Annotated in this window: 58 protein-coding genes (1 of these 58 only partly in view); 44 read left to right on the forward strand and 14 right to left on the reverse strand. The window is 64.7% G+C overall.

Features of this window, described 5'->3' with window-relative positions; translation table 11 throughout:
- Together I6F17_RS31460 and I6F17_RS31465 are read left to right on the forward strand one after the other, a co-directional pair.
- On the forward strand, positions 1-472 hold a 472-nt coding region (locus tag I6F17_RS31460), incomplete at its 5' end, for a GyrI-like domain-containing protein (protein WP_225131999.1).
- Positions 473-477: 5 nt separating this feature from the next.
- On the forward strand, positions 478-1182 hold the full coding sequence (locus I6F17_RS31465; protein ID WP_225132000.1) for an SIMPL domain-containing protein: 705 nt from the start codon (positions 478-480) through the stop codon (positions 1180-1182).
- Positions 1183-1270: 88 nt separating this feature from the next.
- On the opposite strand, the gene I6F17_RS31470 is transcribed toward I6F17_RS31465, so the two are convergent.
- Positions 1271-1681, reverse strand: coding sequence for a hypothetical protein (locus I6F17_RS31470; protein WP_225132001.1), 411 nt, complete (start codon positions 1679-1681; stop codon positions 1271-1273).
- A 172-nt stretch (positions 1682-1853) separates the two neighbouring features.
- On the reverse strand, positions 1854-2918 hold the full coding sequence (locus tag I6F17_RS31475) for an MBL fold metallo-hydrolase (RefSeq protein WP_225132002.1): 1065 nt from the start codon (positions 2916-2918) through the stop codon (positions 1854-1856).
- Positions 2919-3247: 329 nt separating this feature from the next.
- On the opposite strand from I6F17_RS31475, the gene ffh reads away from it, so the two are divergent.
- The 7 genes from ffh (at position 3248) to I6F17_RS31510 (ending at position 9213) form a co-directional block, all read left to right on the forward strand.
- Positions 3248-4798 carry a signal recognition particle protein gene (gene ffh, locus I6F17_RS31480; RefSeq protein WP_036024559.1) on the forward strand — a complete coding sequence of 517 codons (1551 nt, stop codon included), beginning with the start codon at positions 3248-3250 and terminating at the stop codon, positions 4796-4798.
- 100 nt (positions 4799-4898) lie between these two features.
- Positions 4899-5231 carry a 30S ribosomal protein S16 gene (rpsP, locus tag I6F17_RS31485; protein ID WP_025032875.1) on the forward strand — a complete coding sequence of 111 codons (333 nt, stop codon included), beginning with the start codon at positions 4899-4901 and terminating at the stop codon, positions 5229-5231.
- Positions 5232-5240: 9 nt separating this feature from the next.
- On the forward strand, positions 5241-5816 hold the full coding sequence (rimM, locus tag I6F17_RS31490) for a ribosome maturation factor RimM (protein ID WP_225132003.1): 576 nt from the start codon (positions 5241-5243) through the stop codon (positions 5814-5816).
- Positions 5817-5933: 117 nt separating this feature from the next.
- Positions 5934-6689, forward strand: a complete 756-nt coding sequence (gene trmD, locus I6F17_RS31495) for a tRNA (guanosine(37)-N1)-methyltransferase TrmD (protein ID WP_225132004.1) — start codon at positions 5934-5936, stop codon at positions 6687-6689.
- Between the two features lie 110 nt (positions 6690-6799).
- The gene (gene rplS, locus I6F17_RS31500) at positions 6800-7180 is read left to right on the forward strand and encodes a 50S ribosomal protein L19 (RefSeq protein ID WP_036008895.1); all 381 of its coding nucleotides are present in this window, start codon (positions 6800-6802) and stop codon (positions 7178-7180) included.
- Between the two features lie 326 nt (positions 7181-7506).
- On the forward strand, positions 7507-8913 hold the full coding sequence (gene leuC / locus I6F17_RS31505) for a 3-isopropylmalate dehydratase large subunit (protein ID WP_225132005.1): 1407 nt from the start codon (positions 7507-7509) through the stop codon (positions 8911-8913).
- A gap of 90 nt (positions 8914-9003) precedes the next feature.
- The gene (locus I6F17_RS31510; RefSeq protein ID WP_036008898.1) at positions 9004-9213 is read left to right on the forward strand and encodes a hypothetical protein; all 210 of its coding nucleotides are present in this window, start codon (positions 9004-9006) and stop codon (positions 9211-9213) included.
- Between the two features lie 116 nt (positions 9214-9329).
- Here I6F17_RS31510 and I6F17_RS31515 read toward each other — a convergent pair whose 3' ends face one another.
- Together I6F17_RS31515 and I6F17_RS31525 are read right to left on the reverse strand one after the other, a co-directional pair.
- On the reverse strand, positions 9330-9872 hold the full coding sequence (locus I6F17_RS31515; RefSeq protein ID WP_225132006.1) for a hypothetical protein: 543 nt from the start codon (positions 9870-9872) through the stop codon (positions 9330-9332).
- 475 nt (positions 9873-10347) lie between these two features.
- Entirely contained in the window at positions 10348-10623 is a 276-nt protein-coding gene (locus tag I6F17_RS31525) for a hypothetical protein (protein WP_036040777.1), read from the reverse strand.
- Positions 10624-10780: 157 nt separating this feature from the next.
- Between I6F17_RS31525 and I6F17_RS31530 the strand changes: the two genes are divergently transcribed.
- From I6F17_RS31530 to I6F17_RS31545, 4 genes are all read left to right on the forward strand, one after another.
- Positions 10781-11179: a metallopeptidase family protein gene (locus I6F17_RS31530; RefSeq protein ID WP_036008911.1), complete on the forward strand. Its 399-nt coding sequence runs from the start codon at positions 10781-10783 to the stop codon at positions 11177-11179.
- 170 nt (positions 11180-11349) lie between these two features.
- The gene (leuD, locus tag I6F17_RS31535) at positions 11350-11955 is read left to right on the forward strand and encodes a 3-isopropylmalate dehydratase small subunit (protein ID WP_027573022.1); all 606 of its coding nucleotides are present in this window, start codon (positions 11350-11352) and stop codon (positions 11953-11955) included.
- Positions 11956-12035: 80 nt separating this feature from the next.
- Positions 12036-12821, forward strand: coding sequence for a hypothetical protein (locus I6F17_RS31540; RefSeq protein WP_225132014.1), 786 nt, complete (start codon positions 12036-12038; stop codon positions 12819-12821).
- Between the two features lie 182 nt (positions 12822-13003).
- A complete protein-coding gene (locus tag I6F17_RS31545) occupies positions 13004-13423 on the forward strand; it encodes a DUF6455 family protein (RefSeq protein ID WP_225132007.1) in 420 nt (139 codons plus the stop codon).
- A gap of 9 nt (positions 13424-13432) precedes the next feature.
- Here the strand turns inward: I6F17_RS31545 and I6F17_RS31550 are convergent, their stop codons facing one another.
- On the reverse strand, positions 13433-14206 hold the full coding sequence (locus tag I6F17_RS31550; RefSeq protein ID WP_225132008.1) for an N-acyl homoserine lactonase family protein: 774 nt from the start codon (positions 14204-14206) through the stop codon (positions 13433-13435).
- Positions 14207-14217: 11 nt separating this feature from the next.
- Positions 14218-15111, reverse strand: a complete 894-nt coding sequence (locus I6F17_RS31555; RefSeq protein ID WP_036040800.1) for an AraC family transcriptional regulator — start codon at positions 15109-15111, stop codon at positions 14218-14220.
- A 194-nt stretch (positions 15112-15305) separates the two neighbouring features.
- Between I6F17_RS31555 and I6F17_RS31560 the strand changes: the two genes are divergently transcribed.
- Entirely contained in the window at positions 15306-16061 is a 756-nt protein-coding gene (locus I6F17_RS31560) for an SDR family oxidoreductase (RefSeq protein ID WP_225132009.1), read from the forward strand.
- Positions 16062-16148: 87 nt separating this feature from the next.
- Here I6F17_RS31560 and I6F17_RS31565 read toward each other — a convergent pair whose 3' ends face one another.
- Both I6F17_RS31565 and I6F17_RS31570 read right to left on the reverse strand, forming a co-directional pair.
- Positions 16149-17642 carry a tetratricopeptide repeat protein gene (locus I6F17_RS31565; RefSeq protein ID WP_225132010.1) on the reverse strand — a complete coding sequence of 498 codons (1494 nt, stop codon included), beginning with the start codon at positions 17640-17642 and terminating at the stop codon, positions 16149-16151.
- A 169-nt stretch (positions 17643-17811) separates the two neighbouring features.
- Positions 17812-18693, reverse strand: a complete 882-nt coding sequence (locus tag I6F17_RS31570; protein WP_225132011.1) for a CoA ester lyase — start codon at positions 18691-18693, stop codon at positions 17812-17814.
- A gap of 101 nt (positions 18694-18794) precedes the next feature.
- Here I6F17_RS31570 and I6F17_RS31575 point away from each other — a divergent pair, with 101 nt between their 5' ends.
- The 13 genes from I6F17_RS31575 to trmB all read left to right on the forward strand — a co-directional run bounded on the left by I6F17_RS31575 (position 18795) and on the right by trmB (position 30483).
- Positions 18795-19436, forward strand: a complete 642-nt coding sequence (locus I6F17_RS31575; RefSeq protein ID WP_036008941.1) for a carbonic anhydrase — start codon at positions 18795-18797, stop codon at positions 19434-19436.
- Positions 19437-19595: 159 nt separating this feature from the next.
- Entirely contained in the window at positions 19596-20291 is a 696-nt protein-coding gene (tsaB, locus tag I6F17_RS31580) for a tRNA (adenosine(37)-N6)-threonylcarbamoyltransferase complex dimerization subunit type 1 TsaB (RefSeq protein WP_225132012.1), read from the forward strand.
- The gene (gene rimI / locus I6F17_RS31585) at positions 20288-20773 is read left to right on the forward strand and encodes a ribosomal protein S18-alanine N-acetyltransferase (RefSeq protein WP_036008947.1); all 486 of its coding nucleotides are present in this window, start codon (positions 20288-20290) and stop codon (positions 20771-20773) included. The genes tsaB and rimI overlap by 4 nt, the downstream gene beginning before the upstream one ends.
- Positions 20774-20812: 39 nt before the next feature.
- Positions 20813-21268, forward strand: coding sequence for a Fur family transcriptional regulator (locus I6F17_RS31590; RefSeq protein ID WP_036008950.1), 456 nt, complete (start codon positions 20813-20815; stop codon positions 21266-21268).
- Between the two features lie 4 nt (positions 21269-21272).
- Positions 21273-21953: an HAD family hydrolase gene (locus tag I6F17_RS31595; protein WP_036040808.1), complete on the forward strand. Its 681-nt coding sequence runs from the start codon at positions 21273-21275 to the stop codon at positions 21951-21953.
- 193 nt (positions 21954-22146) lie between these two features.
- Complete coding sequence (gene miaB / locus I6F17_RS31600; RefSeq protein ID WP_225190458.1) at positions 22147-23541, forward strand: tRNA (N6-isopentenyl adenosine(37)-C2)-methylthiotransferase MiaB; 1395 nt, start codon at positions 22147-22149, stop codon at positions 23539-23541.
- Positions 23542-23605: 64 nt separating this feature from the next.
- Positions 23606-24601, forward strand: a complete 996-nt coding sequence (locus I6F17_RS31605) for a PhoH family protein (RefSeq protein WP_225129613.1) — start codon at positions 23606-23608, stop codon at positions 24599-24601.
- A gap of 59 nt (positions 24602-24660) precedes the next feature.
- On the forward strand, positions 24661-25170 hold the full coding sequence (ybeY, locus tag I6F17_RS31610; RefSeq protein WP_225129611.1) for an rRNA maturation RNase YbeY: 510 nt from the start codon (positions 24661-24663) through the stop codon (positions 25168-25170).
- A 1-nt stretch (position 25171) separates the two neighbouring features.
- Positions 25172-26290, forward strand: coding sequence for a hemolysin family protein (locus I6F17_RS31615; RefSeq protein ID WP_225129609.1), 1119 nt, complete (start codon positions 25172-25174; stop codon positions 26288-26290).
- The gene (lnt, locus tag I6F17_RS31620; RefSeq protein WP_225129608.1) at positions 26287-27900 is read left to right on the forward strand and encodes an apolipoprotein N-acyltransferase; all 1614 of its coding nucleotides are present in this window, start codon (positions 26287-26289) and stop codon (positions 27898-27900) included. Before I6F17_RS31615 ends, lnt begins: the two co-directional genes overlap by 4 nt.
- A gap of 219 nt (positions 27901-28119) precedes the next feature.
- Positions 28120-28533: a helix-turn-helix transcriptional regulator gene (locus I6F17_RS31625; RefSeq protein WP_018319423.1), complete on the forward strand. Its 414-nt coding sequence runs from the start codon at positions 28120-28122 to the stop codon at positions 28531-28533.
- Between the two features lie 85 nt (positions 28534-28618).
- Entirely contained in the window at positions 28619-29776 is a 1158-nt protein-coding gene (locus tag I6F17_RS31630) for a M20 family metallopeptidase (RefSeq protein ID WP_225129605.1), read from the forward strand.
- Positions 29773-30483 carry a tRNA (guanosine(46)-N7)-methyltransferase TrmB gene (trmB, locus tag I6F17_RS31635; RefSeq protein ID WP_225129603.1) on the forward strand — a complete coding sequence of 237 codons (711 nt, stop codon included), beginning with the start codon at positions 29773-29775 and terminating at the stop codon, positions 30481-30483. The genes I6F17_RS31630 and trmB overlap by 4 nt, the downstream gene beginning before the upstream one ends.
- Positions 30484-30613: 130 nt before the next feature.
- Here the strand turns inward: trmB and I6F17_RS31640 are convergent, their stop codons facing one another.
- Positions 30614-31696 (reverse strand): DUF2336 domain-containing protein, encoded by a 1083-nt coding sequence (locus tag I6F17_RS31640; RefSeq protein ID WP_225129600.1) that lies wholly within the window; start codon positions 31694-31696, stop codon positions 30614-30616.
- A gap of 370 nt (positions 31697-32066) precedes the next feature.
- On the opposite strand from I6F17_RS31640, the gene rimP reads away from it, so the two are divergent.
- The 9 genes from rimP to I6F17_RS31685 all read left to right on the forward strand — a co-directional run bounded on the left by rimP (position 32067) and on the right by I6F17_RS31685 (position 43358).
- A complete protein-coding gene (gene rimP / locus I6F17_RS31645) occupies positions 32067-32822 on the forward strand; it encodes a ribosome maturation factor RimP (RefSeq protein ID WP_225129598.1) in 756 nt (251 codons plus the stop codon).
- Positions 32823-32824: 2 nt separating this feature from the next.
- A complete protein-coding gene (nusA, locus tag I6F17_RS31650; RefSeq protein WP_225129596.1) occupies positions 32825-34435 on the forward strand; it encodes a transcription termination factor NusA in 1611 nt (536 codons plus the stop codon).
- Between the two features lie 23 nt (positions 34436-34458).
- Positions 34459-35142 carry an RNA-binding protein gene (locus I6F17_RS31655; protein ID WP_225129594.1) on the forward strand — a complete coding sequence of 228 codons (684 nt, stop codon included), beginning with the start codon at positions 34459-34461 and terminating at the stop codon, positions 35140-35142.
- Positions 35143-35212: 70 nt separating this feature from the next.
- Positions 35213-37918: a translation initiation factor IF-2 gene (gene infB / locus I6F17_RS31660; protein WP_225190459.1), complete on the forward strand. Its 2706-nt coding sequence runs from the start codon at positions 35213-35215 to the stop codon at positions 37916-37918.
- Positions 37919-38072: 154 nt separating this feature from the next.
- Positions 38073-38504, forward strand: coding sequence for a 30S ribosome-binding factor RbfA (gene rbfA, locus I6F17_RS31665; RefSeq protein WP_036008998.1), 432 nt, complete (start codon positions 38073-38075; stop codon positions 38502-38504).
- Positions 38501-39619, forward strand: a complete 1119-nt coding sequence (truB, locus tag I6F17_RS31670) for a tRNA pseudouridine(55) synthase TruB (RefSeq protein ID WP_036040861.1) — start codon at positions 38501-38503, stop codon at positions 39617-39619. Before rbfA ends, truB begins: the two co-directional genes overlap by 4 nt.
- A 2-nt stretch (positions 39620-39621) precedes the next feature.
- Positions 39622-39891, forward strand: a complete 270-nt coding sequence (rpsO, locus tag I6F17_RS31675) for a 30S ribosomal protein S15 (RefSeq protein ID WP_008540131.1) — start codon at positions 39622-39624, stop codon at positions 39889-39891.
- Positions 39892-40269: 378 nt separating this feature from the next.
- Positions 40270-42432, forward strand: coding sequence for a polyribonucleotide nucleotidyltransferase (gene pnp / locus I6F17_RS31680; RefSeq protein WP_225129589.1), 2163 nt, complete (start codon positions 40270-40272; stop codon positions 42430-42432).
- A gap of 203 nt (positions 42433-42635) precedes the next feature.
- Entirely contained in the window at positions 42636-43358 is a 723-nt protein-coding gene (locus tag I6F17_RS31685; RefSeq protein ID WP_276573265.1) for a superoxide dismutase, read from the forward strand.
- A 93-nt stretch (positions 43359-43451) separates the two neighbouring features.
- Here I6F17_RS31685 and katG read toward each other — a convergent pair whose 3' ends face one another.
- Positions 43452-45617 carry a catalase/peroxidase HPI gene (katG, locus tag I6F17_RS31690; RefSeq protein ID WP_225129587.1) on the reverse strand — a complete coding sequence of 722 codons (2166 nt, stop codon included), beginning with the start codon at positions 45615-45617 and terminating at the stop codon, positions 43452-43454.
- A 114-nt stretch (positions 45618-45731) separates the two neighbouring features.
- Here katG and I6F17_RS31695 point away from each other — a divergent pair, with 114 nt between their 5' ends.
- The 5 genes from I6F17_RS31695 (at position 45732) to I6F17_RS31715 (ending at position 49715) form a co-directional block, all read left to right on the forward strand.
- Positions 45732-46658, forward strand: a complete 927-nt coding sequence (locus tag I6F17_RS31695; protein ID WP_172788574.1) for a hydrogen peroxide-inducible genes activator — start codon at positions 45732-45734, stop codon at positions 46656-46658.
- Between the two features lie 7 nt (positions 46659-46665).
- Positions 46666-47130: a GNAT family N-acetyltransferase gene (locus tag I6F17_RS31700; RefSeq protein WP_225129585.1), complete on the forward strand. Its 465-nt coding sequence runs from the start codon at positions 46666-46668 to the stop codon at positions 47128-47130.
- Positions 47131-47183: 53 nt separating this feature from the next.
- Positions 47184-48053 carry a hypothetical protein gene (locus tag I6F17_RS31705; RefSeq protein WP_225190460.1) on the forward strand — a complete coding sequence of 290 codons (870 nt, stop codon included), beginning with the start codon at positions 47184-47186 and terminating at the stop codon, positions 48051-48053.
- A 36-nt stretch (positions 48054-48089) separates the two neighbouring features.
- The gene (locus tag I6F17_RS31710) at positions 48090-49004 is read left to right on the forward strand and encodes a hypothetical protein (RefSeq protein WP_225129581.1); all 915 of its coding nucleotides are present in this window, start codon (positions 48090-48092) and stop codon (positions 49002-49004) included.
- A gap of 114 nt (positions 49005-49118) precedes the next feature.
- Positions 49119-49715 carry a glutathione S-transferase family protein gene (locus I6F17_RS31715; protein WP_036040874.1) on the forward strand — a complete coding sequence of 199 codons (597 nt, stop codon included), beginning with the start codon at positions 49119-49121 and terminating at the stop codon, positions 49713-49715.
- A gap of 122 nt (positions 49716-49837) precedes the next feature.
- Here the strand turns inward: I6F17_RS31715 and fabI are convergent, their stop codons facing one another.
- From fabI to fabA, 3 genes are all read right to left on the reverse strand, one after another.
- Positions 49838-50638 (reverse strand): enoyl-ACP reductase FabI, encoded by an 801-nt coding sequence (gene fabI / locus I6F17_RS31720; RefSeq protein WP_225129579.1) that lies wholly within the window; start codon positions 50636-50638, stop codon positions 49838-49840.
- Between the two features lie 135 nt (positions 50639-50773).
- Positions 50774-51997, reverse strand: coding sequence for a beta-ketoacyl-ACP synthase I (gene fabB / locus I6F17_RS31725; protein ID WP_036024480.1), 1224 nt, complete (start codon positions 51995-51997; stop codon positions 50774-50776).
- 39 nt (positions 51998-52036) lie between these two features.
- Positions 52037-52558 carry a bifunctional 3-hydroxydecanoyl-ACP dehydratase/trans-2-decenoyl-ACP isomerase gene (gene fabA, locus I6F17_RS31730; RefSeq protein WP_036009034.1) on the reverse strand — a complete coding sequence of 174 codons (522 nt, stop codon included), beginning with the start codon at positions 52556-52558 and terminating at the stop codon, positions 52037-52039.
- A 348-nt stretch (positions 52559-52906) separates the two neighbouring features.
- Between fabA and irrA the strand changes: the two genes are divergently transcribed.
- Complete coding sequence (gene irrA, locus I6F17_RS31735) at positions 52907-53395, forward strand: iron response transcriptional regulator IrrA (RefSeq protein WP_036040908.1); 489 nt, start codon at positions 52907-52909, stop codon at positions 53393-53395.
- Positions 53396-53539: 144 nt separating this feature from the next.
- Here the strand turns inward: irrA and I6F17_RS31740 are convergent, their stop codons facing one another.
- Entirely contained in the window at positions 53540-54070 is a 531-nt protein-coding gene (locus I6F17_RS31740) for an SH3 domain-containing protein (protein ID WP_036009040.1), read from the reverse strand.
- A gap of 320 nt (positions 54071-54390) precedes the next feature.
- Here I6F17_RS31740 and I6F17_RS31745 point away from each other — a divergent pair, with 320 nt between their 5' ends.
- Together I6F17_RS31745 and I6F17_RS31750 are read left to right on the forward strand one after the other, a co-directional pair.
- Entirely contained in the window at positions 54391-55392 is a 1002-nt protein-coding gene (locus I6F17_RS31745; protein ID WP_225129577.1) for a D-glycerate dehydrogenase, read from the forward strand.
- 202 nt (positions 55393-55594) lie between these two features.
- Positions 55595-55920, forward strand: the 5' portion of a protein-coding gene (locus I6F17_RS31750; RefSeq protein ID WP_225129575.1) for a DUF805 domain-containing protein. Its footprint extends 34 nt past the window's final position; 326 of the gene's 360 nt are visible here — the first part of the coding sequence; the start codon lies at positions 55595-55597; the stop codon falls past the right edge of the window.

Genomic DNA, 55920 nt, shown 5'->3' on the forward strand with positions numbered 1-55920 from the left:
GGTTCAGACCGCCGATCCCTTTGGCCTCGAGACCATGCTCGAGCCGAAGAAGGTCGTGATGGTCAAGGGCACCGCCAATTGGGACTCCGCGTTCGACACGCTGATCGACGCCTTCAAGGCGTTGAACACGCTGCTCGACAAGCAGGGCATCAAGCCATCGGGCAATTCGATGATCGTCTACACCTCGACGGACGATACCGGCTTCACCTTTCTTGCCCAGATCCCGGTCGATCAGGACCCGAAGAACCTGTCCAAGGACATGAGCATCGGCAAATCGCCTGAAGGCAAGGCGCTGAAATTCGTCCATCGCGGCTCCTACGACAACATGGACAATACGTATGAGGCGATCACCAATCATCTCGACGACAAGAGGCTGGAAGCCAAGGACACCTTCATTGAGGAGTACCTCACCGATCCCCTGAAGACGTCCGAGGACAAGCTCGTGATCAATGTTTTCGTGCCACTGAAGTGAGACTGATGAAAAAGCCTGCCCTACTCGCCGCCGCCCTCGCCGCCACGCTACTCGCCGCGCCCGCGCGCGCCGAGGATTTTCCCTCCGCAATCTCGGTGAGCGGCGAAGCCTCCGTGTCCGCGGCGCCCGATCTCGCGCAAATCGATGCCGGCGTCGCCAACGACGCCAAGACAGCGAAAGAGGCCTCCGATGCCAACAACGCCGCGATGGGCAAGGTGCTGCTGGCGCTGAAGAGCGCAGGCATCGCCGAGAAGGATTACCAGACCTCGCGGCTGTCGCTGCAGCCGCAATACGGCCAGAACAAATCCACCGGCGCCTCGCCGGTGGTCGGCTTCCGCGCGAGCAACCGCGTCACCGTCAAGATCCGCGACGTGACCAAGGTGGCCGGCATCATCGACACGCTGGTCAGCGCCGGCGCCAACGACATCGGCAACATCTCCTTCGAGGTGACGCAAGCCTCGAAGCTGCTGGATGATGCGCGCGAGCATGCGGTGGCCGACGCGCGGCGCAAGGCGGAGATTTACGCGAAGGCCGCCGGTGTGACGCTGGGCGCGCCGCTCAGCGTCACCGAGGGCGGCGGCCCGGTGCCGCTGTTCAAGGGCCGCATGGCCGAACGGATGGCCGCAGCCCCACAGGCCGCGGTCGCGCCGGGCGAGGAGACGCTGACGGTGACGGTGAATGTGAGCTGGGCGATCAAGCCGGGGCAGTAGCCGCTTTCGTAAGAGGCGCATCGTCGCAATACCAATGGGCCGGCGACCCGATCATACGTCCGGCGGCAGGGATAGCATCGTTGCCCGATCAATCATTCACGCTGATATCAGTAAAAAGGAACCCCGCCGGCGTCTTGGTGAAGACGAAGATGAGCTCGCCGCAGAAGACGAAGTAACTGTCGTTCTTATAGTCATCGCGATCGTAGACGGCCTTGCCGCGCTGGATACACGCGCGATTTTTCGCCGTGAACGAGGTCCGATAGGTCTTGGCGCCAAATTGCGCGGCGTCGCGAATTGCGTTGTCGTTCATGAACGGCAACCGTGTCATACCGGCGACGGCGGCGGAATCGTTTGCCTTCAGCGCCGCGCGAAACTTCTCGATGAAGCCATCGAATTCCTTCTGCAAGGCAGGAGAAGCGACGGCGTTCTTCGCCTGGGCGACGGCCGGAGCAAGGTTCACGAGAGCGGTTGCAAGCACAATTCTCAGCAAAAATCCCACAGGCCGGCTCCATCCATCGATTAATAAAGGTCTTCCGACCGAAATCCATGGTGCTTTGTTGCGTCATGGGCTTTCTGGTTCAACGGCGCAGAACCGCACGCACCTGCCGCAATGGGAGCAAAGCGGACATTGCTTTCGTCGCATCAAGCCGCCGGGTTTATGGATACACGACCTAAATCTCCACCACCTGCCCCGGCAGCATCGCCACGAATCTTTCCTGCGGAATCTTCGCGGCATCCAGCGCCTCGACCAGCGCTGTCGCCGGCGCGTCGATCGCTTCGTCCGTCAGTTGGAACGTGCCGTGGTGATGCCCGAGCGCTTGCTCGGCGCCGCAATCGGCCAGCGCCTTCACCGCATCTTCGGGGTTCATGTGCTGGTCGCGCATGAACCAGCGCGGCTCGTAGGCGCCGATCGGGAGGATCGCCAGGCGCAGCTTGCCGTGCTTCTCGGCGACGCGGCGGAAATGGCGGCCATCGCCATAGCCGGAATCGCAGACCACGTAGATCTTCCCGGCCGGCGTCTCCAGGACAAAGCTCGCCCACAGCGCCTTGTTGCGGTCGAACAGGCCGCGCGCGGTCCAGTGCCTTGTCGGCACCAGATGCACCGCGACGCCTTCGCCGAGCTCGACGCGGTCGTGCCAATCGAACGCCTCCACCTTGATCCTGGAGTCCCAGCTGCGCATCGTGACGTCGTTGCCGAGCGGGGTAACCACGCGCGGGGCGAAATTCTTGGTGAGCCGCGACAGCGTCGCGATGTCGAGATGATCGTAATGGCCGTGCGAGACCAGCACGACATCGATCTTCGGCAGCTTCTCGAAGGCGATGCCGGGGTCGTTGTGCCGCTTCGGCCCGGCAAAGGCGATCGGCGAGACCCGCTCCGACCAGACCGGATCGACCAGTATGTTGAGGCCGCCGGCCTGGATCAGCCAGCTGGCGTGACCGACGAAGGAGAGCCGCACCTTGTCGCCGTCGACCCGCGCCGGCGGTGTATCGGCATGCGGGCTCGGGGCCCAATCCGGCCAGGTCGCCCGCCGCCGCTTGCCGCTGAACTGCCAGCGCAGCACCTCGCGCAGCGATTTCGGCGGCGCCCCGTCCGGATCGAAGAAGGTCAGGCCGTCGAAATGGTCGGAGGCGGGGCCGTCATAGGTTTTCATGCTGGACATCCAGAGGGAGGGGACGCCGACCAGCGCACCGGCTCCGGCGAATAGTCCGAAAAGGCGGCGGCGGGTGATCGGCACGGCGGGCTTCTAGGGATGGTTGGAGGGGTAAGACATCACCGCCTATATGGGCGGGGCTGGCGGAAAAGGAACCTGCGACAAAAGGATCACGTTTTCAAAACCTTGGCTTACCAAGGGCGGGCCGACACCCTAACTTTCCTTGACTTTTGAGCGGGAGCGGCGTTTAACCCCGCCACTTTCTCGGAAAGGCTTTCTTTTCGACCCGCCGACCGGCCTCGAGGCCGGAGGTCAACGCCCGACAGCGCTGTGCGCCCTCGGGCGCAAAGGTGTTTGGACTTACTTCTCCCTCGCCCCGCTCTTGCGGGGAGAGGTAAAAGAGGACAACGGCATTGTTCGACAATCTGTCGGAACGGCTTGGTGGCATTCTCGATCGTCTGACGGGGCGCGGTGCGCTGACCGAAAAGGACGTCGACGCCGCGATGCGCGAGGTGCGCCGCGCGTTGCTGGAGGCCGATGTCGCGCTGGAAGTCGTCCGCAGCTTCACCGAGCGCGTGCGCGAACAGGCGATCGGCGCCACCGTCGTCAAGTCGGTCACCCCCGGCCAGATGGTGGTGAAGATCGTCCATGACGAGCTGGTCAACACGCTGGGCGCCGAAGGCCAGACCATCGACGTCAATTCCGTGCCGCCGGTGCCGATCATGATGGTCGGCCTGCAGGGCTCCGGTAAGACCACCACCACCGCAAAACTCGCCCGCCGCCTGGTCCAGCGCGACAAGCGCAAGGTGCTGATGGCCTCGCTCGACGTCTACCGTCCGGCGGCGATGGAGCAGCTGGCCGTGCTCGGCCGCGACCTCGACATTCCCACTTTGCCAATCGTTGCCGGCCAGCAGCCGCCGCAAATTGCGAAACGCGCGCTGGAAGCCGGCAAGCTCGGCGGCTACGACATCGTGCTGCTCGACACCGCCGGCCGCACCACGCTGGACGAAGAGATGATGGCGGAAGCGGCTGCGATCAAAGCCGCGGCCAATCCGCATGAAGTGCTGCTGGTTGCGGACTCGCTCACCGGCCAGGACGCCGTGAACCTCGCGCGTTCGTTCGATCAGCGCGTCGGCCTCACCGGTATCGTGCTCACACGCGTTGACGGCGACGGCCGCGGCGGCGCCGCGCTGTCGATGCGCGCCGTCACCGGCAAGCCGATCAAGCTGATCGGCACCGGCGAGAAGACCGACGCGCTGGAAGACTTCCACCCGGATCGTATCGCCGGCCGCATCCTCGGCATGGGCGACGTGGTGTCGCTGGTGGAGCGCGCCGCCGCCAATATCGACGCCGAGAAGGCCGCGCGCACCGCCGAGCGCATGCGCAAGGGTCAGTTCGACCTCAACGACATGCGCGAGCAGCTGCTGCAGATGGCCAATATGGGCGGCATCAGCGGGCTGATGGGCATGATGCCCGGCATCTCCAAGATGAAGAACCAGATCGCGGCCGCCGGCATCGACGACAAGATCCTGAAGCGTCAGGTCGCAATCATCGATTCCATGACGCGCGAGGAGCGGCGTCATCCGGACCTCTTGAAGGCCAGCCGCAAGAAGCGCATCGCGGCCGGCAGCGGCCAGAGCGTCGAGCACGTCAACAAGCTGCTGAAGATGCACCGGAACATGGCCGACGTGATGAAGGCCATGGGATCGGGCAAGCGCGGCCCGCTCGCCGGCATCGCGCAGGCGATGGGCTTCGGCGGCGGCATGAAGATGCCCTCGCCCGAAGAGATGAAGGCGCTGCAGGAGAAGATGCAAGGCGCGGGCGGCGGACAAGGCCTGCCGAATCTGCCGAAGGATCTGCCGCCTGGTCTTCGCTCGGGCCTACCGAATTTGCCGGGACTTACGGGTCTCAGCGGCAAGCCGACCCTTCCGGGTCTGGGCGGCTTTCCCGGCAAGAAGAAATGAGGAATTCGTCGCACGGGATCATCAGCATCTCGCGCGGCGCGGAAATACCAATCAACCGAACAAAACGTACTTTGCAAACCACACTTTCGAGGAGAACTGAATGTCCGTCGTTATCCGTCTCGCCCGTGCAGGCACCAAGAAGCGTCCCGTCTATCACGTCGTCGTCGCCGATTCGCGCTTTCCGCGCGATGGCCGCTTCATCGAGCGTCTCGGCCATTTCAATCCGCTGCTGCCGAAGGACAACGAGACCCGCCTCAAGCTCGACATGGACAAGGTGAAGGCCTGGCTCGCCAAGGGCGCGCAGCCGTCGGATCGCGTCGCGCGTTTCCTCGATGCCGCCGGCGTCAAGAAGCGCGAAGCGCGCAACAACCCCGAGAAGGCCGTGCCGCGCAAGGAGCGCAAGGCGCAGGCCGAAGCCGCCGCCAAGGCGTAAGGCCGGATCATGTCGGCGCTGGTCTGCGTCGCGCGGATCGGCGCCGCGCATGGTGTGCGCGGTGCGGTCAAGCTGTGGACCTTCACCGAGGATCCCTTCGCCGTCCGCCGCTACGGGCCGCTGTCGACCAAGGACGGCAGGCGCCAGTTCGAAATCGCGCAGGTGCGCGAGGCCAAAGATCATCTGGTCGCGACATTCAAGGGTGTCGCGACCCGCGATGAGGCCGAGCGCCTCAACGGCATCGAGCTCTACGTCGCGCGCGACAAACTGCCCGCGACGGACGAGGACGAATATTACCACACCGATTTGATCGGGCTTGCCGCCGTCACCACCGACGGCGATGCGCTCGGCCGCGTGCTCGCAATTCACAATTTCGGTGCCGGCGACATCATCGAGATCGCGCCGCTCAAGGGCCCGACGATGCTGCTGCCGTTCTCCAACGCGGTGGTGCCGGAAGTCGACCTCAAAGGCGGCCGCGTCGTGATCGCGTTGCCGCAGGAGATCGAGGGCGACGACGAGGGCGACGCTCCATCCACGGGTCGTCCCCGCCTAGTGCGCAAAGCGCACGAGGGCGGGGACCCATAACCACAGGCCGGAATTTTTCGCTAAGCTGATCGCTCCAGCTATCGCAAAACGGGCTGCGGTGGTTATGGGTCCCGGGCTCGCGCTTTGCGCGCCCCGGGACGACGAGATTAGGATGTAATGACCAATCCCTCACCCTGGCGCGCGACGGTGCTGACGCTGTTTCCGGAGATGTTTCCGGGGCCGCTCGGAGTGAGCCTCGCCGGCCGGGCGCTCGCGTCCGGGCTCTGGCAGATCGAGGCGCGGGACATCCGGGCGTCCGCGACCGACCGCCACCGCAGCGTCGACGATACCCCTGCCGGCGGTGGCCCGGGCATGGTGCTTCGGGCGGACGTTCTGGCCGCGGCGATCGATGCTGCCGAAATCGGGCGAGACCCGTCAAAAGCGCGGCCCCGCCTGCTCATGAGCCCCCGGGGTCGGCCATTGACCCAGGCCCGGGTGGTCGAGCTCGCCGAAGGCCCCGGCCCCCTGATCGTCTGTGGGCGGTTCGAGGGGGTGGACCAGCGGGTGATCGACGCGCGCGGCCTGGAGGAGGTCTCGATCGGCGATTACGTGCTGTCCGGGGGCGAAATCGCAGCTTTGGCCCTGATCGACGCCTGCGTCCGGCTGCTGCCGGGGGTGATGGGCAAGGAAGCCTCGGGAACCGAGGAAAGCTTTTCGGATGGCCTGCTGGAGTACCCCCAATACACCCGCCCGCAGCTGTTCGAGGGGGTTCCAATCCCGGCCATCCTCACCTCCGGCGACCATGCCAAGGTGGCGGCGTGGCGGCGGGCCGAATCCGAGGCCCTGACGGCCGCCCGGCGCCCGGATTTGTGGGAAAAAGCCGCGCATCGGCGGACCGGCCAAAAAACGCCAAAAAACAAGACAGACGGGTGACAAACGCTCCGGCTTGCCTTATAGGAGCGGCCAAATCCGCAATGGCTGGATAGACGAATTTTGCGCAGCCCCCCGTTTCCAGGGCTGGGCGCGCCGATGGAGATTTACCCATGAACCTGATCAAGCAGCTCGAGCAGGAGCAATTCGACAAGCTGTCCGCCGGCAAGGACATCCCGGAATTCGCCCCCGGCGACACCGTGATCGTCAACGTGAAGGTCGTCGAAGGCGACCGCACCCGCGTGCAGGCCTATGAGGGCGTTTGCATCGGCCGTTCCGGCGGTGGCCTCAACGAGAGCTTCACCGTGCGCAAGATCTCCTATGGCGAGGGCGTCGAGCGCGTGTTCCCGCTGCTCTCCCCGATGATCGACTCGATCAAGGTGGTGCGCCGCGGCAAGGTGCGTCGCGCCAAGCTCTATTATCTCCGCAACCTGCGCGGCAAGTCGGCCCGCATCGTCGAGAAGCAGGACCGCGCTGCTGCCGTCGGCGAGTAAGCTTTCGCCACCAGGCAAGTCTTTCGAAAGCGCGGGGCTCGGCTCCGCGCTTTTTTGTTGCGTCAGCCGTGCGCGTCAAAGCACTCGCGCTTCCAATTCGGCCTGCTATATATTCCTAGAATGTTTCCAGATCTGACCAGCTTCGCCCGCATCCAGCGCATCGTCATCGACGATCGCTCGCGGCTGCCTGGCCGGTTCTTCGGACGCTTCGCGACCTCGGCAACGTCAGAGCTTAGCCGCGCAGCCTGAAGGCTGCGCTGACGATTTTGTTGCCCGCGCGCTCTGCCGCGCTCATCGCTGACACACATTCTTCGGAGCTCGAGCTCATGTCCAAGCCGACCACCCTGTACGACAAGATCTGGAACGACCATCTGGTGCACGAAGCCGAGGACGGCACCTGCCTGCTCTATATCGACCGCCATCTGGTGCACGAAGTGACCTCGCCGCAGGCGTTCGAAGGCCTGCGCGCCACGGGGCGCAAGGTCCACGCGCCCGAGAAGACGCTCGCCGTCGTCGATCACAACGTGCCGACCACCGACCGCACCAAGCCGAATCCCGACCCTGAAAGCATCGAGCAGATCAAGGCGCTGGCCGAGAACGCCAAGGAATTCGGCATCGAATATTACAACGAGTTCGACAAGCGCCAGGGCATCGTCCACGTCATCGGCCCCGAGCAGGGCTTTACGCTGCCCGGCACCACCATCGTCTGCGGTGACAGCCACACCTCGACGCATGGCGCGTTCGGCGCGCTCGCGCACGGCATCGGCACCAGCGAGGTCGAGCACGTGCTGGCGACGCAGACGCTGATCCAGAAGAAGGCCAAGAACATGCGCGTCACCGTCGACGGCAAATTGCCGGATGGCGTGACGGGCAAGGATATCATCCTGGCCATCATCGGCGAGATCGGCACCGCCGGCGGCACCGGCTACGTGCTGGAATATGCCGGCGAAGCGATCCGCGCGCTCTCGATGGAAGGCCGCATGACGGTCTGCAACATGTCGATCGAAGGCGGCGCGCGCGCTGGCCTGGTCGCGCCTGACCAAAAGGCGTTCGACTTCCTGCGTGATCGTCCGAAGGCTCCGAAGGGCGCGGACTGGGATGCGGCGATGCGCTACTGGGAGAAGTTGCGCTCCGATGACGGCGCGCATTTCGACCACGAGCTGCGCCTCGATGCTGCAAAGCTGCCGCCGATCGTGACCTGGGGCACCTCGCCTGAAGACGTGATTTCTGTCACCGGTATCGTGCCCGATCCCGACAAGATCGCGGACGAGGCCAAGCGCATCTCCAAGCATCGCGCGCTGAAATATATGGGCCTGACGGCGGGAACGAAGATCACCGACATCAAGCTTGACCGCGTCTTCATCGGCTCCTGCACCAACGGCCGCATCGAGGACCTGCGGGCCGCGGCGAAGATCGCCGAAGGCAAGACCGTGTCGGCGAACGTCAATGCCATGGTCGTGCCGGGCTCCGGCATCGTGAAGGAGCAAGCCGAAGCCGAGGGTCTCGACAAGATCTTCATCAAGGCCGGCTTTGAATGGCGCGAGCCGGGCTGCTCGATGTGCCTTGCCATGAACCCGGACAAGCTGAAGCCGGAAGAGCGCTGCGCCTCGACCTCGAACCGCAATTTCGAAGGCCGCCAGGGTTTTAAGGGCCGCACCCATCTGGTGTCGCCGGCGATGGCGGCAGCGGCGGCGATCGCAGGCCACTTCGTCGACGTCAGGGACTGGCGCTAAGCTGGTTCCTGCAATTGTAGCGATCGCGGCAAAGCGTCGTTAATCGGCGGCGCCGACGATGTCCTCGCGACGGTTTCGCGAGGACACGTCATGGCCAACAAGCCGGAATATGTCGATCTCATCAGCGAGGCCACGCGCCAGCACCGGCGACGCGCGCCGCCATTGCGCATCGTCGCCAAGCCGGAGGTCGAGGAGATCTCCAAGCTCAGCCGCTGGCCACCGGCGATGTTCAAGCAATGGAAGCTGGAGAACCTGATGCGGTGGAAGGCTTCGTCGTGGAAGCTGAAGGATTGGCTCTAACCAGTCTCTCCGTCATGCCCGGGCTCGTCCCGGGCATCCACGAACTCTCTGCACAAGCCCCAAGAACGTGGATGGCCGGGACAAGCCCGGCCATGACGCTGTTCGAATAGTTCACATCACCAATAGTACCGGTACGGATAGTGCCACCGCGGCCAGTGGCAGACGCGGCGCGGGCCGTAATAGGTCCAGATGATCCGGCAGCGGCGCGGATAAGAGTAGGAAGGATAGTAGCCGCCGACATAATAGGGCCGGTAGAAGTGACGATGCCGGAAATGGGGGCGGTGATGGCCCCAGTGCCGGTGGACCCCGCCATATCCGCCGTGGCGAAAGCCGCCATGGCGATGGATGCCGACATGTCTGTGGTGAAAGGCCGGCGCGGCGCGGAAGCCACCGCCGTGGAAACCGCGGCCGATATGCCCGCCGCCGCCGCGAAAACCGCCGCCGTGAAAATGCCCGCCGCCATGTCCGCCGTGCCCGCCACGGCGAACCTGCGTGACGAGATCGTCGGTCGCGGCCTTCGTCATCGGCGACGTCGCCGGATTGAACAAAGTGAGCGCTTCAGCGCGACGCGCGCTGCCGGCCGACAGCAACAGCGTCGCGGCGGCCGCAAGCCCGAGCACGCGCACCGAGCCGACCCGGCCGCCCAACATCCTCAGCATGGAATCCTCCCTGAATCCGGACGGCAGAGCTGCGACGTCTCGGCCGCGCCATTGCCGTTCAATTGCGGTCGCTCCCGGGATCAAGTTGCGGACAGCGATGTGAACGCGCCATGAATGAACAAGGCGCGGCGCCGCGATGCGACGCCGTGCCTCGCGCGATCGCAAAGCCAATGGTCCAAAGCGGCGCCTTACCAGAAGGGGCCGTAGGTGAACACAAACGGTGCCGGCACGCCGTAGGGATAGGGACGATAGTAGACAGGGCGCGCGTAGTAGCGCGGATCGCGGCGTACGGCAGGCCGCGCCATGTCATAGGTCCGCGCGTGTCGTCGTACATCGAAAACCGCGATCCCCGCAGACGCCTCCGGGACCGTCGCCCTTGGCGCGGCGGACGCGCGAGGCAGCCCAGTGGCCAGCGCGGCGGCAAAGGCCCATGCGATCCATCTCGCCATCACACCCTCACGAGGTCGCCGCGAAGTCAGCCCCGGCGCCAGTAGCAGCTCACGCGCGGCACGATCACCGTGCCGCTCGGCCGGAATTCCTGCACATAGGTGGCATTGCAGACCCGGACCGCGTCGGGGCCGGGATTGTAGCGGGGATAGACGCCGTCCGGGCTGTAATAGGGCGTGATGCGCAGGCGCGGCCGCTTGCGCGGCGGGGGGACATCGTCCGGCGAGACCAATTGAGCCATCCGGATTTCGGAACTGGCGGCCTGCGCCTCGGCGCCGACGCAAAACTGCGAAAACAACCCCATGCACAGTAGAGTCAGCGCTGTTTTCGTTCGCATTTTTCCGCCCACCCTGAACCGTCCCATCGATCGCCCCACGCTCCCCGTTTTGGCGGCGCCCGTCAACCTCGCCGCGCTTATAAAGCCAGATGCATCAGCGGGAAACCCGCGCTAAGAGGTGCTCATGTGGACGGAATTGAAAGCCCCTTCGCTCGCCGAAATGGAAGCGATGGCTCACGACGTGTTCGAGCGCCTGCCGGCGGAATTTCGCAAGCTTTGCGCGGGCGTGATCGTCCGCGTCGACGACTTCCCGACCGAGGAGGTCCTGGACGAGATGGAATGCGAGAGCGAGTTCGACCTGCTCGGCCTGTTCCAGGGCGTCGGCCTGCCCCAGCAGAGCTTTGGCGACGTGGCACGGCTGCCCAACATGGTCTGGCTCTACCGCCGCCCGATCCTGGATTATTGGGCCGAGCACGACGAAAGCCTCGGCCACATCGTCCGCCATGTCCTGATCCACGAGATCGGCCACCATTTTGGTCTGTCGGACGACGATATGGCCGCGATCGAGGCTAAGGCGGAGTAGGACGCTCTCGGTCCACCTCTCCCCACCGGCGAGAGGTGGAATCCCGATGCCGCGCCAGTTCGGCTTCAAACCCGCTACGGCAGACGAGCCCTGCCGAATTCGGCCTAGGATTTCCGGCCCGATCGCGATAAATAGCCGGTTCCCTGAACCACGTGCGGGAAAGCGCAACCATGGACAAGTTCACCACGCTGGAAGGCGTCGCGGCGCCGCTGAAGATCATCAATGTCGACACCGACATGATCATTCCGAAGCAGTACCTCAAGACCATCAAGCGCACCGGCCTTGGCAAGGGGCTCTTCTCCGAGCAGCGCTACAAGGACGACGGCAGCGAGAATCCGGATTTCGTGCTCAACCAGCCCGCCTATCGCAATGCGAAGGTGCTGGTCGCCGGCGACAATTTCGGCTGCGGCTCGAGCCGCGAGCACGCGCCCTGGGCGCTGCTCGACTTCGGCATCCGCTGCGTGATCTCGACCTCGTTCGGCGACATCTTCTACAACAATTGCTTCAAGAACGGCATTCTGCCGATCCGCGTCAGCCAAGAGGACCTCGACAAGCTGTTCGACGACGCCGAGCGCGGCGCTAACGCGACGCTGACGATCGACCTGCCGAACCAGGAGATCCGCGGCCCCGACGGCGGCAAGGTCAAGTTCGAGATCGACCCGTTCCGCAAGCACTGCCTGATCAACGGCCTCGACGACATCGGCCTCACCATGGAGAAGAAGGCCTCGATCGACTCCTATGAGGACAAGCTCAAGCGCGAACGCGCCTGGGCCTGATCTAAGATCTTCGTTTGAGCCCCGGTGCTGTCGGCGCCGGGGCTTTTTCTTTGTCCTGATTATCCCTTATGACTTCCCGCATGCTGCCCGAGATCGTCACCTTCTGGCATGGCCCGATGGATGCGCTGCGCCAGACCTGTCTGCGCTCGCAATTGGCTGCCGGGCACAAGGTTACGGTCTACAGCTTCGACACTATTCCCGGATTGCCGGCCGGCGTCGCGAATGCCGAGGCCGAGGCGATCCTGCCGCATGCGTTCTCCGAACGCCTGCGGCCGCCGCAGCCGGACGGCAGCTGGCGCGACTGGACCATTCTGCAGTTCAGCGACTTCTTCCGCATGAAGCTGATGGCGAAGGGCCTCGGCCTCTGGTTAGACGCCGACGTGCTGCTGTTGAGGCCGGTCGAGATCGATCCAGCCAAACCGTACTTCGCCTGGGAGCGGCCGCGCCAGCTCGGCAATTCCGTGCTCTATCTGCCGCCCGCGCACCGCATCGTTGCCGCCTTCGAAGAGCTGATGGAGCAGGAGGAGCTGACGCCGAACTGGCTGTCCGTGCGCCATCGCATCACCTTCATGATGCGCCGCCTGCGCGGCGGCTCGAACCGGCTCGCCGATATTCGCGTCGCGATCTACGGGCCCGCGGCGCTCACCGCGCTCGCGCGCCGTGCTGGCGAGCTGCAGAACGCATTGCCGAAGCAATCGTTCTACGCCGTGCATGCCGAGCCAAAGCTGTTCTTCGATCCCTCGAGCTATCTTGGCCTGGTCACCGACCCCTCCATCATCGGCCTGCACATCTCGCCGAAGGGACGCGGCGGCGAGAAGCCGATTCCCGGCAGCCTGTATGCCTGGGCGGCGGAGCGGTTTAGGTAGCTCTCCTTTACCTTGAACGATCACACAGCAGCGTAAGAGGTCGTCATGCCCAGACACGCTGCAGCGCGTCCGGGACACGAGAGCCATGTCCTTACCGCATTCCCTGTTTGATCCAGCGCAACGCGCTTCTGCATCATTGTGCTTATCTCGCTCCAATTCCGACCGTCCGAATGGAGCTTTCCATGAGCACCGTAACCAGGCCCTACCCCATCGTCCAGGATCTCATCGAGTCCTTCGCGAACTGGGTGAAGCACCGCCGCGAGATCAACGAAATGCGGCAGCTCGACCGCGCCGATTTCGACCGGATCGCCAATGATCTCAGGATCGCGCCGGACGATCTGGAGGAGCTGGTCCGTCATGGCCGGCACGCCGCCGACGAGCTGCCGAAGATGCTCGAACAGCTCGGCATCAGCACTGAGGCGCTCGGCCGCGCGCAGCCGCTGCTGCTCCGCGACCTCGAGCGGGTCTGCTCGCTCTGCAATCACAAGGGACAGTGCGACCGCGATCTCGCTGAGGGCACCGCCGCGGAGAATTACCACGGCTATTGCGCCAACGCCTCGACCCTGGAGACGCTCGAGCGTGCCGAACACGCGCCGCGGTGAGGCATTGCGCTACTCGATCCATTTCGGCGCGTAAGCCATTCCTTGGCTTTGCGCCGTATCGTGATTGATCCAGATTTCGGCGTTCTCGGCGCGTAGCAGCTCGACCACCTTGGCCATCGACGCAACCGTCGCCTGCGGGTCGGCATTGAACGACGGCACGCGCATGTGCCGGAGGTTCTCCCTGTTGTGCGCGACGTCACCGCTCAGCAGCACGGCGCCGCGCCGCGGCAGCTTCACCAGCAGCGAGCAATGCCCGGGAGTATGGCCGGGCGTGAAGATCATGCGCACTGCGCCGTCGCCGAATATGTCGTGGTCGCCATCGACGATCTCGTAAGGCCGCTCCTTCAACATCCTGTAGTGCTGAAGTGAGTAGCCGAACTCGTCAGGGTCAGGCCCGAACATGGCTTCGAACTCGGCCCGTTGAGCGATCCATCTTGCGTTTTCGAACAGGTCGACATTTCCGATATGATCGAAATGCGCGTGCGAGAGGAGGATCGTGCCGATATCGCGGGGCCGCACCCCGATTTCATCCAATTGATCCGCGAGAGGGCGGCGCACGATGCCGCGTATGCCGTGGGCGATGATCCGTCCTTCTGGATACTTCGCCAGCTCATCCGCTATTCCCGTATCCCAGATCAGCCACTCACCGCGGTGACGGATGAGATAGGCATTGCAGCTCAACGTCATGGGAATGCCGACATTGATACCGGGAGAGTAGATCGAACCGTCTTCGACCTCAGCAATGCCTCCGTCGAGGATGTAGATCCGGTCGATGGTCGCCATTCGAGGACTCTTTAAGCCGCCGATTCGACGCGCCGCTTCGCCTCGCGCATGTCGCGCCCAGGCGGCATGCCGAACAATCGGCAATATTCCCGCGTGAACTGCGTAACGCTTTCGTAGCCGACCCGATGAGAGGCGGTCGCGATGCTCGCGCCATCGGCCAGCATGGTGCGGCGCGCCTCGATCAGACGCAGCTGCTTCTGGAACTGAAGCGGGGTCAGCGACGTGATGCTGCGAAAGTGAAGGTGAAAGGCCGAGTGGCTCATCCCCGCGGCCTTGGCGAGCCGGTCGACACGCAAAGGCTTGGCATAGTCGGCGCGAATGATCGCAACCGCACGGCCGATCCGCTGCGCATGGCTGTCGGCCATACCGAGCGCCCTGATGGCACCACCGTGCCGACCGGCCAATAGCCAATAATGCAGCTCCCGCAGCACTTGGCTCTGGAGAATTGAGGCGGACGAGGGCCGATCGATCAGGCGCAACAACCGCAGCGCCGCATCGCTCACATCCCGCTCCGCTGGCTCGACCCGAAGCGGCTGCGACGGAACATAAGGCGCGGCCCCCATCTCGACGACCAGCCCCTCGATGACGATGGGATCGAGCTCTACGACGAGCGACAAATAGGGCACCGCGGCTGTGGCGCGCGTGATCTGGCTGACCGTCGGCACGTCGCTCGAGATCACCAGCGAATCGCCCGCACCCAGGTCGAACGACGTGGCGCCGACCGCAACACGCTTGGCACCTTGCAGCACCAAAGCGACCAGCGGCTTGGAGATCGCAAATTGGAGCGCGCTCGGCGCGGTCTCACGAATGATCGAGATGCCGGCGAAAGGCGTGGACGCAAGGCCTTTGCCGTCGGCGTGAGCTGCGGCGTAACGGCTGGCGATCTGGAGCAGCGTTTCGGTCACGGGTCCAATCTAGGCCGCGCCATGCATGCGGGCAATTGCCGAGAGGCGATCGGGCAAGAAGACGGGAGTTTCAGGCAAGGCTGCCGCCGGCCGCATTCCTGGAGGATTGGGCAAGACGATCGGAGCATCCGGCAACACCGGATGCTCGATCACAGGCAGAAAGGCCCCACCGAAACTTCACGAGGAAGCCTCAAATGCCCACCATTTCGCTCGTCACCGGCGCCAGCCGGGGCCTTGGCCGCAATACCGCAATCGCCATCGCGCGTCACGGCGGCGACGTCATCGTGACCTATCGCAGCGGCGCCGCCGCCGCCCGCGAGGTCGTCACCGAGATCGAGGCGCTCGGCCGAAAAGCGGTCGCGCTCCAGCTCGACGTCACCTCCGTATCGACCTTTCCGGCGTTCGCCGCAAAAGTCCGGTCGGCGCTGGCGGAGCATTGGCACGCCGACAAGTTCGATCATCTCGTCAACAATGCCGGCCAGGGCGAAATGGCCGCCATAGCCGAGACGACGGAGCAGCAGTTCGACGCACTCTTCGACACCCATGTCAAAGGGCCGTTCTTTTTGACGCAGGCCTTGCTGCCGCTGCTCGGCGACAATGGCCGGATCGTCAACTTCTCGAGCGGGCTGACACGCGTGTCTTTCCCCGGCTTCTCGGCCTATGCCGCAGCCAAGGGCGCCATCGAGGTTCTGACCGTCTACATGGCAAAAGAATTCGGCGAACGCGGCATCACCGCCAATGTCGTCGCGCCGGGCGCGATCGAGACCGACTTTCTCGGCGGCGCCGTCCGCGACATGCCGGATTTGAACAGGCAGTTCGCGCAAATGACCGCGCTTGGCCGCGTCGGTGTGCCCGACGACATCGGGCCGATGGTCGCGAGCCTGCTCGGTCCGGAGAATCGCTGGGTTACGGCCCAGCGCATCGAGGTGTCCGGCGGCCAGACGATCTGAGTGCGGCGGCATTGGCGCACTCCGTCGCGAGGCGACGGAGTCGAGCGTGCCGAACACGCGCCGCGGTGAATTGCAACTCGGACAACCTCACTTGGCCGCGACGAAGTAGAAATCCTGCCGGCCGGAGATCGAGCCGTAGCTGAACGGCTTCTGCCTGCGGCCGGTGGCCTCCATGACGTCGTCGCGGACGAAGTCGAACAGCCTGCGGACTTCGAGGCCTGGCGTCGGGAGATTCTTGACGAACGCGGTCGCGAACGGACTATTGATCCCGTCCCCGTCGAGCGCGGTCTCGCCGTCCTTGGCCGCGTAGACCACCAGCGTGCCCGCCTCCGGTTCCACCGGGGCCAGGCCTCGCGACACCGAACGCGATGCGACCGTCATCGTGCGCTTCATCTGGGCCGCGAACGGGTTGTCGCGGCAGGCATCGAGAATGACGAGGCGCAACTTTTTGGCGCGCTCCGCCGCATTGAGCACCTGATCGACCGGCACGGCCTCAAATCCGATTTCGCGATCCGCCGCGATCTTCGCGTCCGTCGGAATGAGATAATTGACTCCGCCGACCTCCATGCCGTGTCCGGCATAATACACGACGGCCCAATCTGCCGTCTCCGCACGTGCCGCGAACTCGCGCAAGGCATTGACCAGAGCATCCTTGCGGAGGTTGGTCAGCAGAGTCACGGCCTCGAACCCGGTGAGTCTCAACACGTCGGCGACGAGGCTCGCATCGCGGACGGGGTTCGGCAGGGCGGCGGCGTTTTCATAGGCAGAGTTGCCGATGACAAGCGCGATGCGGCGATCACCGTTCGCAGTCCCTGACGCCACGACGGCCGGAGCCACGCTTGACTTGTCGACCAAGACCGTTGCTGGCCGCGGCGCAGGCAAGGCAGCAAGCCGTTCGCGCGCCTTGTCCTGTGCCCATCGTGAGGCGCTCTGGGCCAGTCCGAGCGTGGCGTTGAAATCGGCCCTCGCCTTGGCGACATCGCCGCGCTTCTCGTAGGCCAAACCGCGATTGACATAGGCGTTCGCGTAAGCGGGGTCCACGCGTATCGCTTCGGTGTAATCAGCGATGGCGCGGTCCGTGTCGCCTTTGTTGCCGTAGGCGTTGCCGCGATTGAAATAGGCGTTCGCATTCGTGGGCTGCAGGCGCACGGCCTCGGTGTAATCGGCAATGGCCCGATCGGTGTTGCCCTTGTTGCTGTAGGCATTGCCCCGGTTGTAATAGGCGTTCGCATAGGCCGGATCGAGCCGGATCGTGGCGGTGTAGTCCGCGATGGCGCGCTCCGTGTCGCCCTTGTTGCTGTAACCGTTGCCTCGATTGTAGTACGCGTTCGCATGTGCCGGATCGAGCCGTATCGCCGCGGTGTAGTCGGCTATGGCGCGCTCCGTATCGCCATGGGCGGCATAAGCATTGCCGCGGTTGTAGTACGCATTCGCGTCCTTGGGATCGCGTCGTATCGCCTCGGAGGCGGTTGCAATGGCTGGATTGGCGTCGCCTTTGACGCGGTCGATCGCGGCTGCGGGCCCGGCGAGAACAAGAAGTGCAAAACAATAGAGCAATTTGCGAAGCATACGAAAACCCACGCGCCATATCCGGAACGGGAAGCAATATTCAAACGACGCAAATCTATCGGAGCAACCCCGCCGCGTTGTGTGATCTAAATTACAAAAATGCCGGCACAGGAGCACCGTCGTCTGCGGAATGTCGATACCGAAGGGAAATCGGCCCAGGCGATGATCCGGGAGCGCCCCCTCAGCCCTTCCCCATCGCCGCGATCGCGTCCGCAATCGCGATCGTGCGCCGGGCCATGTCGGCGTGCAGGCGTTCCACCATCGCACCATCCAGGCGGATCGCGCCGCGCGAGGCGTTCTCCGGCAGTTCGAACGCCGCGATGATTTTTCGCGCGCGGGCGACTTCCTCCTCAGGCGGGGTGAAGATGGCGTTGCAGGCGTCGATCTGGGAGGGGTGGATCAGGGTCTTGCCGTCGAAGCCGAGATCGCGGCCTTGCGCGCATTCGGTGGCGAAACCGTCGGAATTGGCGATGTCGCTGTAGGGACCGTCGAGGATTTCGAGGCCGTGCGCGCGGCTCGCCAGGATGCAATGGGTGATCATCGGGATCATCGCGGCGCGGCCCGGCAGCATCCTGATCCGCGTCTCGCGCGAGATGTCGTTCGGGCCGAACACGAAGCCCGAGAGACGGCGCGAGGGATCGCGGCCGGCGGCGGCCAGTTCCTCGGCATGCAGCACGGCGCGCGCGGTCTCGATCATGGCCCAGACCTTGACGGTCGGCGCGGCGCCGAGCTCGGCCAGCTTGCGGCCGATGGCGTCGAGATCCTCGACGCTCGAGACTTTTGGAACCAGGATGCCGTCCGGCGAGGCCTTGGCGGCCATGGCGGCGTCATCTGCCCACCAGGGCGTGTCGAGGCCGTTGGTCCGGATCAGGACCTCGCGCCTGCCAAATCCCTTGGCGGCGATCGCCGCCGCAATGCCGTCGCGCGCCACCGCCTTGGGCTCCGGGGCGACAGAATCCTCGAGGTCGAGGATCAGTCCGTCGGCGGCGAGATTGCGCGCCTTTTCCAGCGCGCGCGGGTTGGAGCCGGGCATGAACAGATGGCTGCGGCGCGGGCGGGTCATGCTGGCGTTCCTTCCTGGTCTATCGTCCCCCAGGCGATAGCATTTGGCCTGCCCATTCGAAAGGCTTGTCGGCCTTGGCGGTATGTGATTAGGCATGGGCCATGACGACATTCCCGACGCACTTGCTGGAAGGCTACAAGGCCTTCGCCACCCAGCGGCTGCCGACCGAGCAGAACCGCTACCGCGAGCTCTCGGTCAAAGGGCAGTCGCCTGAGACCATGGTGATCGGCTGCTGCGACTCCCGGGTCTCCCCCGAGGTGATCTTCGATGCGGGGCCGGGCGAGCTCTTCGTCGTCCGCAACATCGCCAATCTGGTGCCGACTTATCAGCCTGACGAAGGCGCTCACGGCGTCTCGGCAGCGCTCGAGTTTGCGGTGACAGTGCTGAAGGTGAAGCACATCGTGGTGCTCGGCCACGCCCAATGCGGCGGCATCCGTGCCTTCATCGACAAGATCGAGCCGCTCACGCCCGGCGACTTCATCGGCCGCTGGATGCAGATGTTCATCAAGCCGGGCGAGGTTGTGGAGCAGCGCGAGCACGAGACCATGGCGCAGTTCGTCGAGCGCATCGAGAAGGCCGCCGTGTTCCGCAGCCTGGAAAACCTGATGACCTTCCCGTTCGTCCGCAAGGCCGTGGAGAGCGGCCGGATGCAGACCCACGGCGCCTATTTCGGCGTGGCGGAGGGATCGCTGTTCGTGCTGGACAAGGCGACCAAGGAATTCAGGAACGCACGCGAGGGATAATCCTGCTCACCGGCGGGCAAGGCGGCTTGTCCGCAAGGCGCGCCTTTGCCGGCTCGCAAGAGGGCATATCGGGAGCTTGCAAATCCTGCCTGACGAATGGCGGACAGGCGCCTGGTTCGCTAGAGTGTTCTCCATTCGCCACTCGCCATTTGCTCCATCATGCTGATCCTTGCCATCGATACTGCGCTCGAAGCCTGCGCGGCCGCCGTTCTCGACACCGACGCCGGCGAGCTCCTCGCACGGGAATCGCAGCTGATGAAGCGCGGCCATGCCGAGGCGCTGATGCCGATGATCGCGCGCGTGATGCAATCGGCCGGCCTCGCCTTCACCTCGCTCGACCGCATCGCCGTCACCGTCGGGCCCGGCAGCTTCACCGGCCTGCGCGTCGGCATCTCGGCGGCGCGGGGCCTTGCGCTGGCGGCGAAACGGCCGGCGATCGGGCTGACGACGCTGTCGGCCTATGCCGCTGGGGTCGTCGCCAAGAGCGGAACGGTGCCGGTGATCTCTGCGATCGATGCGCGGCACGATCACGTCTATTTCCAGATCGTCGCCGGCGACGGCAGCCAGCTGGTGCGCCCCTGTGTCGCCTCTATCGACGCGGCGATCGCGGCCTCGCAATTCGGCGCGCCGCATCTGGTCGGCAATGCCGCCGGGATCCTCGCAGGTCGCTGGCCGAAGGACGGACCGCAACCCGTCGCGGTCGACGCGCAGCCCGCGCCCGACATCAGCTGGGTCGCCTGGCTCGGTGCGGCGGCCAATCCCGACACCAATCCGGCGCGGCCGTTCTATCTGAAAGCGCCCGACGCCAAGCCGGCAGCACGGACGCTGCTCGCAGCACAAGCCGCGACCTCATGATGGGATGGCTGTCGGAGTGGTGGCGCGGCGGCACCGCCGCCGTCGAGCCCGCGACCATGCGCGATGCCGCGCGCCTCGCGCAGCTGCACGGCGCCTCCTTCGCGCACGGCTGGGGCGAAGGCGAGTTCGAGAGCATGATGAGCGAGCGCAACACGCTGGTGCATCGCTTGCGGCTCGGCCGCAAGACGATCGGCTTTGCGGTGTCGCGGATCGGCGCGGACGAAGCGGAGATTCTCTCGATCGCGGTGGACGGGGCTTATCGCGGCCGCGGCCTCTCCCGCACGCTGCTGATGACCCATCTCGGCCACCTCGCCGGGCGCGGCGTACGCACCATATTTCTGGAAGTGGAGGAGAACAACCAGCCGGCGCGGCGGCTTTACGATCGAGCCGGATTCGTGGTGGTCGGACGCCGCGATCGCTACTATAAGCAGCCCAACGGGGAACAATTGAACGCCCTTCTGATGCGGCGTGACTTGTCGTAACATCGGTGGCAGAAAGCGCCCGCCCAGGCAGACAACGCTATGACCACACTGAAACATTCTTCTGCGTCCAAGACATCCGAGATCGAGGCGCGCTGCGCCGCAACGGGCATGCGCATGACCGAGCAGCGCCGCGTCATCGCCCGCGTGCTGGCCGAAGCGATCGATCATCCCGATGTCGAGGAACTGTACCGGCGCTGCGTTGCGGTCGACGACAAGATCTCGATCTCGACGGTCTATCGCACCGTGAAACTGTTCGAGGACGCCGGCATCATCGAACGCCACGATTTCCGCGAGGGCCGCGCGCGCTACGAGCAGATGCGCGACAGCCATCACGACCACCTGATCAACCTGCGCGACGGCAAGGTGATCGAGTTCACCTCCGAGGAGATCGAAAAGCTGCAGGCGGAGATCGCTCGCAAGCTCGGCTATCGCCTGGTCGACCACCGGCTCGAGCTCTACTGCGTCCCGCTCGACGACGACAAGCCGACGAATTGATTTAGTGCCCATCGACCTCATCATCTTCGATTGCGACGGCGTGCTCGTGGACAGCGAGGTGATCTCCTGTCGCGCGCATGCGGACGTGCTGACGCGGCACGGCTATCCGATCACGTCGGAGCAGGTGCTGGTCCGATTCCTCGGCGTGTCCGAGAAAGACGCACGGCGGATGGTCGAACAGGAAATCGGCCGCAGTCTTCCCGACGATCTCGAGCAGCAGATCAATGCGGCCACGCTGCAGTTCTACGCCAGCGATCTGCAGCCGATCATCCATGTCGCGGCAGCGATCGCCGCGATCGACCTGCCCAAATGCGTTGCATCGAGCGGCACGCCGGACAAGATCCACCACGGCTTGACCTGCGCCGGGCTCTACGACCTGCTCGCCCCGAACATCTTTTCCGCGAGCCAGGTTGCGCGCGGCAAGCCCGCGCCCGATCTGTTCCTGTTCGCCGCCGCGCAGATGAAGGTCACACCCGAGCGGTGTCTTGTGATCGAGGACAGCGTCCCCGGGGTCACAGGCGCGCAGGCCGCCGGGATGACGGTGCTCGGTTTTCACGGCGGCGGCCACTGCCCGCCGGGTCACGCCGAACGGTTGCGCGCCGCAGGCGCCAACCTGACATTCGACGATATGCGGCAATTGCCGGAGCTGGTCCGGCGGGTCGAGGCGGACGCTCTGGGGGGCTGATTTTCGCCCCGGACGGTCGTTCCGGGGCGCGCGCGACGCGCGTGAACCCGGAAATCTCGCAGTAAAACCTCTGGATTTTGGGTTCGCGACTGCGTCGCGCCCCGGAATGACGGGCGGAAATGGCCGCATTCGCTGGATTTTCGGCCCTCCAGCCTATATCTGAGGGCCGTCCTCCACCTCCATTTCGGGTTCCATGACGCCGCCGCGCAAGCTGCACATCAAATCATATGGCTGCCAGATGAACGTCTACGATGCCCAGCGCATGGTGGACACGCTGGCCCCGGAAGGATTCGTGGAGACGGCGAGCGCGGAGGATGCCGACCTCGTCATCCTCAACACCTGCCATATCCGCGAGAAGGCCTCGGAGAAGGTCTATTCCGAGCTCGGCCGCCTGCGCGTCGCCAAGGACGAGGCCGCGCGTGCCGGCCGCGCGATGAAGATCGCGGTGGCCGGCTGCGTGGCGCAGGCCGAGGGCGAGGAGATCGTGCGCCGCGCGCCTGTCGTCGACGTCGTGGTGGGACCGCAGAGCTATCATCATCTGCCGGAGCTGTTGAAGCGCGCCGACGACCAAGGCCGCGCGATCGAGACCGAGTTTCCCGCCGCCGACAAGTTCGCCTTCCTGGCCCAGCCGAAGCCGGACGCGATCCGCGCGCGCGGCATTTCCGCCTTCGTCACGGTGCAGGAAGGCTGCGACAAGTTCTGCACCTTCTGCGTCGTGCCGTATACGCGAGGGGCGGAGGTGTCGCGCCCCGTGGCGAAGATCGTCGAGGACGTGAAGCGGCTCGCTGACAACGGCGTGCGCGAGCTCACGCTGATCGGGCAGAACGTCAACGCCTATCACGGCGACGGGCCCGACGGTAAAACCTGGCCGCTCGGCCGGCTGCTCGAACATCTGGCGGCGATTCCCGGCATCGCGCGGCTGCGCTATTCGACCAGCCACCCCCGCGATGTCGACGACAGCCTGATCGCGGCCCATCGCGATCTCGGTGCCCTGATGCCGTTCGTGCACCTGCCGGTGCAGTCGGGCTCGGACCGCATTTTGGCGGCCATGAACCGCAAACATACCGCCGATGATTACCGGCGGGTGATCGACCGTTTCCGGTCCGCACGCCAAGACATTGCTTTTTCATCGGATTTCATCGTCGGCTTCCCCGGCGAGAGCGAGCAAGATTTTCTCGCCACCCTCGCGCTTGTCACGCAAATCGGCTACGCTGCGGCCTATTCGTTCAAATACTCCGCCCGGCCGGGAACGCCGGCCGCGGATATGCAGGAGACGGTGTCCCCCGCCGAGATGGACCAGCGATTGGAGCGGCTCCAGGAACTGATCGACAGCCAGCAATCGGCCTTCAACAAGGCCGCGATTGGCTCAACGGTCGACGTGCTGTTCGAGCGTCCTGCGCGCAAAGAGGGCCAGATCGTGGGCCGCACCGCCTACCTCCAGCCCGCCCATGTGATGGCCCCGCCCGACATCATCGGACAGATCCTGCCTGTCAGAATCGACAGCCTCGAGCGCTACAGTTTTCTCGGCGAGCTCGTGACGCCGCGCAAGGCGCGCGAGCCCGCTTTATCGCAAGCCAGTGGAGCCTGAACCCTTGCCCAAAAGCGCATCGGATTCGTCTTCGTTCGCTCCCAGCCGCAAATTTGACCGCGACATGCAAGTTCCGCCCGAGACCCAGGTCGTCATCGACTTCGACGACAACCGCGCCGCTTCCGCGCTGGTCGGCCCGTACGGCCAGCACCTGGCGCAGATCGAGCGGCGGCTCGGCGTCGTGGTCGATTCCAAGGGCAACCACATCACCATCGGCGGCACCCGCGACGGCTGCGACGCCGCGCGCCGCGTGCTGGAGATGCTCTACGCGCAGGCCGCGAAGGGGCACGATCTCGACCAGGGCGAGGTCGAGGGTGCGATCCGCGCCGTGATCGCGCAGGGCTCGCTGTTCGAGTTCGACGCCAAATCTGCCAAATCGACCTTCGACAGCATCAATTTGCGCAAGCGTCCGGTGCGGGCGCGCACTGCCGCCCAGGATTCGTATATCCGCGCGCTGAAGCGGCACGAGCTGGTGTTCGGCATCGGCCCGGCCGGCACAGGCAAGACCTGGCTCGCCGTCGCCCATGCCGCGCAGCTGTTCGAGCGCAAGGAGGTCGACAAGATCATCCTGTCGCGCCCGGCGGTGGAAGCCGGCGAGCGGCTCGGCTTTCTGCCCGGCGATCTCCGCGAGAAGGTCGATCCTTATCTGCGGCCGATCTACGATGCGCTCTATGATCTCATGGATGCACGCATCGTCGAGCGCGCGCTGCAAACCGGCGAGATCGAGATCGCGCCGCTCGCCTTCATGCGCGGCCGCACGCTGACCAACGCCGCCATCATCCTGGACGAGGCCCAGAACACCACCTCGATGCAGATGAAGATGTTCCTGACGCGTCTCGGCGAGAACAGCCGCATGATCGTGACGGGCGATCCCTCGCAGATCGACCTGCCGAACGGCCAGACCTCGGGCCTGGCCGAGGCGACCCGCCTCCTGAGCGGCGTCGAGGGCATCGCCCAGGTTCATTTCAAGGCGGAGGACGTGATCCGCCACGAGCTCGTGGCGCGGATCGTCGCCGCCTATGAAGGGCCGCCGCAGCGGCCGGCCACCGGTCAATCCTGACGAGGCAGCACCGGACCCAAGAGGGCGCGAGCACGGCGCCCTTCGTCCGAGACAACACAATGTCCCATTCCAACCTTCCCATGACCGAGGTCCTCGTCGTCGCCGATTGCTGGCACCGCGAGCCCGATTCCGAAGCCGTGATCCAGCGCGCATTGGCGGCGGCCGCCGAGAGCGTCGACGAGGACGTTGCCGACGCCGAAGTGGCCGTGATGCTGACCGATGATGCCGGCATCCGCACGCTCAACAGCAACTGGCGCGGCATCGACAAGCCGACCAACGTGCTGTCGTTCCCGGCGCTGCAGCCGGAGGGCGCCTGGAAGCCGGGCGATGCGCCGCGCATGCTCGGAGATATCGCGATCGCCTATGAGACCATGCGGCGCGAGGCGGACGAGGAGCACAAGCCGTTCGACCATCATCTGAGCCACCTCGCCGTGCACGGCTTCCTGCACCTGATCGGCTACGACCACGAGAACGAGGACGACGCCGAGGAGATGGAAGCGCTCGAAACCGAGATCCTCGCCCATCTCGGCATCCCCGATCCCTATGCCGACCGCCCGGGGACGCACTGAGATGCCCGATTCCGAGCCTACCCACGACAATCCCCGCACCACGGCCAATCTGCCGGCCGTGGTGACGCCGGGGGAGGTGCTGCGCCCGAGCGCTGAAAGCTGGCTGCTGCGCGCCATCCGCACGCTGTTCGGCTGGAAGGCGGGCTCGGTGCGCGACGACCTCCAGGTCGTGCTCGACGCCTCGACGCCCGACGACACCGGCTTCTCCGCGGTCGAGCGCACCATGCTGCGCAACATCCTCAGCCTACACGAGCGCCGGATCGCCGACGTCATGGTGCATCGCGCCGACATCGTCGCGGTGAAGCGCGACATCCCGCTCGGGGAACTGATGGACCGCTTCGAGAGCGCCGGCCATTCGCGCCTCGTCGTCTTCAACGAGACGCTCGATGATCCGGTCGGCATCGTCCACATCCGCGATTTGCTCGCCTTCATGACCGCGCGCGCCCGCGTGTCGGAAGCCACCAAGACCAAGCGCAAGAAGCCGCTGCCGGCCGGGCTCGATTTGCGCGCGGTCGATCTCGCGCTGCCGCTTCACGAGGCGCACATCATCCGCAAGCTGCTCTACGTGCCGCCGTCGATGCGGGCGATCGACCTGCTCGCGCAGATGCAGGCCTCGCGCATCCATCTGGCGCTGGTGGTCGACGAATATGGCGGCAGCGACGGGCTGGTCTCGATTGAGGACATCGTCGAGCAGATCGTCGGCGAGATCGACGACGAGCACGACAGCGACGAGCCGCCCTCGATCGTGCGCCTGCCCGACAACGCCTTCATCGCCGACGCCCGCGCCAGCCTCGACGACGTCCGCTCGGTGATCGGCGAGGATTTCGTCACCGGCGAGGCCGGCGAGGAGGTGGAGACGCTGGGCGGCTATCTCGTCAGCTTCGTCGGGCGCCTGCCGGTGCGCGGTGAGGTGATCTCGGGCCCCGGCACTTACGAGGTCGAGGTGCTCGATGCCGATCCGCGCCGCGTCAAGCGGCTGCGCATCGCGCCGCGGAAGGAGCGCCCGGCGCCCCGCACCCAGCGCGAGAGCCGGCGGCGTGAAGCCACGCCGGAGAGCGGACAAGCGCCGGCCAGCGACACGCCGACATCGCCGCCGCGCGACGGGGCCGCCTCGCAGTGAGCCCATCGCAGCGCCTTCGGCAAATTGCGCTCGCCATCATCCTCACCTGGGGATGGCAGCGCGCAATCATCGCCATGGCGGCCGGAGCGCTGTCGGTGCTGGCGCTGGCGCCGTTCAATCTCTTTCCGGTGCTGTTCGTCACCTTCCCGGTGCTGGTCTGGCTGATCGACGGCGCCGGGGCCGGCCGCTATGGCGGCGTCCCCGCCGCCGCCCTGACCGGCTACTGGTTCGGGCTCGGCTATTTCGTGCCCGGGCTCTACTGGATCGGCTACGCCTTCTTCGTCGAAGCCGACACATTCGCCTGGCTGACGCCGTTCGCGGTGCTGGGCCTGCCGGCCTATCTGTCGATATTCACGGCAATGGGCTTTGCGCTGGCGCGCCTGCTCTGGAGCAAGAACGCCACGCGCGTGCTGGCGCTCGCAGCGAGCCTCACCATCAGCGAATGGCTGCGCGGCCATGCGCTGACCGGCTTCCCCTGGAACACGTTCGGCTATGCGCTGTCCGAGCCATTGCCGCTGGCGCAGACGGCCTCGCTGATCGGCCTGTGGGGCATGACGTTCCTGACGATTGCGATCTTCGCGAGCCCGGCGACGCTGATCGACCGCACGCCGGATCGGCGCCTGCAATGGCGGGTGCCGGCCGCGGCCGTCGCGCTCCTGCTTGTCATGAGCATCTTTGGCGCAATCCGCCTGTCGCTGCATCCGACCACGATCGTATCCGGCGCCAAGCTGCGCCTGATGCAGCCCAACCTGCAGCAGGACGAGAAATTCAACTATGCCGCCAAGCCGGAGGTGATGAAGAAGTACCTTGCGCTGTCGGACCGCGCCTCCGGCCCGCAATCGACCGGCGTGCGCGATGCCACCATCCTGATCTGGCCGGAATCCGCCTTTCCGTTCTTCCTGACCCGCGAAGCCGACGCGATGGCGCAAATCGCCGATCTGTTGCCGAAGGGCACGGTGCTTATCACGGGATCGGTCCGCGCGCCCGATGTGCCGCGGGGCACGCCGATCACGCGCGCCTACAACTCGATCTACGTGATCGATCACGACGGCAGCGTGCTCGCCGTGTACGACAAGCTGCATCTGGTACCGTTCGGAGAATTTCTTCCGTACCAGTCGTTGATGGAGAAGCTCGGTTTCGAGCAACTGACGCGTGTGCGCGGCGGCTTCATTCCAGGCACCGTGCGGCATGCGCTCCCCGTTGCCGGCGCGCCGCCCGTGTTGCCGTTGATCTGCTACGAGGCGATCTTTCCCGACGAAGTGGCTGTACGCAACGAACGTCCGGGCTGGATCGTGAACCTGACCAATGACGGCTGGTTCGGCATCTCGACCGGTCCCTACCAGCATCTGGAACAGTCGCGGATGCGCGCGATCGAGCTCGGATTGCCGCTGGTCCGCTCGGCCAATACCGGCATCTCCGCAGTGATCGATCCGGTCGGCCGCACCGTCGCGAGCCTCGGTCTCGGCCTCGAAAGTATTTTGGACGCAAACCTGCCGGCGGCGATCCCACCGACCGTTTATGCACGGGTGGGTGATGTGCCCGCAATCATGCTCGTCGCGGTGGCCGTGCTGTTGGCGGTCCGCCGACGAATAGGCAAACGCCAGCCCTGATCGCACCTCCGCCGCAGCGGCCGGAATCCTTTGACAACCGTAGTCCCACGGTTGACAGACTGCACGCGGGCTCCCCATTCTGCACCGGCTGCAAAAGACAGTGGTGCGTTGCTAAATTTCTCCGCAATGTTTCCCAATAACAGGGTGTGATTTTGACGATGCTGCACCCGAGGCATGCTTGATCATTGCGCCGAAGGTGATGTTTGGAGGGCTGAGGAAATGTCGAAAGCGCCCAACCCTGTTGACAAATATGTCGGCAGTCGCGTGCGCATGCGCCGCATCATGTTGGGCATGAGCCAGGAGAAGCTCGGCGAAGCTTTGGGCCTGACTTTCCAGCAGATTCAGAAGTACGAGAAGGGCACCAACCGGGTCGGCGCGAGCCGCATCCAGCAGATCGCGGAGATTCTGCAGGTGCCGGTGTCCTTCCTGTTCGAGGGCGGCCCGAGCGGCGTGCCGGGTCCGGATGGCTTCAGCGAAGGCGCCTCGCCCTCTTACGTCTCGGACTTTCTCGCCACCTCCGAAGGGCTCGCTTTGACCAAGGCGTTCACGCGAATCACTGATTCGAAGATGCGCCGCTCGATCGTCGATCTCGTCGAGCAGATTGCGGCCCGCGAAGGTCCCGACAAGCGCTGACGCTCATGTCCACGGCGATTTGAGACTGCATCAAATCTGGCCTATGTCGTCATTTACGACCGCGCTTTGATGCGCGTCCGCTTCGATGATGCGATTCAAAGGCACAGATGCGTCCATGACCGGCTCCAATTGGTTCGATTCACAAACTATTCTCGATGGCATTCGCCGCTGGGTGGAGATCGAGACGCCGACGGAAGCACCTGAACAGGTCAACAAGCTGGTCTCCGAAGTCGCGGAGCAATACCGCGACCTGCCCGTCACGCTGGAACGCATCGCCGGCACGGACGGCTGCGGCGATCATCTCGTGGCGCGCACGAATTGGGGGCAGGATCAGCCGGGCATCCTGGTGCTGAGCCATCTCGATACCGTCCATCCCATCGGCTTCATCGAGCGCCTGCCGTTCAAGGTCGAAGGCGACGTCGCGTTCGGTCCGGGCATCTACGACATGAAGGGCGGCGCCTACATCGCCCACCACGCCTTCCGTGCGCTTTGCGCGACAGGCGATCGCTCGCCGCTCGGCATCACGCATCTGTTCACCTCCGACGAGGAGATCGGCAGCCCGACCTCGCGCGCGCTGATCGAGCAGGAAGGACGCAAGGCCAAATACGTGCTGGTGACCGAGCCGGCGCGCGACGGCGGCAAGATCGTCACCGGGCGCAAGGGCGTCGGACGCTTCCGGGTGTTCATCAAGGGCGTGCCCGCGCATGCCGGCTCGCGGCCCGAAGACGGCCGCAGCGCCGTCCGCGAACTCGGCAACGTCATCCTGGCACTGGAGGGGATGAACGATCTTGCGCGCGGCGTGACTGTCAATGTCGGCGTGGTGCGCGGCGGCACGCGCCCCAACGTCACGCCCGAGGATGCCTATGCGGAAGTCGATCTGCGCGTCGTGAGCCTCAAGGACGCGGACGAGTTTGTCGGCAAGATCCTCGAACTGCGATCGAAGACCGACGGCGTCACCGTCACGGTCACCGGCGAGCTCAACCGGCCGCCTTATGAGAAGAGCAATGCAGGCGCCTCGCTGTACGAGCATGCCAGGACGCTCGCCAGCGAGATCGGCTTCGAGCTGATCGACACCCACACCGGCGGCGGCTCGGACGGCAATTTCACCGCTCCCTTCACCGCAACTCTCGACGGGCTCGGTGTCGACGGCAAGGGCGCGCACACCCATTATGAGCAGCTCTATGTCTCCTCGCTGGCCCCGCGCGCGCGGCTGCTCCATCGGCTGTATCAGACGCTGCGATGAGCGAACGTAAATCAAGCCCCGACCGCGACGACAGCGAGCGCGCCTTCTTCGGGCGCCGCAAGGGTCACAAGCTGAGGCAGCACCAGGCCGGCTTGATCGAGCAGCTGCTGCCGCATCTTGCCCTCGATATCGACGGTGAGGCGCCGGCGGACGCGCGCGACATCTTCGATCCCGCAGCCGACGACGTCAGGCTCGAGATCGGCTTCGGCGGCGGCGAGCATCTCGCGGCCGAGGCCCAAAACTTTCCCGCCACCGGCTTCATCGGCTGCGAGCCCTATGTCAACGGCATGGCCAAGATCCTCGCGCAGATCGAGGCGGCCAACATCGGCAACATCCGCCTGTTCGCGGGCGATGCCGCCGAGCTCTTGGCCTGGCTTCCCAGGGAGTCGCTGTCGCGGATCGACCTGATCCATCCCGATCCCTGGCCGAAGCGGCGACACTGGAAGCGGCGCTTCGTCCAGGACCGCACCATCGCGGCGATGGCGCGCGTGCTCAAGCCGAATGGTGAATTCCGCTTCGTCTGCGACATCGATGATTACTGCGCCTGGACGCTGTCGCATCTTGCGCGCTCGCCCGATTTCGTCTGGCTTGCCGAACGCGCCGACGATTTCCGGCTTCCATGGCCGGGCTACACCATGACGCGCTACGGCCGAAAGGCCGCGCGCGAGGGACGCAAGGCGGCTTATCTGCGGTTTCGGCGGGTGTAAATTTTTTTCGCGCGATCCATCTGCAGTCGTCATGCCCGGGCTTGTCCCGGGCATCCACGTACTTTCTTTCAATGGCACGAAGAACGTGGATGGCCGGGACAAGCCCGGCCATGACGACGAAACCTGTTCTTCAAGTCGTCTGCCGGTTGCGCCAGAAATTCACGACGCGCTCGGCGGTCGTCGGCATCAGGCGCGTGAAGTTGATGCGTGCGGCCTCGATGTCGGCGTCGGCCGGCATGCGGTTCGAGCCGTACCAGAGCAGGATCAGCGCGCGCACCGTGGGCCAACCGAGGTTCAGCGCGCGGCCCAGGATCAGCAGCGGATCGTAGCGGTCGCCCGCGATCAGGCGGTCGAGGGTCTGGAGGCGAACGCCCGACATCGCCGACAGCGCGGCGACCGATTCCTCGTATTTGTGCGCCTTGGCGAAACCGAGCAGCGCGCTCTCGCCGAGATGGCCCTCGCGATTCAAGGTCAGCACGGTGCGCTGTGCCGCGGAGAAATCGCGGCGCGGGCCCGGCGGCAACGCGGCCTCCTCGATCGCGGCCATCGCGCGCTGGATCTCGGCCTGGCGCGCGGGATTGACCACGGTGGAGAGACGGCGGCGGATGACGTCGAGCGTCCCGTCCAGCAGCAGCTTCAAGTGCTCGCCGGAAAGGTCGTTGCGCTGGCCGATCTTCAGCGTCAGCACGCCGTCCTGCGCCGCGCGCTTGATCATCTCGGAATAGCTGCCCGGCGAGAACACCGCACCGGCATTGGCGGCGGCACGGCGCACCACGTCGCGATCGCCGCGCTCGACCAGCACGTCGGTGACTGCAGGAGTCAAAGCGGGACGCTCCGTCATCGCCAGAAGATGGCCCTGGCTCTTCAGGCGCGCGATCTCGACCAGAGCCGCCTCCTCGAGCACGGGCGAGCGGCGCAGCACCGGGCCGGCTACCATGATCTCGTTCTCGCGCGCGAGCTGATTGACGAGGTGTGGCGGCGCGTTGTTCAGGCGCGAGAAGCGCTCGGACAGATCGACGCGCGATGCCAGCTCGGCATGGGGCACGAGATCGATCAGGAGATTGTCGAACAGATCGATCAGCTCGGGGCGGAGCTTGTCCGCATCCCGGAAGAACAATTGGGAGATGGCACGCGCGATCTCGCCGCGGCGGCGCGGATCGCCGCGCTTGACGATATCGTCCAGTCCAGGAATGAGCGACGTGGCAACGGTCATGAAAACGCAACTCGAACGGGGCACGCCGCGGGTGCGCGCTTGGTCCAAGCCGCCCCACAATCGGGGAATCTAGGCCTGCTTGGTGAAGGAAGCGTTGCGCAGGGCCCGCGGACGGGCGCAAAAAGGCCCCGTTCCCGCTGCAATGGGCCTTGTCCGGAGGAGCGGAAAGGGCTATATCAGCGCCAATTCATCTTCTCATACGATCCGCGTAGTGAGAGTGGGCCCGCAAGGACCCGCTCTTTTTTATTACCTGAACGCGGCTCGGCGGGAGATGCGCCCGACGCGTCGTCGGGAAGGTTCCGAAGCGGGCTTTGACATCGTAACCAAGCCTTAACCCAAGCCTTAACCAACGAGCGCTCTGACCCTGGACATGACCGAACCGAACCCTGGTTCCACGGATGCCGAATTGCTGGCCGAGCCGCGGCTCGTGGTCGAGCCCGGCGTCGCGGCACGGGTGTCCGCGGTGGCAAGTCCCGTGCTGCAGGGCATGGGCTACCGCCTGGTGCGGATCCGCATTTCCGGGGAAGCCGGCTGCACCGTGCAGATCATGGCCGAGCGGCCGGACGGCTCGATGCAGATCGAGGATTGCGAGGCGATCTCGCGGGCCCTGTCGCCCGTGCTCGACGTCGCCGATCCCATCGACCGCGCCTATCGCCTCGAGATCTCCTCGCCGGGAATCGACCGCCCACTGGTGCGCCGCTCCGATTTCGAGCGCTATTCCGGGCATCTGGTTAAGATCGAGATGGCGGTCGCGCATGAGGGGCGCAAGCGCTTCCGCGGCACGCTCGGCGCCGTCGAGGGCGACCGCGTGCATCTGCATCGCGACGATGCCAAGGCTGGCGACGATGCCGACGTTCTCCTGACGATGGAGGATATCGGCGATGCCCGGCTGGTGCTGACCGATGAGCTGATCGCCGAATCCATGCGCCGCGGCAAGGCCGAGGCGCGCGAGATGCGGCGTAATCTCGGTCTGGAGCCGCCGCAGGCACCGCACGCCAGGATCAGCGAGAAGACCACCAAGAACACCAAGCCGAAGAAGAAGCCGGCCCCGACCAACACGAAGAAACATCGCCTTGCCGCCGAACGCGCGCGGCGCGGCGAGATCGAGCCTGACCAAGGAGACTAGCCATGGCAGTCAGCGCCAACCGACTTGAATTGCTTCAGATCGCCGACGCCGTCGCACGCGAAAAGTCGATCGACCGCGGCATCGTCATCGCGGCGATGGAGGACGCCATCGCCAAGGCGGCGCGCGCCCGTTACGGCAGCGAGACTGACGTTCATGCCGAGATCGACCCGAAGAAGGGCGAGCTGCGGCTGTCGCGCCACATGCTGGTGGTCGACAAGGTCGAGAACCACTCGAACCAGATTTCGCTGGTGGACGCGCAGCGCGCCAATCCCGGCGCGCAGGTCGGCGACACCATCGCCGACACCCTGCCGCCGCTGGAATATGGCCGCATCGCCGCGCAATCGGCCAAGCAGGTCATCGTGCAGAAGGTGCGCGAGGCCGAGCGCGACCGGCAGTACCAGGAATTCAAGGACCGCATCGGCGACATCGTCAACGGCGTCGTCAAGCGCGTCGAATATGGCAGCGTGATCGTCGATCTCGGCCGCGGCGAAGCCATCATCCGCCGCGACGAGATGCTGCCGCGCGAGGTATTCCGCAACGGCGACCGCGTCCGCGCCTACATCTTCGACGTCCGCCGCGAGACGAGAGGCCCGCAGATCTTCCTCTCCCGCACCCATCCGCAGTTCATGGCAAAGCTGTTCGCGCAGGAAGTGCCGGAGATCTATGACGGCATCGTCGAGATCAAGGCGGTGGCCCGCGATCCCGGCTCGCGCGCGAAAATCGGCGTGATTTCCCGCGATTCCTCGGTCGATCCGGTCGGCGCCTGCGTCGGCATGCGCGGCTCGCGCGTGCAGGCCGTGGTGAACGAATTGCAGGGCGAGAAGATCGACATCATTCCCTGGTCGCCGGACATCGCGACCTTCGTGGTCAACGCGCTGGCGCCGGCGGAGGTCTCCAAGGTCGTCATCGACGAGGACCGCGAGCGCATCGAGGTCGTGGTGCCCGACACCAACAACCAGCTCTCGCTGGCGATCGGCCGCCGCGGCCAGAACGTGCGCCTGGCCTCGCAGCTCACCGGCTGGGACATCGACATCCTGACCGAGCAGGAGGAATCGGAGCGCCGCCAGGCCGACTTCGAGAACTCCACCCGCGTCTTCATGGAAGCGCTCAACGTCGACGAAGTGGTCGGCCAGCTGCTGGCGTCCGAAGGCTTCACCTCGGTCGAGGAGCTCGCGATGGTGGACGTCAAGGAGCTCGCCGGCATCGAGGGCTTCGACGAGGAGACCGCGCAGGAGCTGCAGAACCGCGCCCGCGAATATCTGGAGCAGCAGGAAGCCGAGCTCGAGGCGCGGCGCAAGGAGCTCGGCGTCGAGGACGCGCTCAAGGACGTGCCCGGCGTGACCTCGAAGATGCTGGTGAAGTTCGGCGAGAACGACATCAAGAGCGTCGAGGACCTCGCCGGCTGCGCCACCGACGATCTGGTCGGCTGGACCGAGCGCAAGGAAGGCAGCGAGCCGACCAAGCACGCCGGTGCGCTGGACGGCATCGACATCTCCCGTGACGACGCCGAAGCGATGATCATGCAGGCCCGCGTCAAGGCCGGCTGGATCACCGAGGCCGATCTCGCCAAGCCCGCGGAAGAGGCCGAGGCGACCGAAGATCAGCCGGCTTAAGGGCAAAGGAGAATGTCGCCCGGATGCTTGCAGATTCCGACCTCGAACTTGACCATGGCCCGCGGACCGAAAGGTCCGCGACCATGCGCATGTGCGCGGTCAGCCGCGAGGTCCGGCCGATCGACGAGCTGATCCGCTTCGTCGCATCGCCTGACGGACAAATAGTTCCCGATCTCAAGCGCAAGCTGCCCGGACGCGGGATGTGGCTCACCGCCTCCCGCAAGACGGTTGCGGAAGCGGTGCGGCGTCACCAATTTAGCAAGGCCTTCAAGCGCGAGCTGCGCATCCCTCAGACGCTTCCCACCGACATCGAGGCGCTCCTGGTCCGGAGCGTGATCGAAGCCCTTGGGATCGCCGCCAAGGCGGGCCAGGTCGTGGCCGGCTTCGGCAAGGTCGAGAGCGCCCTTCGGGAAGGAACGGCCGAGGTCCTGATCCATGCCAGCGACGGGGCCGCGGACGGAATCCGCAAATTGGACATGCTGGCGCGTCAGAATGCCGGGAATCGCGGTGCTAAGGCGCAGATTCCCGTCGTCACCGCTCTGAAATCGGTAGAATTGGATTTGGCACTGACCCGGTCAAATGTGATACATGCTGCCCTGCTCGCGGGCCCGGCGAGCAAGTCATTCCTGTCACGTAGCCAGATCCTGGTCCGATACCGGATGGCGGACAACGACAAGACTGCCGAAAAACCCGGCCAGGATTTCTGAGAGACAACGACGACCCGATTGGATGGTGCGGCAACGCACAACACTGATAAATCAGGATTAGGACTGCTGAATGGTTGATACCAAGACCCCTGGCGACAAGAAGCTGAGCGTTCCGAGCAAGACGCTATCGCTCAAGCCGCGCGTCGAAACGGGCACCGTGCGCCAGAGCTTCAGCCATGGCCGCAGCAAGCAGGTCGTGGTCGAGAAGCGCGGCAAGCGCCGCATTGGCGATGGACCCGAACCGCACGCGCCCGAGGTGACGGCAAAGCCGGCGCCGGCCGCACCCGCCGCGCCGTCGCGTCCGGCTCCGCCCCCGCCGCGCAACGCCGGTTCCGGCGTGGTGCTTCGCACCCTCACCGAGGATGAGCGTTCGGCCCGTGCCAGCGCGCTGGCCGATGCCAAGCTGCGCGAGGTCGAGGAACGCCGCCAGGCCGAGGAAGAGGCCCAGCGCCGCGCCGCCCGTGAGGCTGCCGAGCGCGCCGAGCGCGAAGCCGCCGAATCCCGCCGCAAGGCCGAGGAAGAGCGCCACCGTCACGAGGACGAAGCCAAGCGGAAGGCCGAGACCGAGGCCAAGAAGCGTTTTGGCGAAGGCGAGCAGCCGTCCGCACCGCGTCCCGCCGCGGCGGCACCGGCCGCCTCCGCACCGCGCCCCGGTGCGCCTGCGTCCCGGCCTGGAACCACCACCACAGCGCGTCCTGGAACCACGACGGCGCGTCCTGCAGCGACGACCGCACAGCGTCCGGGTGGACCGGCTGGCCGCGGCCCCGCCGTTGCGGCCGAGGCTGACGACGACGAGGCGCCGCGCCAGATCCGTCGCGGTCCCGGCGGCGCCGCGCGTCCCGTGGTAGCCCCCAAGCCCACCCACAAGCCCGGCCCGCAGAAGGAGCGCGGCCGCCTGACCGTCGTCACCGCGCTCAATGCCGATGAGGTGCGCGAGCGCTCGATCGCCTCGTTCCGCCGCCGCACCCAGCGCCTGAAGGGCCACGCCTCGAACGAGCCCAAGGAAAAGCTCATCCGCGAAGTGGTCATTCCGGAAGCGATCACCATCCAGGAACTCGCCAACCGCATGTCCGAGCGCGCGGTCGACGTCATCCGCATGCTGATGAAGCAGGGCGCGATGCACAAGATCACCGACGTGATCGACGCCGACACCGCGCAGCTGATTGCCGAAGAGCTCGGCCACACCGTCAAGCGCGTTGCTGCGTCCGACGTTGAAGAAGGTCTGTTCGACGCGACCGACGATTCGACCGACACCGAGACCCGTTCGCCCGTGGTGACCGTCATGGGTCACGTCGACCACGGCAAGACTTCGCTGCTCGACGCGCTCCGTCACGCCAACGTGGTCTCCGGCGAAGCCGGCGGCATCACCCAGCACATCGGCGCCTATCAGGTGACATCGCCTGAGACCGGCAAGAAGATCACCTTCATCGACACGCCCGGCCACGCAGCGTTCACCGCGATGCGCGCCCGCGGCGCCAAGGTGACCGACATCGTCGTGCTGGTGGTCGCGGCCGATGACGGCGTGATGCCGCAGACGGTCGAAGCCATCAATCACGCCAAGGCGGCCGGCGTGCCGATCATCGTTGCCATCAACAAGATCGACAAGCCCGACGCCAAGCCCGAGCGCGTGCGCACCGAGCTGCTCCAGCACGAGGTGCAGGTGGAATCCTTCGGCGGCGAAGTCGTCGACGTCGAGGTGTCCGCCAAGAACAAGACCAATCTCGACAAGCTGCTCGAGATGATCGCGCTGCAGGCCGAAATCCTCGACCTCAAGACCAATTCGGAGCGTCCGGCCGAAGGCACCGTGATCGAGGCCAAGCTCGATCGCGGCCGTGGTCCGGTCGCGACCGTGCTGGTGCAGCGCGGCACGCTTCGCGTCGGCGACATCATCGTCGCCGGTGCCGAAATGGGCCGCGTCCGCGCGCTGATCTCCGATCAGGGCGAGACCGTGCAGGAGGCCGGCCCCTCGGTGCCGGTCGAGGTGCTCGGCTTCAACGGCCCGCCCGAGGCCGGCGATCGTCTCGCGGTGGTCGAGAACGAAGCCCGCGCCCGCCAGGTCACCAGCTACCGCGCGCACCAGAAGCGCGAGAACGCGGCAGCCTCGATCTCCGGCATGCGCGGCTCGCTCGAGCAGATGATGTCGCAATTGAAGACGGCGGGCCGCAAGGAATTCCCGCTGATCGTCAAGGCCGACGTGCAGGGTTCGCTGGAAGCCATCCTCGGCTCGCTGGAGAAGCTCGGCACCGACGAGGTCGCCGCCCGCATCCTGCATGCCGGCGTCGGCGGCATCTCGGAATCCGACGTGACGCTGGCCGAAGGCTTCAACGCCGCGATCATCGGCTTCTCGGTTCGCGCCAACAAGGAGGCCGCTGCGGCCGCCAAGCGCAACGGCATCGAGATCCGCTACTACAACATCATCTACGACCTCGTGGACGACGTGAAGAAGGCGATGAGCGGTCTGCTCGCGCCGACCTTGCGCGAAACCATGCTGGGCAATGCCGAGATCCTGGAGATCTTCAACATCTCCAAGGTCGGCAAGGTCGCCGGCTGCCGTGTCACCGACGGCACCGTGGAGCGCGGCGCCAATGTGCGCCTGATCCGCGACAACGTCGTCGTGCACGAAGGCAAGCTGTCGACGCTGAAGCGCTTCAAGGACGAGGTGAAGGAAGTCCAGTCCGGCCAGGAATGCGGCATGGCCTTCGAGAACTATCACGACATGCGTGCCGGTGACGTGATCGAGTGTTATCGCGTGGAGACGATCCAGCGCTCCCTGTAAGTCCAAATCTTACCGAAGCGTTCGGATCTTTTTGAACTGAGATTGCGGGAGTGCGATGGCCGGATTTTTCCGGCCATCCACCCCTCTTCGTTTCAACAGGACAAATGACAATGCCCGTGTCCCAGATGCGGGCATGACGAGGTGATTTTCGAAAATGCCACGGCATCATCAGAAGAAGAGTTCCGCGCCCGGCGGCTCGCAGCGTCAGTTGCGCGTCGGCGAGCAGGTTCGCCACGCGATGGCCGATATTCTGGCGCAAGGAAATGTGCATGATGCCGACCTCGAAGGTCACATCATCACCGTGCCGGAGGTGCGGATGTCGCCCGACCTGAAGCTCGCGACGGTCTACGTGATGCCGCTCGGTGGCCGCGACACCGAGATCGTCATCGCTGCGCTCGAGCGCAACAAGAAGTTCTTGCGCGGCGAGGTCGCGCGGCGCGTTAACCTGAAATTTGCACCTGACATTCGCTTCCGCGTCGACGAACGATTCGACGAAGCGGAACGGATCGAGAAGCTTTTGCGAACGCCTGCGGTGCAGAAGGACCTGGAACAGGATCCGCATTCGGATCGGGAAGAAGAGCAATGACCATGGACCCCGCTCACGGCACGATCGGCGGCAACGACACCGATCAGCGCGACGCGCAGACCAACGATTTCGCGGAGATGGGCGGCAATTCGCAGCCGCATCAGGAGCCGCGCCGCGTCAACAACGATCCGCGCGCCAAGCAGCAGAAGGGCAACCAGGTCCGCCGCGACCGCCGCGACGTCCATGGCTGGGTCGTGCTCGACAAGCCGATCGGCATGACCTCGACGCAGGCCGTCGCCGTGCTCAAGCGCCTGTTCAACGCCAAGCGCGCCGGACACGCCGGCACGCTCGATCCGCTCGCCTCGGGGGGCTTGCCGATCGCGCTCGGGGAAGCCACCAAGACCGTCCCCTTCGTGATGGACGGCCGCAAGCGCTACCGCTTCACGGTCTGCTGGGGCGAGGAGCGCGACACCGACGACATCGAGGGCCGGGTGACCGCGACCTCGGAGCAGCGCCCAAGCCGGGAGGCGATCCTGGCCCTGCTGCCCCGCTTCACCGGGGTGATCGAGCAGATCCCGCCGCGCTATTCGGCGATCAAGGTCCAGGGCGAGCGCGCCTATGACCTCGCCCGCGACGGCGAGATCGTGGAACTGGCCCCTCGCCCTGTCGAAATTCACCATTTAACCCTTGTCGATCAACCAGATAACGACCGGGCCGTGTTCGAGGCCGAATGCGGCAAGGGCACCTATGTGCGGGCGCTCGCCCGCGATATGGGCCGGATTCTCGGCACTTACGGCCATATCTGCGCGCTGAGGCGGACCCTGGTCGGCCCATTTGGCGAAAACGACATGATTCCGCTGGATCAGTTGGAGGCTTTGTGCGATAGAGCCGCGTCCGGCGAGGGCAGCCTCGCCGACGCGCTTTTGCCCGTTGAGACCGCGCTGGACGACATCCCGGCACTGGCCGTCACTCGGGCTGATGCGGCAAGGCTCCATCGGGGCCAGGCCGTTTTGTTGCGCGGACGGGATGCGCCCACTTGTAGCGGCACAGTCTATGTCACGGTGGCAGGCCGTCTTTTGGCGCTTGCCGAAGTTGGCAATGGCGAAATCATCCCCAAGCGTGTGTTCAACCTGACCGGCCTGACTGCCAGCCCCGGTCGCAACGAGAGAAATTGACGATGTCGATTGCCGCAGAACGCAAAGCGGAAGTCATCAAGACGAATGCCACCAAGGCCGGCGACACCGGCTCGCCCGAGGTTCAGGTCGCGATCCTGTCGGAACGCATCAACAACCTCACCAACCATTTCAAGACCCACGTGAAGGACAACCATTCGCGTCGCGGCCTCTTGAAGCTGGTCTCGACCCGCCGCTCGCTCCTCGACTATCTCAAGAAGAAGGACGAGGCGCGGTATAAGGCGCTGCTCGAGAAGCACAATATTCGTCGTTAAGAGTTCCTGCGCGCGCCACCGGCGCGCGTTTTCGCGCGTGGTTTCGAACGAAAGCGCTTGTTTTAAGCTTTTTGATCGAGGTTGCGCGCACGTCGGATGCAGGTCGTTGGCGGCCGGCATCCGGGCATGAACGGCGAAGACCGCGGTTCGGTGTTCGCAGTCGTGCCGACTGACAGTCCAGCAGCAATCCGGCGGCTGGGCACAACGGGCAAGGCGCCCGTATGACCCGAAAGGATGGACGCCATCCGACATCCAAAAACCATGGCAGGATCGCAGGACGCTGATCATCCGCTCCGATCAGCGTCCCGCAATCTTGCGCATGGTTTTTGTTTTTCGAGGGCCGTCCCTTCTTTCGAGAACCCATGAAAGAAGACCTCTATGTTCAATAAGCATTCAGTCGAGATCGACTGGGGCGGACGCCCACTCAAGCTCGAAACCGGCAAGATCGCCCGCCAGGCCGACGGCGCCGTCGTCGCCACCTATGGCGAGACCGTGGTGCTCGCCACCGTCGTCGCGGCGAAGGCGCCGCGCGAAGGCGTCGACTTCCTGCCGCTGACCGTCGATTACCAGGAAAAGGCCTACGCTGCGGGCCGCATTCCCGGCGGCTATTTCAAGCGCGAGGGCCGTCCGACCGAGAAGGAGACGCTGGTCTCCCGCCTGATCGACCGACCGATCCGCCCGCTGTTCGTCGACGGCTGGCGCAACGAGACCCAGGTGATCGTCACCGTGCTGTCGCACGATATGGAGAACGATCCCGACGTCGTGGCGATGGTCGCGGCCTCCGCGGCGCTGACGCTGTCCGGCGTGCCGTTCAAGGGCCCGATCGGCGCAGCCCGCGTCGGCTTCGCCAACGACGAGTTCATCCTCAACCCGACGCTCGACGAGATGGTCGACACCCAGCTCGACCTCGTCGTCGCCGGCACTGCCGACGCCGTGCTGATGGTGGAATCGGAAGCCAAGGAACTGAACGAAGACATCATGCTCGGCGCGGTGATGTTCGGTCACCGCCACTTCCAGCCGGTCATCAACGCGATCATCGAGCTCGCCGAGAAGGCCGCCAAGGAGCCGCGCGAAGTCACCGTCATCGACAACGCCGCGCTCGAGAAGGAGATGCTCGGCCTGGTCGAACAGGAGCTGCGCGCCGCCTACGCGATTCCGATCAAGCAGCAGCGTTATGCCGCCGTCGGCGTCGCCAAGGAAAAGGTGATGGCCCACTACTTCCCGGAGGGCCAGGAGCCGAAATACGACAAGCTCCGTGTCGCCGGCGTGTTCAAGGAGCTCGAGGCCAAGATCGTTCGCTGGAATATCCTCGATACCGGCAAGCGCATCGACGGCCGCGACAGCAAGACGGTGCGCAACATCGTCGCCGAGGTCGGCGTGCTGCCCCGCGCCCACGGCTCGGCGCTGTTCACCCGCGGCGAGACCCAGGCGATGGTCGTGACCACGCTCGGCACCGGCGAGGACGAGCAGTACATCGACGCGCTGTCCGGGACGTACAAGGAAACGTTCCTGCTGCACTACAACTTCCCGCCCTATTCGGTCGGCGAGACCGGCCGCCTCGGCGGCACCAAGCGCCGCGAGATCGGCCACGGCAAGCTGGCCTGGCGCGCGATTCGTCCGGTGCTGCCGCCGCACCATGAATTCCCCTACACCACGCGCGTGGTGTCGGAGATCACCGAGTCCAACGGCTCGTCCTCGATGGCTTCGGTCTGCGGCGCCTCGCTGGCGCTGATGGATGCGGGCGTGCCGCTGAAGCGGCCGACCGCGGGCATCGCGATGGGCCTGATCCTCGAAGACAAGCGCTTTGCGGTTCTCTCGGACATCCTCGGCGACGAGGACCATCTCGGCGACATGGACTTCAAGGTCGCCGGCACGGAAGCGGGCATCACCTCGCTCCAGATGGACATCAAGATCGAGGGCATCACCGAAGAGATCATGAAGGTCGCGCTGGCTCAGGCCAAGGACGGCCGCATCCATATCCTCGGCGAGATGGCCAAGGCCCTCACCGCGGCCCGCGCCGAGCTCGGCGAATATGCGCCGCGCATCGAGACCTTCAAGATCGCCACCGACAAGATCCGCGAGGTGATCGGCACCGGCGGCAAGGTGATCCGCGAGATCGTCGAGAAGACCGGCGCCAAGGTCAACATCGAGGATGACGGCACCGTGAAGGTCGCCTCCAGCGACGGCGAGGCGATGAAGGCGGCGATCAAGTGGATCAAGTCGATCGCGTCCGATCCGGAAGTCGGCCAGATCTATGACGGCACTGTCGTCAAGGTGATGGAGTTCGGCGCCTTCGTGAACTTCTTCGGTTCCAAGGATGGTCTCGTCCACATCAGCCAGCTCGCGGCCAATCGCGTGCAGAAGACCTCGGACGTCGTCAAGGAAGGCGACAAGGTCAAGGTCAAGCTGCTCGGCTTCGACGACCGCGGCAAGACCCGCCTGTCGATGAAGGTGGTCGACCAGACCACGGGCGAAGACCTCGAAGGCAAGGACAAGGGCGGCGAGGGCGAGAAGGCCCCGCGCGAAGCCGCCGGCGAGTAAGGCCTCGCGACAGTCCGGAAACGCGAAGGGCGGCCGAGAGGCCGCCCTTTTTCTTTGCCGTGCTGCCTGCATCGTCGCAGGCCATGCGCGCTTCCGCCGCAGCGTCGGAGTGACCGCGTTCGAAACCCGGAATGGTTGGTGTTGCGTAACTATCGTACCGCCGTACGCTTCATCAGCGGATCGTCCCAAGACAGGAGAACCAAATGACGTCCATATCCCGGCGCCGCCTCATGTTCACTGCAACCGGCCTCGTCGCGGCTGCCGCTGCCCCGCGCATGGCGTTTGCGCAAGCCGCCGCAGGGCCGTTCAAGCTTGATCCTTTGGGCTATCCGGCGAATGCGCTGGAACCGCATATCGATGCCAAGACGATGGAAATCCACCACGACCGGCATCATCAGGCGTTCGTCACCAACCTGAACAATTTCGCCAAGGACAATCCGCAGATCGCGGGAAAGCCGGTCGGCGAAGTGCTCGGCAATCTCGGCGCCGTTCCCGACGCGATCCGCACTGGCGTCCGCAACAACATGGGCGGCCACGCCAACCACACGATGTTCTGGCAGATCATGGGACCGAACGGCGGCAAGCCGGAAGGTGCCCTGCTCGCCGCGATCGACAGCGATCTCGGTGGCATGGAGAAATTGCAAACGGACTTCAACGCTGCCGGCGGGCGCGTGTTCGGCTCGGGCTGGGTGTTCGTGACCGTCAGCAAGGAGGGTAAGCTCGCAATCGAGACAAGGCCCAATCAGGACAATCCGATGATGGACGGCAAGCGGGCGCTGCTCGGCAACGACGTCTGGGAGCACGCCTATTATTTGAACTACCAGAACCGCCGCGCCGATTATCTCAAGGCATGGTGGAACACGGTGAATTGGAAGGTCGTGGGCGAGCGCTACGCTGCCGCGAAGTCAGGTACACTCGACGTGTGAGCACAATCGGAAACGATAAAAAGGGCGGCCTCTCGGCCGCCCTTTCTTGTGACTACTGCGCCCTCTCTCTCGCAAGCGGGAGAGGCGTCACGCTCACGCCGCGAGGTCGTAGCGGTCGAGGTTCATCACCTTGGTCCAGGCCTTGGCGAAGTCCTTGACGAACTTCTCCTTGGAGTCCGAGGTGGCATAGACCTCGGCGAACGCGCGGAGCTGCGAGTGCGCGCCGAAGATGAGATCGACGCGGGTGCCGGTCCACTTCACCGCATTGGTCTTGCGGTCGCGTGCCTCGTAGGTGCCGTCGGCAGCGGCCGTCCACTGCGCGCTCATGTCGAGCAGGTTGACGAAGAAGTCGTTGCTCAGCGTTCCCACCTTGGTGGTGAGCACGCCGTGCTTCGAGCCGTTTGCGTTAGCACCGAGCACACGCAGGCCGCCGACCAGCACCGTCATCTCGGGGCCGGTGAGCCTCAAGAGCTGCGCGCGATCGACCAGAGCTTCCTCCTGCTGCATGAACTGATGCCGCTTGCCGATGTAGTTGCGGAAACCATCGGCGCGCGGCTCCAGCGGCGCGAAGGAGGCCGCGTCGGTCTGCTCCTGCGAAGCATCCATGCGGCCCGGCGTGAAGCCGACCTTGACGTCGACGCCGGCATCCTTGGCGGCCTTCTCGACCGCTGCGGTGCCGCCGAGCACGATCAGATCGGCGAGCGAGACCTTCTTCGCGCCGGATGAGGCGTTGAAGTCCTTCTGGATCGCTTCGAGCTTGCCGAGCACCTTGGCGAGCTGGGCCGGATCGTTCACCTCCCAGTCCTTCTGCGGAGCAAGGCGGATGCGCGCGCCGTTGGCGCCGCCGCGCTTGTCCGAGCCGCGGAACGTCGAGGCCGACGCCCAGGCGGTCGAGACCAGCTCGGGCACCGACAGGCCCGAAGCCAGGATCTTGCTCTTCAGCGAAGCGATATCCTCCTCGCCGACCACCTCGTGGTTGAGGGCCGGAATCGGATCCTGCCAGATCAGCGTCTCCTTCGGCACCAGCGGGCCGAGATAGCGCTGGATCGGACCCATGTCGCGATGGGTGAGCTTGAACCAGGCGCGGGCGAAGGCGTCCGCAAACTGATCCGGGTTCTCCAGGAAACGTCGCGAGATCTTCTCGTAGGCGGGATCGAAGCGCAGCGACAGGTCGGTCGTCAGCATGGTCGGCCGATGCTTCTTCGACTTGTCGAAGGCGTCAGGAATGACGGCGTCGGCACCCTTCGCCGTCCACTGGTTCGCGCCGCCCGGGCTCTTGGTCAGCTCCCATTCGTACTTGAACAGGTTCTCGAAGAAGTTGTTGCTCCACTTCGTCGGTGTGGTCGTCCAGGTCACCTCGAGGCCACTGGTGATGGAATCACCCGCAAGGCCCGAAGCGTGCTTGCTCTTCCAGCCGAGGCCCTGATCTTCCAGCGCGCCGGCTTCCGGCTCCGGGCCGACCAGCGAGGGATCGCCCGCGCCATGGGTCTTGCCGAAAGTGTGGCCGCCGGCGATCAGCGCGACAGTCTCCTCGTCGTTCATCGCCATGCGGAAGAAGGTCTCGCGGATGTCCTTGGCCGCGGCGACCGGATCCGGCTTGCCGTTCGGGCCTTCCGGATTGACGTAGATGAGGCCCATCTGCACGGCGCCGAGCGGCTCGGCGAGCTGGCGTTCGCCGCTGTAGCGCTCATCGCCGAGCCAGGTGCCTTCCGGGCCCCAATAGAGCTCTTCCGGCTCCCAGACGTCGGTGCGGCCGCCCGCAAAACCGAAGGTCTTGAAGCCCATCGATTCCAGCGCGACGTTGCCGGCGAGCACCATCAGATCGGCCCAGGAAATCTTGCGGCCATATTTCTGCTTGATCGGCCACAGCAGACGGCGGGCCTTGTCGAGGTTGGCGTTGTCGGGCCAGGAGTTGAGCGGGGCGAAGCGTTGCTGACCGGCGCCGGCGCCACCGCGGCCGTCAGTGATGCGGTAGGTGCCCGCGCTGTGCCAGGCCATGCGGATCATCAGGCCGCCGTAGTGACCGAAGTCGGCCGGCCACCATTCCTGCGAATCCGTCATCAGGGCGGTCAGGTCCTTGATGACCGCATTCAGGTCGAGCGACTTGAACTCCTTGGCGTAATCGAAGTCCTTGTCCATCGGATCGGACTTGTCCGAATTCTTGTGCAGCACCTCGATGTTGAGCTGCGTCGGCCACCAATCGCGGTTTGTGCGCGTGGGTTTTCCGCCCGAAAACGGGCACTTCGAAGTGTCATCCATGAATACCTCCTCTGGCGTCGTCGAACTCGCGCCCTTGACCAGGTAGAACCACTCTAAGCGCCGCCTCCTATCAGGGGAAGTTGACTTTAGTGATCGCTGCGATAGGATTTTCTGATGATCAATCTGACGCTGCGCCAGCTTCGGTATTTCGACGCGCTGGCCCGTCACGGACATTTCGGCCGCGCGGCCGAGTCCTGCTCGATCTCGCAGCCGGCCCTGTCGATGCAGATCAAGGAGCTGGAGGAGGCGCTGGGCGGCCTGCTGCTGGAGCGCAGCGCACGGCAGGTCGCGCTGACCCGGTTCGGCGAGGAGCTGGCGCAACGGGTCCGCGACATCCTGCGCTCGGTCGACGAGCTCGGCGATTTTGCGCGCGCTTCGCAAGACCGCTTCGCCGGCCGCCTGCGCATCGGCATGATCCCGACCATCGCGCCCTATTTGCTGCCCAAGATCACCAAGAATCTCACGCGCATGCATCCGGAGCTCGACATCCGCGTGCGCGAGACCATGACGCCGCGGCTGATCCAGGAACTGGTGGAGGGACGGCTCGACACCGCCATCGTGGCGCTGCCGGTGTCGGAGCCATCGCTCACCGAGGTCGCGCTGTTCGAGGAGAAATTCCTACTGGTGCGGCCGGGGGCCGATGAAGGCACACCGGTACCGTCACGCGAGATGATGCGCGAGATGCGCCTTCTGCTGCTCGAGGAGGGGCACTGCTTCCGCGACCAGGCGCTGTCGTTCTGCAACATGCAATCGGCGCCGCCGCGCGAGATGCTGGATGCGAACTCGCTCTCGACGCTGGTGCAGATGGTCAGCGCCGGCATCGGCGTGACCCTGATCCCGGAGATGGCAGTGCCCGTGGAGACGCGCTCCGCCTCGGTCTCGCTGGCGCGTTTCCGCGACCCCGAGCCGTCGCGCACCATCGGCATGGTCTGGCGCAAGACCAGCCCGCTGGCGCGGCAGCTGCTGCAGATTTCCGAGGTGGTGTGCCTGTCGGCCGGCAAGGTGCGCGCGCGGCAATCCCTGCGCAGCCAGAAGGCTTGACCGGCGGATGTCGCATCCGATCATCCGCCCCGCCCGCACTGAGGAGTACGACGAGATCGGGCGCGTCTGGATGGAGAGCTGGGTCTCGACCGGGCTCGCCGAAGCCAGCGACTTCCTGCTGGCAAACTTGCGTGCGCGCATCAGGCGCGAGATCGAGAACGGCTGGAGCCTGTTTGTCGCCGACGATCGCGGCACGATCGCTGCGATGCTGGCGCTGCATCTGCCAAAGCTCTATCTCGACATGCTGTTCGTCGCGCCCGCCTATCAGGGCCGATCGATCGGCCGGCAATTGCTCGCCTTCACTCGCACGCAAATGCCCGACGAGATGTATCTGCGCTGCGTCCGCGAGAACGAAAAGGCCTGGCGCTGGTACGAGCGGGAAGGTTTTGTGCTCGAGAAGGAAGAGATCGAGCCGTCGAACGGGTTCGTGATGAAGTGTTACCGGTGGAAGCGACAGCGGCCGGCCGGATAGACGCCGTTTCCACGCTGCAGCTTGCGGTTGTCACCGTCCTAATCTAGGGTGGCGTGATCAATTCTCCCGTTGCTGATGCCCTAGAATCCATGATTCGATTTGCTGCTCCCGTGATCGTTTTGCTGTCTTCTCTAGCTCTGGCAGCAGCTCAAACTCCTCCTGCGACCATCGCGCCACCCACGCCTCCCTCAAAGCCGACCGTCAAGAAAGCGGCGACGAAGCCGAAAGCTGCGGCAGTCAAACCGGCCGAGCAGATGAACAGCGGTCCGTGCCGTCTCGGCGTAATCTCGGCAATCGGCGAGCATTACTCCGTACAGAAGTTCGGCGTCACAATCTTCGAGGCGGAAGCAAAAGAGGTCCCGATCGACTGGGGCCTCGATGATCTCGTTTTCGCGCGCGTGCGCGCGGCAACGAACAACGATTCCTCTATACGCAGGATCGCTTATCCCAAGGGCGCCTTCGATCCCTTCTATCATGCGAAAGCGATCTTCATCCCGGACCCCAAAGAGACTCTGCCGGTGATCGTGAAGGGGTTCACCGCGAATGCGAATTGCGATCGCTATCTCGTCGCAACCACTTTCAAGACGAAGCTACCGAACTCGAACATGACGCTGAACGGCATCGGCACCTACAACCAGGGGCTCGGCAGCTTGATTCGGCACTCACACCTTTTCGCTAATGTTGCGATCACGCTGATTGACGGCCGTAGCTACGAACAGATCAAGCGTCCCCTTACGGATATCGGCGCGAACCTCGCCACAAGCATGCGTCTGTTTGAAGACCCGATCACGAAGCTCGACAACTCGCTGTTCCCAGATCCGCCCGAGACAGCTTCGACTAATGCGGGGTTGCGCGAGAGAACGCGTGCGCTCGTCTTAGAAAGGCTCGACCGGAGCCTCCCCGGCTATCTAAAGGAAGAGTAAGCTCCTTTGCCGCCACGTGGCGACAAAGGATCAAGTTTGGCTGCGCCTGCGAACACAGCCGCATTCCGCTTCATCGCCCGGCTGCTCGTCATTACGATCATCCTGTGGTGTTTTTCCACTCAGGCGCGGGCACAAGCCCAATCGGAGACAGGACAATCAACCGTCAAACAAGCCAATGGCAAGCTAGCCACTCGACGTGAAGCGGCGGGCAAGCCCGCTCCCACGGCCGGCGGCTCGTGCGACTTCGGTGTCGTGGTTACCACCGGCGATGAGTTCATCGTGCTGACGACCGGCCTCACCATATTCCAGAACAAGAAGATGGTGGTCCCGATCCCCCGCTGGGGGCTCAACGATCTGATCTTCGCGCGGACTCGCGCCGCGATTCCTGCCGGCGTCTCCGTCCTGAGAATACCCTACAACCCGGCGAAATTTCCTCCTCGCGATGAGTCCAAGGACACATTGAAGGACAGGTTGTTCCGCAATCTCAATGCGGAGCTGGCCGGATACATGCGCGAGGTCGCGAAAGGAACGAATTGCCGGCACTACATCCAGATCCTCAATGCAATCAGCCCTATCGGGTCATCCAGCTATACGGTCCGCGGCTTCGGCATCCTCAACCAGGATGTGGTGCTCGGGCGTCGCATCTTTCTCTACGCCCTGGCGTTTATCCGCATCTTTGACGGGCGCGACTTCTCTGTTGTCAGACAGAGCTCTGCGCTGATCAACATGGATCATTCCCTGGCGGTGCAGAGGTTTTTGGGCAAGCTCATCGGCGGTCCATATCGCGAGTTGCCCGCAGAATCGTTTCCAACGCGCCCTGAAGAGGCCGCCGACAATCCCGCATTGCGCGACGGCGTGCGCGCCATGCTGACGGAAAGCCTCGACAAGACGCTGCCGCTTTTGCTCGGAGTTCGATCGACAACGCGCCAAAGCGACGCTAGAGAACGTTGACCCACATATCGTTTACGCCGCTTGCCTTCTGCCTAGGCGTAGTGCGTTGCGGATGCGCGGCAAACGCGGCATGAATCCGCCCTGTTCGCCTCCTGCCGATGAAAGGTCCGCACCATGATCAAGCTCTATTGGTCGCCCCGTTCGCGCTCGTTCACGACGCTCTGGCTGATGGAAGAGAGCGGCCTGCCCTATGAGCGCGTGTTGACCGACATCACGACCGGCGCGCAGAAGGCGCCGGACTATCTGAAGATCAATCCGATGGGCAAGGTGCCGGCGCTGACCGACGGCGATGCCGCCCTCGCCGAAGCCGCGGCGATCTGCGCCTACATCGCCGACCGCTACCCCGAGACCAGGCTCGCACCCGCCGTGACCGACCCGCGCCGCGCGCGCTATCTGCAATGGCTGTTCTTCTCGCCGGGCTGCATCGAGCCGGCCATCATCCAGATCTTCACCAAGATCGAGATCCCGACCTCGACCGCGGCCTGGGGCAGCGCGACGCAAGTGTTCGACGTGCTGGACGCCGCGCTCGAGAAGGGTCCGTGGATTCTCGGCGAGGAATTTTCCGCTGCCGACGTCGTGATCGGCGCCGGCCTGAATTTCGCGGTGCGCCTGTTCAAGATGGTCCCGTCGCGCCCGGCGTTCGACGCTTACCTCGCGCGCTGCATGACGCGGCCGGCGTTCCAGCGCGCGGAGAAGATCGCGGCGGGATAACGCAGTGCGAGGAGCGGCCGAGTAGCTGCAGTAGCCCGGATGGAGCGCAGCGCAATCCGGGGCAATCGCATCCGCGGATGAGCCTGTCCCGGATTTCGCTTCGCTCCATCCGGGCTACGAAGTTATTCTTGAGACTTCAGATCATCCGGCCGCGGCATCAGGATGGTGTTGTAGCCGGAATCCACATAATGGATCTCGCCGGTCACGCCGCCGGAGAGATCGGATAGCAGATACAGCGCCGAACCACCGAGCTCGTCGAGCGTGACGCCGCGGCGGAGCGGCGCGTGCTTCTGCATGAAGCCGAACATGGCGCGCGCCTCGCCGATGCCGGAGCCGGCCAGCGTGCGGATGGGGCCGGCGGAGATCGCGTTGACGCGGATGCCGCGCGGCCCGAAATCGGCGGCGAGATAGCGCACGGAGGCTTCCAGCGCCGCCTTGGCCACGCCCATCACGTTGTAGTTCGGCATCGCGCGCTCCGAGGCGCCGAAGGTCAGCGTGATCATGCTGCCGCCCTCGGTCATCAGCTCGGCGGCGCGCTTTGCGACCTCCGTGAACGAGAAACAGGAGATCACCATGGTGCGCGAAAAATTCTCGCGGCTGGTGTCGGCGTAGCGGCCCTTGAGCTCGTTCTTGTCGGCAAAGCCGATCGCGTGGATGACGAAGTCGAGCTTGCCCCACTTTTCGCGGAGCACCGCGAAGGCGGCATCGACACTGGCGATGTCCTCGACGTCGCAAGGCAGCACCAGATCGACGCCGAGCTGCTCCGCCAGCGGCTTGACGCGCTTGCCGAGCGCCTCGCCCTGAAAGGTGAAGGCAAGCTCGGCGCCGTAGGCATGCAGTGTCCGCGCCATGCCCCAGGCGATGGAATGATCATTGGCGATGCCCATGATCAGACCGCGCTTGCCTTTCATCAAACCTTCCATTGCTTCCCAACTCCACTATTCGGTGTCATCGCCCGCGCAGGCGGGCGATCCAGTATTCCAGTGACGTTCGTCGTAAGCCGGGAAGCCGCGGCGTACTGGATGCCCCGCCTTCGCGGGGCATGACAAGGTCAGAGATCACGCATCCAGCCGGCTGAACACCAGCGTGGCGTTGGTGCCGCCGAAGCCGAAGGAGTTCGACAGCACGGTGCCGATCTTGGCGTTGTCGATGCGCTTGCGCACGATCGGCATGTCGGCGAACACGGGGTCGAGCTCCTGGATGTGCGCGCTCTCGCAGATGAAGCCGTTGTTCATCATCAGCAGCGAATAGATCGCTTCCTGCACGCCGGTGGCGCCGAGCGAGTGGCCGGTCAGCGCCTTGGTCGCCGAGATCGGCGGGCACTTCTCGCCGACGCCGAACACTTTGCGGATCGCCTCGATCTCCGGCGGATCGCCGGCCGGCGTCGAGGTCGCGTGCGGGTTGATGTAGTCGACCTTGGTCTTCACCGTCGACATCGCCATGCGCATGCAGCGCTCGGCGCCTTCGCCCGACGGCGCCACCATGTCGTGGCCATCAGAGGTCGCGCCATAGCCGACCACCTCGCCATAGATGCGCGCGCCGCGCGCCTTGGCATGCTCGAGCTCTTCCAGCACCAAGACGCCGGCGCCGCCGGCGATGACGAAGCCGTCGCGATTGAGATCGTAGGGACGCGAGGCCGTGGCCGGCGTGTCGTTGTACTTCGAGGACATCGCGCCCATGGCGTCGAACAGCACCGACAGCGACCAGTCCAGCTCCTCGCAGCCGCCGGCGAAGATGACGTCCTGCTTGCCGATCTGGATGGTCTCATAGGCATTGCCGACACAATGGTTCGAGGTCGCGCAGGCCGAGGAGATCGAATAGTTCACGCCCTTGATCTTGAACCAGGTCGCGAGCGTCGCGGACGCTGTGGAGGACATCGCCTTCGGCACCGCAAACGGGCCGACGCGCTTCGGGCCCTTGGAGCGGGTGATGTCGGCGGCTTCGACGATGGTGCGCGCCGAGGGACCGCCGGAGCCCATGATGATGCCGGTGCGGATGTTGGAGACTTCGTCGGGCGACAGGCCGGAATCCTGGATCGCCTGCTCCATGGCGATGTGATTCCACGCCGCGCCCTGGCCGAGGAAGCGCATCGCGCGGCGGTCGACCACCGTAGACGGATCGAGCGATGGCTCGCCTTGCACCTGCGAACGGAAGCCGAGCTCGGCATATTTCTCAGCCCGCGAAATGCCCGACTTCGCCTCGTGAAGGCTCGCAAGCACTTCCTGGGTGTTGTTTCCGATCGACGAGACGATGCCCATCCCGGTGACCACAACCCGCCTCATGACAGCCTCGCCTCAATCGTTGTCTTCGTGGTGATGCGCTCAGCCCAGGCTCGTGCCCTGCTTGAACAGGCCGACCTTCAGATCCTTGGCGCGATAGATAATCTGGTCATCGACCGAAAGCCACCCGTCGGCGATGCCGAGCACGAGCTTCGAACGCATCACGCGCTTGATATCGACGTTGTACACAACCTTGCGGGCGTCAGTCAGCACCTGGCCGCCGAACTTCAGCTCGCTCAGGCCAAGCGCCCGGCCGCGGCCTTCCCCCCCGCTCCAGCCGAGGTAGAAGCCGACCATCTGCCACAGCGCATCGAGGCCGAGGCAGCCGGGCATGACCGGATCGTTCTTGAAATGGCAGCCGAAGAACCAGAGGTCGGGCTTCACGTCGAGCTCGGCGCGCACCAGACCCTTGCCGAACTCACCGCCATTGTCGTTGATGTCCGTGATGCGGTCGAACATCAGCATCGGCGGCAGCGGCAACTGGGCGTTGCCTGGGCCGAACATCTCGCCGCGGGCACAGGCCAGCAGATCTTCATAGTCGTAACCGTTGCGCCTGTTCAGCATTCACGAGCCTCTGTTCAAATCCCGATTGAGCGGCGTTCCTGGCGAAAATGGGCCCGTCTCGATCGGACCGCCAATCGCCACCGCCGGCCGCGACTTGCGCAAGCTTCGCATGGATTGCCGACCGGGCCTCCATGCCCGGCTGCGCCAAAATCGGCTAAGCGGAACCGCGCGCTCTCTAACACAGGCCATTTCGGGTGGCAAAGCGCAGAGATGAAGGTAAAATGACGCGCTCGCCCAACCGGTTCCGAGCCCGATTAGAACGTCTCTAGTTGCGAGAAACTTGCATCTGCATCTTTCTCTTCTTATGTTACAGGGAGATATTGTTCACGCGTGCCCGAAATCTTGGAAATGAACGAGAATACCGCGTCCCAACACGACGACGACCATGCCGCGGCCCTCCTGTCCGGCCGCCAGCCGGCCCTGACCGGGTGTCCCTGGCACGACGTCAACGAAATGCTGCAGTCCGCGGGGTTGCGGCCGACGCGCCAGCGCATGGCGCTGGGCTGGCTGCTGTTCGGCAAGGGCGCACGCCACCTCACGGCTGAAATGCTCTACGAGGAAGCCACCCTCGCCAAAGTCCCGGTGTCGCTGGCGACCGTCTACAACACGCTGAACCAGCTCACCGATGCCGGCCTGCTGCGCCAGGTCAGCGTCGACGGCACCAAGACCTATTTCGACACCAACGTCACCACCCACCACCACTATTATCTCGAGAACAGTCACGAGTTGGTCGACATCGAGGATCCGCATCTGGTGCTGTCCAAGATGCCGGAGGTGCCCGAGGGCTACGAGATCTCCCGCATCGACATGGTCGTGCGCCTGCGCAAGAAGCGCTGAGATCGATTCAAACTGCCGAATCTGCTGTCATGGCCGGGCTTGTCCCGGTCATCCACGTTTTGGGACTAGTCAGAAGAGCGTGGATGCCCGGGACAAGCCCGGGCATGACGTTGGGGCGGCAGATTGCTCCGCCGCCCGACGGCGTCAATTGACCTGCTCGTCCGAATAGACGCCCCAGAGGCGCTCCTGCTGGATCCAGCCGTCGAAGCCATTACCGATGACGCGGCACCAGCCTGCGGCGCATTTCTTGACCTGAGTGACGACGCCGGCCTGGAGCTTGGCCGCAACCGCGCTGTCGGGATCGGGCCGGTCATAGATCGGGGCGAGGTCGTCCTTGTGCTTCATGGTGACGACCGCGGTGCGGCGGCCCGACAGCAGCGAATGATAGACCCAGCCCTCGGCGCCTTCGGAATCGCGCACCCGGCGCCAGTTCTCGAACTCGGCGGTAATTTCGACCGGCAGGCCGGCACGAGTGTAGACCCAGGCGACGTCATTGTCCTTGGTCGGGCCGGCGCGGACGTTCACGTGATCCGATTTGAGGCTGACATAGCGCGGCACCGGCAAGCCGCTGGTGGTCTGCGGGGTATTGTCCTTCGCCGCATGCGAGGGCCCGACCGAGGCGCTCAACCAGGTGCAAACGAGCGCCATCACCCAACAAAAACGCCCCAACGCCATCAACCTGTCTCCTTCGAAGACCCGGCACACCGGGCCCTCACCCAAATTCCAAAACGCTGCCGCGCCTACCCCTTCTCCCGCCCCACGCGGGTTCCAAGCCTTAAGCCGTGGTTCTTGTCTTGGCCCCGCCTTCTGCTAGAGAGAACGGGCACTTGAGCAACCAATTGGCCCCGATTTTCCGGCCGGAAATGTCGGGTGAGCTTGGAGGAAACGCCGGGGACGGACACGGCAAGGGCAGTGTCGAACAACCGGGTTAATGAGGCCTCAACGACCGGCCTTTGGCGACAGAGGCGGCCTGCGATGTCTCATGAGAGCAGGACATGTCGGTGAAGAAAAAGCCCCTCGTCGTGGTGACGCGCAAGCTGCCGGATTCGATCGAGACGCGGATGCGCGAGCTGTTCGACGCGCGGATCAATCTCGACGACACGCCGATGTCGCCCGAGCAGATCGCGGAAGCCGCCCGCACCGCCGACGTGCTGGTTCCGACCGTGACCGATCACATCAGCGCCGAGGTCGTGAACCAGCCCGACTGCAAGCTCCGCCTGATCGCCAATTTCGGCAATGGCGTCGACAATATCGACGTCGCAGCCGCCCATGCCCGCGGCATCACCGTCACCAACACGCCGAAAGTCCTGACCGAAGACACCGCCGACATGACCATGGCGCTGATCCTCGCGGTGCCGCGGCGGATGATCGAAGGCGCCTCGATCCTGACCGAGGGCAAGCCCTGGCCCGGCTGGTCGCCGACCTGGATGCTCGGCCACCGCATCGGCGGCAAACGCCTCGGCATCATCGGCATGGGCCGCATCGGCCAGGCGGTGGCGCGCCGCGCCCGCGCCTTCGGCCTGCAGATCCACTATCACAATCGCCGTCCCGTCGCGCCCGTGATCGCCGAGGAGTTAGGGGCGACCTATTGGGAAAGCCTCGACCAGATGCTGGCGCGGATGGACATCATCTCGGTGAATTGTCCGCACACGCCGGCGACCTATCACCTGCTCTCGGCGCGGCGGCTGAAGCTGATCCGAAAAGACGCCTATATCGTCAACACCGCGCGCGGCGAGGTCACCGACGAGGACACGCTGATCAAGTTGATCGAAGGCGGCGAGATCGGCGGCGCCGGCCTCGACGTCTACGAGCACGAGCCCGCGGTCAACCCGAAGCTGGTGCGGCTCGCCAGGGCCGGCAAGGTGACGCTGCTGCCGCATATGGGCTCGGCCACGATCGAAGGCCGCGTCGAGATGGGCGAGAAGGTGATCATCAACATCCGCACCTTCCTCGACGCCCACAAGCCGCCGGACCGCGTGCTGCCGAGCATGCTGTGAGGGTGCGCGAAGGCGCCTCCCCAACAGACATCAGCTTTCGAGGGTCAAGCGTACGTCGGGGCGCCTGCACGTCATCGGCGGCCTATGAAGGTTGGCAATCTGAGACTACAAAGCAGCTCTTGACCACGCAACGACAGAGCGTAGGGTTGCGATTGTGCAATTTTGCATGGAAGGAAACGGCACGTCCGTTGTAAAGAATACAATGAACTACCTGCGCGCATTTTTTAGTTTTTACGGCCGCATGAATAGACTTCAGTACGCGATGGTGGTGTTAATTGGATATGTGGGACCGCTTATCTTTTTTGCGCTGACATGGCCCGGCCTTCGCTCGATGGGCGATCTTGGTGTCTTCACCGGTATGACGCCTCTAATCGTTATGATCTGGGTTCTCTATGCAGCCACGGCGAAGCGGTTTCATGATCTTAACAAATCTGGATTCGCCAGCCTGCTTATCTGCATTCCCATCGTGGGAATCTTCACACCTCTGGTTTTGCTTTTTTATCCAGGTGACGCCTCGGACAACAGATT

The sequence above is a fragment of the Bradyrhizobium sp. NBAIM18 genome (genome assembly GCF_020193825.1).
In the GTDB taxonomy this organism is placed as follows: Bacteria; Pseudomonadota; Alphaproteobacteria; order Rhizobiales; family Xanthobacteraceae; genus Bradyrhizobium; species Bradyrhizobium yuanmingense.

Excerpts from the sequence above, each read along its gene's own strand:
- katG (WP_225129587.1), bottom strand. The coding sequence starts at position 45,617 with ATGGATGACACTTCGAAGTGCCCGTTTTCGGGCGGAAAACCCACGCGC.
- I6F17_RS31550 (WP_225132008.1), bottom strand. The coding sequence starts at position 14,206 with ATGGCGACCATCGACCGGATCTACATCCTCGACGGAGGCATTGCTGAG.
- I6F17_RS31465 (WP_225132000.1), top strand. The coding sequence starts at position 478 with ATGAAAAAGCCTGCCCTACTCGCCGCCGCCCTCGCCGCCACGCTACTC.
- I6F17_RS31715 (WP_036040874.1), top strand. The coding sequence starts at position 49,119 with ATGATCAAGCTCTATTGGTCGCCCCGTTCGCGCTCGTTCACGACGCTC.
- I6F17_RS31685 (WP_276573265.1), top strand. The coding sequence starts at position 42,636 with ATGACGTCCATATCCCGGCGCCGCCTCATGTTCACTGCAACCGGCCTC.
- leuC (WP_225132005.1), top strand. The coding sequence starts at position 7,507 with ATGTCCAAGCCGACCACCCTGTACGACAAGATCTGGAACGACCATCTG.
- irrA (WP_036040908.1), top strand. The coding sequence starts at position 52,907 with ATGAACGAGAATACCGCGTCCCAACACGACGACGACCATGCCGCGGCC.
- ybeY (WP_225129611.1), top strand. The coding sequence starts at position 24,661 with ATGTCCCATTCCAACCTTCCCATGACCGAGGTCCTCGTCGTCGCCGAT.
- I6F17_RS31515 (WP_225132006.1), bottom strand. The coding sequence starts at position 9,872 with ATGCTGAGGATGTTGGGCGGCCGGGTCGGCTCGGTGCGCGTGCTCGGG.
- I6F17_RS31590 (WP_036008950.1), top strand. The coding sequence starts at position 20,813 with ATGACCACACTGAAACATTCTTCTGCGTCCAAGACATCCGAGATCGAG.
- tsaB (WP_225132012.1), top strand. The coding sequence starts at position 19,596 with ATGCTGATCCTTGCCATCGATACTGCGCTCGAAGCCTGCGCGGCCGCC.
- rimI (WP_036008947.1), top strand. The coding sequence starts at position 20,288 with ATGATGGGATGGCTGTCGGAGTGGTGGCGCGGCGGCACCGCCGCCGTC.
- I6F17_RS31510 (WP_036008898.1), top strand. The coding sequence starts at position 9,004 with ATGGCCAACAAGCCGGAATATGTCGATCTCATCAGCGAGGCCACGCGC.
- I6F17_RS31745 (WP_225129577.1), top strand. The coding sequence starts at position 54,391 with ATGTCGGTGAAGAAAAAGCCCCTCGTCGTGGTGACGCGCAAGCTGCCG.
- infB (WP_225190459.1), top strand. The coding sequence starts at position 35,213 with ATGGTTGATACCAAGACCCCTGGCGACAAGAAGCTGAGCGTTCCGAGC.
- I6F17_RS31640 (WP_225129600.1), bottom strand. The coding sequence starts at position 31,696 with ATGACCGTTGCCACGTCGCTCATTCCTGGACTGGACGATATCGTCAAG.
- truB (WP_036040861.1), top strand. The coding sequence starts at position 38,501 with ATGACCATGGACCCCGCTCACGGCACGATCGGCGGCAACGACACCGAT.
- I6F17_RS31570 (WP_225132011.1), bottom strand. The coding sequence starts at position 18,693 with ATGACCCGCCCGCGCCGCAGCCATCTGTTCATGCCCGGCTCCAACCCG.
- I6F17_RS31605 (WP_225129613.1), top strand. The coding sequence starts at position 23,606 with ATGCAAGTTCCGCCCGAGACCCAGGTCGTCATCGACTTCGACGACAAC.
- I6F17_RS31695 (WP_172788574.1), top strand. The coding sequence starts at position 45,732 with ATGATCAATCTGACGCTGCGCCAGCTTCGGTATTTCGACGCGCTGGCC.
- nusA (WP_225129596.1), top strand. The coding sequence starts at position 32,825 with ATGGCAGTCAGCGCCAACCGACTTGAATTGCTTCAGATCGCCGACGCC.
- trmD (WP_225132004.1), top strand. The coding sequence starts at position 5,934 with ATGACCAATCCCTCACCCTGGCGCGCGACGGTGCTGACGCTGTTTCCG.
- I6F17_RS31655 (WP_225129594.1), top strand. The coding sequence starts at position 34,459 with ATGCTTGCAGATTCCGACCTCGAACTTGACCATGGCCCGCGGACCGAA.
- rimM (WP_225132003.1), top strand. The coding sequence starts at position 5,241 with ATGTCGGCGCTGGTCTGCGTCGCGCGGATCGGCGCCGCGCATGGTGTG.
- I6F17_RS31740 (WP_036009040.1), bottom strand. The coding sequence starts at position 54,070 with ATGGCGTTGGGGCGTTTTTGTTGGGTGATGGCGCTCGTTTGCACCTGG.
- I6F17_RS31545 (WP_225132007.1), top strand. The coding sequence starts at position 13,004 with ATGAGCACCGTAACCAGGCCCTACCCCATCGTCCAGGATCTCATCGAG.
- I6F17_RS31525 (WP_036040777.1), bottom strand. The coding sequence starts at position 10,623 with ATGGGGTTGTTTTCGCAGTTTTGCGTCGGCGCCGAGGCGCAGGCCGCC.
- I6F17_RS31575 (WP_036008941.1), top strand. The coding sequence starts at position 18,795 with ATGACGACATTCCCGACGCACTTGCTGGAAGGCTACAAGGCCTTCGCC.
- I6F17_RS31700 (WP_225129585.1), top strand. The coding sequence starts at position 46,666 with ATGTCGCATCCGATCATCCGCCCCGCCCGCACTGAGGAGTACGACGAG.
- trmB (WP_225129603.1), top strand. The coding sequence starts at position 29,773 with ATGAGCGAACGTAAATCAAGCCCCGACCGCGACGACAGCGAGCGCGCC.
- fabA (WP_036009034.1), bottom strand. The coding sequence starts at position 52,558 with ATGCTGAACAGGCGCAACGGTTACGACTATGAAGATCTGCTGGCCTGT.
- I6F17_RS31530 (WP_036008911.1), top strand. The coding sequence starts at position 10,781 with ATGTGGACGGAATTGAAAGCCCCTTCGCTCGCCGAAATGGAAGCGATG.
- I6F17_RS31615 (WP_225129609.1), top strand. The coding sequence starts at position 25,172 with ATGCCCGATTCCGAGCCTACCCACGACAATCCCCGCACCACGGCCAAT.
- rbfA (WP_036008998.1), top strand. The coding sequence starts at position 38,073 with ATGCCACGGCATCATCAGAAGAAGAGTTCCGCGCCCGGCGGCTCGCAG.
- rpsO (WP_008540131.1), top strand. The coding sequence starts at position 39,622 with ATGTCGATTGCCGCAGAACGCAAAGCGGAAGTCATCAAGACGAATGCC.
- fabI (WP_225129579.1), bottom strand. The coding sequence starts at position 50,638 with ATGGAAGGTTTGATGAAAGGCAAGCGCGGTCTGATCATGGGCATCGCC.
- I6F17_RS31560 (WP_225132009.1), top strand. The coding sequence starts at position 15,306 with ATGCCCACCATTTCGCTCGTCACCGGCGCCAGCCGGGGCCTTGGCCGC.
- fabB (WP_036024480.1), bottom strand. The coding sequence starts at position 51,997 with ATGAGGCGGGTTGTGGTCACCGGGATGGGCATCGTCTCGTCGATCGGA.
- I6F17_RS31630 (WP_225129605.1), top strand. The coding sequence starts at position 28,619 with ATGATGCGATTCAAAGGCACAGATGCGTCCATGACCGGCTCCAATTGG.
- miaB (WP_225190458.1), top strand. The coding sequence starts at position 22,147 with ATGACGCCGCCGCGCAAGCTGCACATCAAATCATATGGCTGCCAGATG.
- rimP (WP_225129598.1), top strand. The coding sequence starts at position 32,067 with ATGACCGAACCGAACCCTGGTTCCACGGATGCCGAATTGCTGGCCGAG.
- pnp (WP_225129589.1), top strand. The coding sequence starts at position 40,270 with ATGTTCAATAAGCATTCAGTCGAGATCGACTGGGGCGGACGCCCACTC.
- rpsP (WP_025032875.1), top strand. The coding sequence starts at position 4,899 with ATGTCCGTCGTTATCCGTCTCGCCCGTGCAGGCACCAAGAAGCGTCCC.
- rplS (WP_036008895.1), top strand. The coding sequence starts at position 6,800 with ATGAACCTGATCAAGCAGCTCGAGCAGGAGCAATTCGACAAGCTGTCC.
- I6F17_RS31625 (WP_018319423.1), top strand. The coding sequence starts at position 28,120 with ATGTCGAAAGCGCCCAACCCTGTTGACAAATATGTCGGCAGTCGCGTG.
- I6F17_RS31540 (WP_225132014.1), top strand. The coding sequence starts at position 12,036 with ATGCTGCCCGAGATCGTCACCTTCTGGCATGGCCCGATGGATGCGCTG.
- leuD (WP_027573022.1), top strand. The coding sequence starts at position 11,350 with ATGGACAAGTTCACCACGCTGGAAGGCGTCGCGGCGCCGCTGAAGATC.